The organism is Polaribacter vadi, from assembly GCF_018861005.1.
Lineage (GTDB): Bacteria > Bacteroidota > Bacteroidia > Flavobacteriales > Flavobacteriaceae > Polaribacter > Polaribacter vadi_A.
In genome coordinates, this window is the sequence record NZ_JAHKQL010000002.1 from 115344 (window position 1) to 173014 (window position 57671).

47 protein-coding genes (2 of these 47 cut by a window edge) are annotated in these 57671 nt (G+C 27.9%); 29 read left to right on the forward strand and 18 right to left on the reverse strand.

The window, feature by feature from the left end:
* From KO506_RS01350 to KO506_RS01375, 6 genes are all read right to left on the reverse strand, one after another.
* A protein-coding gene (locus KO506_RS01350) for an outer membrane protein assembly factor BamD (RefSeq protein WP_215993110.1) crosses the window boundary here: on the reverse strand, positions 1 to 765 show its 5' portion. The gene continues 102 nt to the left of window position 1, outside the view; 765 of the gene's 867 nt are visible here — the first part of the coding sequence; its start codon is at positions 763 to 765; its stop codon lies off the left edge, out of view.
* A 272-nt stretch (positions 766 to 1037) separates the two neighbouring features.
* On the reverse strand, positions 1038 to 1913 hold the full coding sequence (dapA, locus tag KO506_RS01355) for a 4-hydroxy-tetrahydrodipicolinate synthase (protein WP_215993111.1): 876 nt from the start codon (positions 1911 to 1913) through the stop codon (positions 1038 to 1040).
* A gap of 98 nt (positions 1914 to 2011) precedes the next feature.
* Positions 2012 to 2518: a DUF6913 domain-containing protein gene (locus KO506_RS01360; RefSeq protein WP_405565887.1), complete on the reverse strand. Its 507-nt coding sequence runs from the start codon at positions 2516 to 2518 to the stop codon at positions 2012 to 2014.
* Positions 2519 to 2729: 211 nt separating this feature from the next.
* On the reverse strand, positions 2730 to 3338 hold the full coding sequence (locus KO506_RS01365) for a hypothetical protein (RefSeq protein ID WP_252726746.1): 609 nt from the start codon (positions 3336 to 3338) through the stop codon (positions 2730 to 2732).
* A gap of 237 nt (positions 3339 to 3575) precedes the next feature.
* Positions 3576 to 7151 (reverse strand): ABC transporter permease/M1 family aminopeptidase, encoded by a 3576-nt coding sequence (locus tag KO506_RS01370; protein WP_436836408.1) that lies wholly within the window; start codon positions 7149 to 7151, stop codon positions 3576 to 3578.
* Positions 7152 to 7328: 177 nt separating this feature from the next.
* Positions 7329 to 8216 (reverse strand): ABC transporter ATP-binding protein, encoded by an 888-nt coding sequence (locus KO506_RS01375; protein WP_215993115.1) that lies wholly within the window; start codon positions 8214 to 8216, stop codon positions 7329 to 7331.
* A 133-nt stretch (positions 8217 to 8349) separates the two neighbouring features.
* On the opposite strand from KO506_RS01375, the gene KO506_RS01380 reads away from it, so the two are divergent.
* Positions 8350 to 9438 carry a M42 family metallopeptidase gene (locus KO506_RS01380; protein ID WP_215993220.1) on the forward strand — a complete coding sequence of 363 codons (1089 nt, stop codon included), beginning with the start codon at positions 8350 to 8352 and terminating at the stop codon, positions 9436 to 9438.
* A gap of 75 nt (positions 9439 to 9513) precedes the next feature.
* Here KO506_RS01380 and KO506_RS01385 read toward each other — a convergent pair whose 3' ends face one another.
* The 5 genes from KO506_RS01385 to KO506_RS01405 form a co-directional block, all read right to left on the reverse strand.
* A complete protein-coding gene (locus KO506_RS01385) occupies positions 9514 to 10794 on the reverse strand; it encodes a YaiO family outer membrane beta-barrel protein (protein ID WP_215993116.1) in 1281 nt (426 codons plus the stop codon).
* Positions 10794 to 12947, reverse strand: coding sequence for a sulfatase-like hydrolase/transferase (locus KO506_RS01390; protein WP_303435713.1), 2154 nt, complete (start codon positions 12945 to 12947; stop codon positions 10794 to 10796). The genes KO506_RS01385 and KO506_RS01390 overlap by 1 nt, the downstream gene beginning before the upstream one ends.
* Positions 12948 to 13244: 297 nt before the next feature.
* Positions 13245 to 14678, reverse strand: a complete 1434-nt coding sequence (locus KO506_RS01395) for a glycosyltransferase family 2 protein (RefSeq protein WP_215993118.1) — start codon at positions 14676 to 14678, stop codon at positions 13245 to 13247.
* Positions 14668 to 15750, reverse strand: coding sequence for a HEAT repeat domain-containing protein (locus KO506_RS01400; protein ID WP_215993119.1), 1083 nt, complete (start codon positions 15748 to 15750; stop codon positions 14668 to 14670). Before KO506_RS01400 ends, KO506_RS01395 begins: the two co-directional genes overlap by 11 nt.
* 25 nt (positions 15751 to 15775) lie before the next feature.
* Positions 15776 to 16144, reverse strand: a complete 369-nt coding sequence (locus KO506_RS01405; RefSeq protein ID WP_215993120.1) for a response regulator — start codon at positions 16142 to 16144, stop codon at positions 15776 to 15778.
* A 135-nt stretch (positions 16145 to 16279) separates the two neighbouring features.
* On the opposite strand from KO506_RS01405, the gene KO506_RS01410 reads away from it, so the two are divergent.
* Genes KO506_RS01410 through KO506_RS01425 form a run of 4 tightly spaced genes read left to right on the forward strand, consistent with a single transcriptional unit; the run spans position 16280 to position 19567 of the window.
* Positions 16280 to 16654 carry a hypothetical protein gene (locus KO506_RS01410; RefSeq protein WP_215993121.1) on the forward strand — a complete coding sequence of 125 codons (375 nt, stop codon included), beginning with the start codon at positions 16280 to 16282 and terminating at the stop codon, positions 16652 to 16654.
* 13 nt (positions 16655 to 16667) lie between these two features.
* Entirely contained in the window at positions 16668 to 18224 is a 1557-nt protein-coding gene (locus tag KO506_RS01415; RefSeq protein WP_215993122.1) for an NAD(P)/FAD-dependent oxidoreductase, read from the forward strand.
* Positions 18225 to 18259: 35 nt separating this feature from the next.
* A complete protein-coding gene (locus tag KO506_RS01420) occupies positions 18260 to 18616 on the forward strand; it encodes a DUF3024 domain-containing protein (RefSeq protein ID WP_215993123.1) in 357 nt (118 codons plus the stop codon).
* A gap of 42 nt (positions 18617 to 18658) precedes the next feature.
* Entirely contained in the window at positions 18659 to 19567 is a 909-nt protein-coding gene (locus KO506_RS01425) for a hypothetical protein (RefSeq protein ID WP_215993124.1), read from the forward strand.
* On the opposite strand, the gene KO506_RS01430 is transcribed toward KO506_RS01425, so the two are convergent.
* Positions 19560 to 21410, reverse strand: a complete 1851-nt coding sequence (locus tag KO506_RS01430; protein WP_252726747.1) for an adenylate/guanylate cyclase domain-containing protein — start codon at positions 21408 to 21410, stop codon at positions 19560 to 19562. The genes KO506_RS01425 and KO506_RS01430 overlap by 8 nt on opposite strands.
* 18 nt (positions 21411 to 21428) lie before the next feature.
* Positions 21429 to 21905 (reverse strand): hypothetical protein, encoded by a 477-nt coding sequence (locus KO506_RS01435; protein ID WP_215993125.1) that lies wholly within the window; start codon positions 21903 to 21905, stop codon positions 21429 to 21431.
* A 176-nt stretch (positions 21906 to 22081) separates the two neighbouring features.
* Here KO506_RS01435 and KO506_RS01440 point away from each other — a divergent pair, with 176 nt between their 5' ends.
* The 7 genes from KO506_RS01440 (at position 22082) to KO506_RS01470 (ending at position 28883) form a co-directional block, all read left to right on the forward strand.
* The gene (locus tag KO506_RS01440; RefSeq protein ID WP_215993126.1) at positions 22082 to 22522 is read left to right on the forward strand and encodes an ATP-dependent zinc protease family protein; all 441 of its coding nucleotides are present in this window, start codon (positions 22082 to 22084) and stop codon (positions 22520 to 22522) included.
* Positions 22519 to 23394, forward strand: coding sequence for a 30S ribosomal protein S6--L-glutamate ligase (gene rimK, locus KO506_RS01445; RefSeq protein ID WP_215993127.1), 876 nt, complete (start codon positions 22519 to 22521; stop codon positions 23392 to 23394). The genes KO506_RS01440 and rimK overlap by 4 nt, the downstream gene beginning before the upstream one ends.
* Entirely contained in the window at positions 23384 to 24334 is a 951-nt protein-coding gene (locus tag KO506_RS01450; RefSeq protein WP_215993128.1) for a succinylglutamate desuccinylase/aspartoacylase family protein, read from the forward strand. The genes rimK and KO506_RS01450 overlap by 11 nt, the downstream gene beginning before the upstream one ends.
* 27 nt (positions 24335 to 24361) lie before the next feature.
* Positions 24362 to 25810: an energy transducer TonB gene (locus KO506_RS01455; protein ID WP_215993129.1), complete on the forward strand. Its 1449-nt coding sequence runs from the start codon at positions 24362 to 24364 to the stop codon at positions 25808 to 25810.
* Positions 25811 to 25826: 16 nt separating this feature from the next.
* Positions 25827 to 26474: a DUF2459 domain-containing protein gene (locus tag KO506_RS01460; protein WP_215993130.1), complete on the forward strand. Its 648-nt coding sequence runs from the start codon at positions 25827 to 25829 to the stop codon at positions 26472 to 26474.
* Between the two features lie 242 nt (positions 26475 to 26716).
* Positions 26717 to 27397 (forward strand): tRNA (guanosine(37)-N1)-methyltransferase TrmD, encoded by a 681-nt coding sequence (trmD, locus tag KO506_RS01465; protein WP_215993131.1) that lies wholly within the window; start codon positions 26717 to 26719, stop codon positions 27395 to 27397.
* Positions 27390 to 28883 carry a glycosyltransferase family 39 protein gene (locus KO506_RS01470; RefSeq protein ID WP_215993132.1) on the forward strand — a complete coding sequence of 498 codons (1494 nt, stop codon included), beginning with the start codon at positions 27390 to 27392 and terminating at the stop codon, positions 28881 to 28883. The genes trmD and KO506_RS01470 overlap by 8 nt, the downstream gene beginning before the upstream one ends.
* On the opposite strand, the gene KO506_RS01475 is transcribed toward KO506_RS01470, so the two are convergent.
* Both KO506_RS01475 and KO506_RS01480 read right to left on the reverse strand, forming a co-directional pair.
* Positions 28858 to 30354: an ArnT family glycosyltransferase gene (locus tag KO506_RS01475; protein WP_215993133.1), complete on the reverse strand. Its 1497-nt coding sequence runs from the start codon at positions 30352 to 30354 to the stop codon at positions 28858 to 28860. The two genes, KO506_RS01470 and KO506_RS01475, sit on opposite strands and share 26 nt — an antisense overlap.
* Positions 30354 to 31043: a phosphatase PAP2 family protein gene (locus KO506_RS01480; RefSeq protein WP_215993134.1), complete on the reverse strand. Its 690-nt coding sequence runs from the start codon at positions 31041 to 31043 to the stop codon at positions 30354 to 30356. Before KO506_RS01480 ends, KO506_RS01475 begins: the two co-directional genes overlap by 1 nt.
* Before the next feature lie 261 nt (positions 31044 to 31304).
* Here KO506_RS01480 and rplS point away from each other — a divergent pair, with 261 nt between their 5' ends.
* From rplS to KO506_RS01560, 16 genes are all read left to right on the forward strand, one after another.
* Positions 31305 to 31655, forward strand: a complete 351-nt coding sequence (gene rplS / locus KO506_RS01485; protein ID WP_215993135.1) for a 50S ribosomal protein L19 — start codon at positions 31305 to 31307, stop codon at positions 31653 to 31655.
* A 703-nt stretch (positions 31656 to 32358) separates the two neighbouring features.
* Complete coding sequence (locus KO506_RS01490; protein WP_215993136.1) at positions 32359 to 34578, forward strand: NADP-dependent isocitrate dehydrogenase; 2220 nt, start codon at positions 32359 to 32361, stop codon at positions 34576 to 34578.
* Between the two features lie 94 nt (positions 34579 to 34672).
* Positions 34673 to 35920: an efflux RND transporter periplasmic adaptor subunit gene (locus KO506_RS01495; RefSeq protein WP_215993137.1), complete on the forward strand. Its 1248-nt coding sequence runs from the start codon at positions 34673 to 34675 to the stop codon at positions 35918 to 35920.
* Positions 35921 to 35926: 6 nt separating this feature from the next.
* On the forward strand, positions 35927 to 37294 hold the full coding sequence (locus KO506_RS01500) for an ABC transporter permease (protein ID WP_215993138.1): 1368 nt from the start codon (positions 35927 to 35929) through the stop codon (positions 37292 to 37294).
* 2 nt (positions 37295 to 37296) lie between these two features.
* Positions 37297 to 38754, forward strand: a complete 1458-nt coding sequence (locus KO506_RS01505; RefSeq protein ID WP_215993139.1) for a TolC family protein — start codon at positions 37297 to 37299, stop codon at positions 38752 to 38754.
* 103 nt (positions 38755 to 38857) lie between these two features.
* Positions 38858 to 41227 (forward strand): TonB-dependent receptor, encoded by a 2370-nt coding sequence (locus KO506_RS01510; protein WP_215993140.1) that lies wholly within the window; start codon positions 38858 to 38860, stop codon positions 41225 to 41227.
* A gap of 5 nt (positions 41228 to 41232) precedes the next feature.
* On the forward strand, positions 41233 to 42063 hold the full coding sequence (locus KO506_RS01515) for a DUF4249 family protein (RefSeq protein WP_215993141.1): 831 nt from the start codon (positions 41233 to 41235) through the stop codon (positions 42061 to 42063).
* 145 nt (positions 42064 to 42208) lie between these two features.
* Positions 42209 to 42805 carry a hypothetical protein gene (locus KO506_RS01520; protein ID WP_215993142.1) on the forward strand — a complete coding sequence of 199 codons (597 nt, stop codon included), beginning with the start codon at positions 42209 to 42211 and terminating at the stop codon, positions 42803 to 42805.
* 168 nt (positions 42806 to 42973) lie between these two features.
* Positions 42974 to 43618, forward strand: a complete 645-nt coding sequence (locus tag KO506_RS01525; RefSeq protein WP_215993143.1) for an outer membrane beta-barrel protein — start codon at positions 42974 to 42976, stop codon at positions 43616 to 43618.
* Between the two features lie 174 nt (positions 43619 to 43792).
* Positions 43793 to 44332 carry a helix-turn-helix domain-containing protein gene (locus KO506_RS01530; protein WP_215993144.1) on the forward strand — a complete coding sequence of 180 codons (540 nt, stop codon included), beginning with the start codon at positions 43793 to 43795 and terminating at the stop codon, positions 44330 to 44332.
* Positions 44333 to 44427: 95 nt separating this feature from the next.
* The gene (locus tag KO506_RS01535; RefSeq protein WP_215993145.1) at positions 44428 to 45918 is read left to right on the forward strand and encodes a serine hydrolase; all 1491 of its coding nucleotides are present in this window, start codon (positions 44428 to 44430) and stop codon (positions 45916 to 45918) included.
* 279 nt (positions 45919 to 46197) lie between these two features.
* Positions 46198 to 47010, forward strand: a complete 813-nt coding sequence (gene murQ, locus KO506_RS01540; RefSeq protein ID WP_215993146.1) for an N-acetylmuramic acid 6-phosphate etherase — start codon at positions 46198 to 46200, stop codon at positions 47008 to 47010.
* The gene (locus tag KO506_RS01545; protein ID WP_215993147.1) at positions 47007 to 47249 is read left to right on the forward strand and encodes a DUF6095 family protein; all 243 of its coding nucleotides are present in this window, start codon (positions 47007 to 47009) and stop codon (positions 47247 to 47249) included. The genes murQ and KO506_RS01545 overlap by 4 nt, the downstream gene beginning before the upstream one ends.
* A 3-nt stretch (positions 47250 to 47252) precedes the next feature.
* Positions 47253 to 48248 carry a DUF6695 family protein gene (locus tag KO506_RS01550; protein WP_215993148.1) on the forward strand — a complete coding sequence of 332 codons (996 nt, stop codon included), beginning with the start codon at positions 47253 to 47255 and terminating at the stop codon, positions 48246 to 48248.
* 269 nt (positions 48249 to 48517) lie between these two features.
* Positions 48518 to 51424: a PEP/pyruvate-binding domain-containing protein gene (locus tag KO506_RS01555; protein ID WP_215993149.1), complete on the forward strand. Its 2907-nt coding sequence runs from the start codon at positions 48518 to 48520 to the stop codon at positions 51422 to 51424.
* A 2-nt stretch (positions 51425 to 51426) separates the two neighbouring features.
* The gene (locus KO506_RS01560; RefSeq protein ID WP_215993150.1) at positions 51427 to 52743 is read left to right on the forward strand and encodes a serine hydrolase; all 1317 of its coding nucleotides are present in this window, start codon (positions 51427 to 51429) and stop codon (positions 52741 to 52743) included.
* A gap of 3 nt (positions 52744 to 52746) precedes the next feature.
* Here KO506_RS01560 and KO506_RS01565 read toward each other — a convergent pair whose 3' ends face one another.
* The 3 genes from KO506_RS01565 to KO506_RS01575 form a co-directional block, all read right to left on the reverse strand.
* Positions 52747 to 55569, reverse strand: coding sequence for an Npt1/Npt2 family nucleotide transporter (locus KO506_RS01565; RefSeq protein ID WP_215993151.1), 2823 nt, complete (start codon positions 55567 to 55569; stop codon positions 52747 to 52749).
* A 21-nt stretch (positions 55570 to 55590) separates the two neighbouring features.
* On the reverse strand, positions 55591 to 56565 hold the full coding sequence (locus KO506_RS01570) for a serine hydrolase (RefSeq protein WP_215993152.1): 975 nt from the start codon (positions 56563 to 56565) through the stop codon (positions 55591 to 55593).
* Between the two features lie 88 nt (positions 56566 to 56653).
* Positions 56654 to 57145 carry a DinB family protein gene (locus tag KO506_RS01575; protein WP_215993153.1) on the reverse strand — a complete coding sequence of 164 codons (492 nt, stop codon included), beginning with the start codon at positions 57143 to 57145 and terminating at the stop codon, positions 56654 to 56656.
* Between the two features lie 233 nt (positions 57146 to 57378).
* Here KO506_RS01575 and KO506_RS01580 point away from each other — a divergent pair, with 233 nt between their 5' ends.
* Positions 57379 to 57671: the start of a hypothetical protein gene (locus KO506_RS01580; RefSeq protein WP_215993154.1), read on the forward strand. It continues 583 nt past the right edge of the window; the window shows 293 of its 876 coding nt (coding positions 1-293); the start codon lies at positions 57379 to 57381; its stop codon lies off the right edge, out of view.

Here is a 57671-nt window from a genome sequence, read left to right on the forward strand (position 1 = left end):
TTCTTCCATAAATTGAGATTCTGGAAAGTTTCTTTCTAACTTTTCGTAAGCATCTATAGCATCTTTAATTCTGCTTTCTTTTCTTCTGTCTGTACTTTTAAGTACATAATCGTGTGCACATTTTAATCTATAATATAAAGCTTCTTCTTTAAATTCAGAACCTAAATAATCTGATAAAAGATTATCGAAAGCCTGTATTGCTGCTTTGTAATTTCTGGAATCGTATTCTGCTGTTGTATAATACGTTTTAGCAATTTCGAAATATTTTTTCTGTAACTTATATCTTAAATCTTTATAATGTTGATTTGCCTCATCAATCTTATCAGAATTAGGATATGCATTTATAAAACTTTGAAAAGCTTCTAATGCTTTATTGGTATCTGTAGGGTCTTTGCTAAAAACTGGCGAAGCTAATTTGTAACTTAAAGCGGATAGAAAAGAAGCTTCTTCATTTTTAGAACTTTTTGGGTAGTTTTTTGTAAAACGATCAAAATAATAACCAGCAAGACTATAATTTTTTTCGTTAAAATTAGACTGAGCTACCATATATTGTACACGTTCCATTTGAGGTTTACCTCTATATGCTGGCGTTATTTTTTCAAATAAACGCAAAGATTTTGCATATTTTTTGGTTTCGTACATTTTTACAGCCATCTGATACTGATCTTCTACACTCCCTTTATTTAGTACTTTTTGATACTCTCCACAAGAGAATAGCATTACACTAAACACTACTAAATACGCTAAATTTTTAAATTTTTGCATCCGGCAAAATTACTAATTAATTATGGATAATAAAAGAATTTATTTTTTATGAAATAATTCTTTCCTTCTTGCTCCTGAAATACTAAAACAAGTTCAGTATTAGCAGTTCAGCTTAACAATTAAATGCAAGTAAGATTCATCAAAATCTTCAAAAAAATAATTTTAATTAAAACGATTTTTGATGCACTAAATTGTGTCTTGCAATTATCAGCAAAAAAGACTTAAAATATTAATAAATTGATACTAAAAGTTTGTTAAGATTAAGTGTTTACTTAAAAGGCTTTTACGTAGTTTAATATTTTAGTATGTAACTGTTCACTAGCTTTTACTAATGGCAAACGCACATCATTTTTACAAATATTTAATTCTTGTAAAACCGTTTTTATACCTGCAGGGTTGTTTTCTTCAAAAATATAATCTACAACATCCATCATTTTAAAATGGATTTTATAAGCTTCTTTGTTTTTACCTTCTAAACCTAATTGTATCATTTTAGAAAATTCTGCTGGATAAGCTTGTCCAATTACAGAAATTACACCAGACCCACCAGCTAAAGTTACGCCTAAAGCCAAATCATCATCACCAGAAATAATTAAAAAATCTTCTGGTTTATCTTTTAATAATGCATTGTATTGTTGTTGGTTGTTACCTGCTTCTTTTACAGCTACAATATTACTAAAGTCTTTTGCCAAACGTAAAGTTGTTGCTGGCTCCATGTTTTTAGCTGTTCTACCAGGTACATTATATAAAATTATTGGTAATTCTGTAGCTTCTGAAAGCGCTTTATAATGCTGATAAAAACCTTCTTGAGTTGGTTTACTATAGTAAGGTGCTACTGATAAAACACCATCTATACCAGTAAAATCTCTAGTTTTTAACTCTTTAACAACGTCTAAAGTATTGTTACCACCTACGCCTAAAACTAAAGGCACACGCTTATTATTTGCTTTTATTATAACATCTATTATAAGTTGTTTTTCTTCTTTGGTAATTGTTGCACTTTCTGCTGTTGTACCATTAATTACTAAATAATTAGTGCCGTTTTCGATATTAAAATTCACTAAGTTTATTAGTGCTTCTACATCTACAGATAAGTCATTATTAAATGGCGTGACTAAGGCAACACCTGTACCAATAAATTTTTGCATTCTTTAATTTTTAAAGCGGTAAAATTACAATTTTCAAATTGAATTTGTAATGAAAAAAAGTGTTTCTAATAAAGAAAACACAAGTTTTAATTTGTAGTTTAATTTTTGAGCTTATTTAACACGATTAAATATTTTTTTAATTCTGATAAAAAACTGTCTACTTTAGTTGGTATTTCTGCAATTTCCATATCATATAAACTCGGATTTACGTTTGCAAAACCAACTTTAAATTTTGCATTAGAGCGTAAAACTGCATTTTCTAAATACAGATTATTTTTATTAAAATACCCAATTAACAAATCGTGTGGTTCTTCTATAAAAGATTTAAAAGTTTTGTTTTTTACTTCTCCCTTCCAATTAAAATCTTTTTCTGTAAAAAATTTAAATGAAGGAACATTTTTTCTAGTAAAGGGTCTAAAATTATAAGTTCTTACATTACCTAAATCTAAAATTCGTTCTATATCATCTTGAATTTTCAACCATTTTGTAACCTCATCAGAAGCAATTACACCAACTGTATAAACCTCTTCATTACAGACCACTCTATTTTCTTCTTTTTCTTTCAATAATTTATTGAACCGTTTTTGAATAAAAGATTTTTTCAATTTATAATATGAATATGGGATTAAGCTTGTGTAAAAATACTATTTATTTTCTTTTGATAAAAAAAGCAACAAACTTATCATTTCTATTTTTTATTTAAGAATTTGAATATTTTAAATAAATAATTTTAAAATACTTACATTAATTTTATAAAAATCAAAATATTAAAGTAAGTTATTACAAAAGAAGAATATTTAATTTTATGATTTATAATTATTTAATTTGAATATGAATGTGATCATCGTGTCTGACAGCTCTACATCCATGATATCTAATTTTTTTATCCTTTAAATTCATTCTGTCTTTTAAATGAGGTTCAATAAACATTTTTTCTAAACTTCGATTTTTTAAAAGTTTTTCAATAAGTTTTTTTGTCCCATTTTTAGAGAAAATTAGATCTTCATTAACTGTACCGAATGTTAAATATTTTGGGAAATCATATTGAAAATAACCATTTGAAAGACATTTATCAACTTGATTGTACTCGCTTGATTTCGGATTTTCAAAAACTCCATAACCACTCATAGATTTTTGTTTACTTGAAATTAACCCTTCTTTTGTTTCGTAAATAAGACTTAAATCTATTTTATTCCCATCATTATGACTTAAATGTGGCAACAAAGGGAATTTATTTATAAAAGGAAAATTTGCATCTAAATAATGAATCTTAATATTTGTACCTTTTAATTCGTTTTCTGTGTTTTTTAAAAGCTGATTCAATTTAGGATTTACATAATTTCGGTTTAATAAATCAGTAAAATAACTTGTTGGCTTAATACTTTCTGAAAGCTTTACCTTTTCACGACCAAAAAATGGAGCCAAAAACGGAACAATTAAAAAAGTGCTAAAAAAGTAAAAAACGACAAATACAATTAGAGTTTTAAACTTAAAATTTCTGTTCCATTTTTTAGAAAAAAAAAAGCTTAATAAATAAACAATTCCTCCTATTTGAGTAATTGCTGTTAAAAAGCAAAAAAGGATAAATCTAAATACTATTTTAAATATATATTTCAATTTCAGAATTTATCTAAATAAAATTTAATCTTTAAAACTTAAAAACTACAACTTCTGTCTGTTGTCTGTAGACTGCGTATCAATTAATTTATTGTAAGGATCTACACCTACCTCAACTGGTTTTTTATCAACAATAATTGAAATTTTATTATTGATTTGCGTAATTTTATGCTTCTGTAAATACAGTTCTACTTCTTTGTTAACACCATCAACTTCTTTTTCGCCAAAAATTCCAATATCAATATAATCTTCTAGTTTTACTGATAAAATTGGCTTCTTTTTATCTTTTGGAGTAAAAGTTAAGGTATCTCCTACATTTTCTCCATAGAACTTTTTCCCTTTTTCATCATTTCTATATTTTATTACCTCAAACTCAATATCAACTTGATATTTACCGTTTTCTAATTCTGTTGATGTAACCTCTAAAATTCGATTTTTATATAACGTAATTGTTTCGAACATATCTTTAATTACATATTGTAAAGAATCTGGAGTAGCCTCTTTAATATAATCTAACATTTCTATAGATGTTGTATAAGGTGGTTCTTGAAATTTTACTTTTTCTACATATTGTTTTAATGCTGCATTTAATTTTTCTTCGCCAATATAATCGCTTAAAGCATAAAAAACCATTGATCCTTTTTGATAATGAATATAACCTTGCCCATCATTATACATTAAAGGTTTTTCTCTTTTGGTTTCGAAAGTTCTTTGCATTAAATAACCATCTAAAGCTTCCTTTAAAAAAGTACGCATTTTGGTTTTTCCATTTTCGTGTTCTAAAACTTTTAAAGAAACATATTCAGACATACTTTCTGATAACATTGTAGCACCCAAAACATCTGCACCAATTACTTGATGTGCCCACCATTGATGTGCAACTTCATGAACAGTTACTGCAAAAGGATAATCTACGCCATTTTCGTTTTCATCATCTACATCAGCAATAAATCCAAAGCCTTCAGAAAACGGAATTGTGTTTGCAAAAGATTGCGCAAATGTACCTGCTGTTCTTGGAAACTCGACAATTCTGGCTTGTTTATGCTGATAAGAACTAAAGTATTTTTCGTTATAATCTATAGATGCTTTTAAACCTTTCATCATTCTATCTAGATTATATGTGTGTGGTTTGTGATAATAAATCTCTAAACTAATGCCTTTATACATTTCCTTTTTCACTTCATATCTAGCTGAATTAAAAGCATAAAAATTCAAGGTTTTGCTATCCATTTTATAATGATAATATTTACGATCATCTTCTAGCCATTCTTTTTGCAAATATCCAGGAGCAATTGCAATTTGATCTTTAGAAGTAGAAACTGTAGCTTCAAAATCGATCCAATCTGAGTCTTTTGAAATATAAGTATCTCCTAAAGCTGTAGAATCTGATGGATATGCTTGTAAATCATTTGGTGGTAAATCGTACTTTTTACGTGTTTTATTGTCTCTTAATTCTCCTTGAGAAGAATATCCTAAGGATGGAAAAATTGATTTATTATTTATAAATGTTCCGTTTTCTCTTATAGGCGAATTACGCTGAAACATCGTGTTTTCTGCACTTTTTACATTGACTATTAATTGTAAAGAATCTCCAGGATTTAATTTTTTATCCAACTGATAAATATCAAAATTAAAAACAGTGTCTTCTAAAACTAGATTGTTTGGTTTATTAAACTCAAAAGTGTTTTCTAAAGAATTATGATTCAATAAAATACTATCAATAGCTTTATCTGTTTTGTTTACCATTGTAAAAATGGCTTTGGCTTTGTATGTTCTTTTCTTCGGATAAATATCAACACCTGCCTTAACAGCAACAATTCTAGGCTGTTTATAATCTTCGTATTTTTTATACTTTTTTTCCCATTCAACAGCATCTAATTCTGCTTGTTTGGTTGATGAGTTTTCATTGTCTGATTTTGTTTCTTGAAAAATGGAAAATCCTAAAGTAAAAAAGGAAATCAAAATTACACCTAATGCAATTTTTAATGGCAACTTAAAGCGTTCTTTTGCAAAGTAAATTCGTTCTGAAAACGAACTTGGTATTCCTCTTACCCACATTACAATACTTAAAATAACAAGTACAGATCCTCCTAAAATCCAATAAAATTTATACCATAAATATCTTGATAAACTTGAGCCATAACCATTCATATCAGAATAACTAAAACCTGGACCTTGGTTGTATTTAAAAACATCTAATTCAATACCTATAAATGATAAAAGCGGAGTTCCTACAGCAATAATCAACACAATAAAAAAGCCTAAATATTGATTTTTAACCAATGTCTGAATAAAAATAGATAACAAAGCCCAAACTAAATAATTCAAGAATTTTAAACCAAATAATTCTTGCAGATACAACCCGATTTCAAAATTATAATAACCTCTATAAACCTGAAATAATATACCAGCAACCATAATTACTGCCAACAACACAAGTTGCATTTTTAAAAGCGCAATTAACTTAGAAAAAAGCAATGTCCAATTTGGCACAGGTGTACTATCTACCAAATGATTTATTTTTGCAGTGTTTGCTCTTTGCACTAACATACCTGCATATAAAAAGGTACATACATTTAGTACAAAAAAGGTAAATACATTACCTCCACTCAACATTTGCCAAGTTACAGGCAATGTATCTGTTCCAAAAATTTCGCTAGAAACAAATAATGTAGCTACTAAAATAATAACACCAACTATTAAAATACATATAAAAGGCAAACTTTTAAAAATGTACTTAAAGTCGATATTAGACAACCTCCACATTGTTTTTATATTCTGCAAAAAGGAATAATTGTAAGTTACTTTAGGCAAATTTATTCTTGTAATTCCGCTAAAATTTCTTTTTATAACGCGTTCAGCTTTTACTTTTCTGAATGATATTGTAATTGCATTTTGACTAAATTTAAAATACTTAAAGACCAAGCCAAAAACTAAAGAAGAGATTAATAACCATAACAATCTATTGTAAATGATAAACTTTTCTAAAGGGACTTGCAGTTCATTTTGCTCGGACATTGTCCAATATTTTGTGTATTTATTTAAAGCTGAAAATCCAAAAGGATCTAATAAAGCTAAAAGTTCTTCTTGCTCTGGTTCAGAAAAAATTGCACCCATTGCACCTTGAAAAAACATTAAAATAATTACAGTAATAAAACCTGCACCTACACTTCTAGAAAATGTAACCACAGCAAAAACTACTGCTCCAAAAAACAACATATTTGGCAAAATATATACCAAATAAGCGTTTAAATAACTTGTTAAATTTAAATCGCCAACAATATCTGAATTGGTTCCAGGAAAACGAAAACCAATCATCATACCTAAAGCTATTGCAAAAAGAATAATTGAAACTACTACAATACCACTTAAAAATTTTGCAAATAAATAATTTGCCTTTGTAAAAGGATATGAAAACAAAATGGTATGCATTTCACTTTTAAAATCTCTGTAAATAGACACGCCAATTATAGAAGGAAATAAAAAGTACATAAAAGTGGTAAAAAGACTAAAATTACCAATAATGTTTATGGGCGAATTTACAATTCTTGATGAGCCAACTGTACCTGTAATATTATCCCAAATTCCTGCAGAACTTGCAGAAATTAAAAAAGCAATCATTACAAAAATTGTTAGATATATATAAAACAAAGGTCTTTTAAACCAATAATTTAATTCTTGTTTGAATATTGTAGAAAACATAATTTTAGATTGTTAGATGATTTGAGAGTAAGATTTTTAGAAAGTTAGAGGATTGGATTTTTGGTTCTAAATATCTATAGATCCAACAATCATTATTTAAATTAAAACTGGTTCATCTTGTTTTAAAGCAATAAAATACACATCATCTAATTGTGGTGTAACCGCTACAAAATCTTCACTAGGTTTTTCTGGAGAAAATACTCTTATGTTTAAGGTATTATCTTGATTGTAGTTAGAAGATAAAATATTGAACATTTTTTCATTTTCTTCTAAATCATCTCTTTCAATTATTTTTTTCCAGATTTTACCTTCAATTTCTTTAGTAGCTTCTTGTGGAGTTGTGTGCTTTAAGATTTTACCTCCATTTAAAATTGCCATTTCATTACACAATTCTTTAACATCCTCTACAATATGTGTAGAAAAAATTACAGTACAATTTGTACCTACTTCTCTTAAAACATTTAAAAAACGATGTCTTTCTGCAGGATCTAAACCAGCAGTTGGTTCATCAACAATAATTAATTTTGGGTTATTTAAAAGCAATTGTGCAATTCCAAAACGCTGTTTCATCCCTCCAGAATAACCTGCAACATATTTATGTCTTACTTCATATAAATTAGTAATTTCTAAAACTTCTTTAATCAGTTTTTGTTGATCTGATTTTTTAGAAATCCCTTTTAAGGTTGCAAAATATTCTAACAATTCTTGTGCAGACATTTTAGGATAAACTCCAAAAGATTGAGGCAAATATCCCAATACTTTTCTCAAAGACATATTATCATCTAAAACATTAATATCACCAAAAGTTATAGAACCAGAATCTGGACTCTGTAAAGTTGCAATTGTTCTCATTAAAGAAGATTTACCAGCACCATTTGGACCTAACAAACCAAACATTCCTGTACCAATTTCTATACTTAAATTATCAATTGCCTTTACTCCGTTTTTATAGGTTTTGGTTAAATTTTCAATTACTAGCTTCATTTTTGTTGGTTTTATTATGTTTTCTGATTTGTGACAAATGTAAAAATAAGGACTTTTGATCCGTTTTTTTATCCTTTTTTAAATGATATTCATAAAAATTCGTTTTATTTTTACACAAAACAGAAAAGATATTATGTCAGAAAAATCAATTTTAAACGAAAAATCATTAGAGTTTTTAGAAAAATACTTAAATAATGCAGCTCCAACTGGTTATGAGTGGGAAGGCCAGAAAATTTGGATGGATTATTTAAAACCTTATGTAGATACTTTTATTACAGACACTTATGGATCAGCAGTTGGTGTTATAAACCCTGATGCAAAATACAAAGTTGTTATAGAAGGGCATGCAGATGAAATTTCTTGGTATGTAAATTACATTTCTGATAATGGATTAATTTATGTGATTAGAAATGGAGGTTCAGATCATCAAATTGCGCCAAGTAAAATTGTAAATATTCATACCAAAAACGGAATTGTAAAAGGTGTTTTTGGTTGGCCAGCAATACATACTAGAGATAAAAGTAATGAACAAGCTCCAAAACCAGATAATATTACTATTGATACTGGTTGTGCTACCAAAGAAGAAGTTTTAGCTTTAGGTATTCACGTAGGTTGTGTAATTACTTACCCAGATGAATTCCATATTTTAAATGGAGATAAGTTTGTTTGTAGAGCTTTAGATAATAGAATGGGTGGTTTTATGATTGCTGAAGTAGCTCGTTTATTAAAAGAAAATGGTAAAGAATTACCTTTTGGTTTATATGTAACCAATTCTGTACAAGAAGAAATTGGTTTACGTGGAGCAGAAATGATTACACAAACTATTAAACCAAATGTTGCTATTGTTACTGATGTTACTCATGATACAACTACACCAATGATTGAGCCTAAAAAAGCAGGTTTAATGGAATTGGGTAAAGGACCAGTCATAGCTTATGCACCAGCTGTACAACAAAAATTACGCGATTTAATTATTGATACTGCAGAGGCTAAAGATATTCCTTTTCAACGTTCTGCATTATCTAGAGCAACAGGTACAGATACAGATGCATTTGCATACAGCAATGGTGGTGTTGCTTCTGCTTTAATTTCTTTACCTTTAAGATATATGCACACCACTGTAGAAATGGTTCACAGAGATGATGTAGAAAATGTAATTAAAATGATTTACGAATCGCTTTTAAACATTAAAGACGGAGATACTTTTTCTTATTTTGATTAAATAATAAACAGTTTCAAATTTCGCTAATTTCTGTATTAATTTATTTAAAGTTAGCGAAATTTGCGTTTATATACTTTACTTAAATCTTATTGAATATGATGCCCCAAAAGAAGGATACACAAAGAATTCTCCTTTAGCAAAAGGTTTTTCTTCTCTAAACATACTTGCAGTAAAGCCTAATAGATTTTTCTTGTTTTTAGTAGAAAAGAAATAACCCAAAACTAAGGCTTGTGAATCTAAATTAAAAATTTCATCTCCAGTAAAACCTGGCGCAAAACGATCTAAAGCTGGTGAAGCTCCAAAACCAATTTCTAGATTAAAATAATTATCTGCATCTTTTCTAAATTTTCTATAAATTACTCTTCCAGAAGTACTTGTACCTGGATCTCCAGGAGTCACATAACCTCTTAACCCTAAGTAACTATTACCTGTATACCAACCTAAAGAACCTGTATAAATCGTAGTTTCTGTAGAGAATTTTAACCATCTAAAACCTAAAGAAACTTCTAAACTTTTAGGTAAAGATTTATATAATTCAAACCCATAACGTTGTGCAGGATTTAAAGGACTGCTAGAATAACCTGCATTAACATAAGCATACAAACCATTTATAATTCTTGGATACATATCAACCTCAAATTGATAATTATCGGTTTCAAAACGGTTTGCATAATTAAAACGAGCTATAACACTTCCGTATTTTGTTTGTCTTGAATATGACAAAGAAGAATAATACATATTAGCTCTTCCATTGTCTTTATTAGCATCGTAAAAATCTGTAGACAAGCTAACACCAATTGTATTAAACCTTAATTCTGCTTCTAAAGATTTTTTATATTCTAATAATTCAGCATTATTTAAATGAATTTCTACAGCACTTTCTATAATTCTATAGGCTTCTTCTTTATTATTTCTATTAAACTCTGATCTTGCTTTTAACTGCATTAAATCTGCATCATCAGGAAAAAGTTTAAGAGCATTTTCTATTATTTTTAAAGAACTGAAATACTTTTCTGCATACTGCTCATTTTTAATATAAGCTATCCAATCATTTTTTCGTTCTTTATCTTTGTTTAAAATATACTCAAACTCTTTTTTTGCTTTTGCGTATTTACCATCCCAAGAATAGGTACTTGCCAATAAAGATCTAACATCTAAATAATTAGGGTATTTGGTTAAAATAAATAGTAAAGAATCTTGTGCTTGAGCACGTTTACCGTTAAAAGCTAAATCTCTAGCTACTTTAAAAGCAGTATCTGGGTTACCACTAAATATTTTTTTTTGTGCAGATAATTGATTCGCACAAAACAACATTATCATTAAGAATAAAATTTTAATTTTCTCTTTTTTTATCATTATAATGATTTTTTTAATTTTAAATAAACTTTATTTTTTGGCTGCTTTTTTAGAATACTGTCTATAATTGTTGTTGCTTTATCAGTATTTTTCATAGTTGCATAAGCTCTTGCCATTTTAAAAGCCACATCATCATTTTTAATTTTATTTTTAATGGCTTTATCTACAATTACAATAGATTTTTCGTTTTGAGAAGACCACCAATACATATCTAAAAGTGCCAAATAAATATCATCATAATAAGGAGATCTTTTTAACGCATTTAATAATTCTTTTTCAGAGGCTTCATATTGGCCATCCCAAGCTAGAGTTCTACCTTTTAAAATTCTAACATCTACATAATTTGGTACTTTTTTTAAGATATAATTACAAATTAGTCTCGCTGTTTCTCTTTCATTATTAAAAGCCTTTTGTCTTGCAGCCATAAACATTTCATCTACAGTTAAACCATTTGTTAATTCTTCTATTTTTGTTAGTTCTTCTGGTGTAAAAATATAAATACCTTTTATTTTAGTATTCTCATTTTCTGGATATATTTTATTATTTTTAGTTACATAAGCATTTAAATTTTTAAACTCATTAAATGATTTTGTTGCATCATTTAAAACAGTTTTATCATCTATTTGATAAATGTTGAAATCTTCTTTTATTTTAAATAACTTACCATCTGATAAGAGATAATCTTTATAAACATAATCACTTAAACTACCTTTATAACGCATTAAAGGTATTTTATGAATGTTTCTAAATGTTTTTGAAGTATCTATACCATCACCAAGCCACGCTGTTTCTTTTGGCAAATCTAAATCGTAACTATTAGATAAAAAAGAAAGTAAACTTGGTGCCAAATCGTAATGAGAGTTTACTGCTTTCATTGTTGTCGGTTTTTTTAATAAAGGACTGTAGATAAAAAAAGGAACATTAAATCTGCATAATTTATCTTTTTGAGCAATTGGTATTAATCTGTGATCGCCTGTTATTATAAAAATGGTATTCTTAAAATCTGGTCTTTTTTTATAAGATTCTATAAACATTTTTACACTTGCATCTGAGTATAATATGCTTGCAAAAATATCTTTATTACTTCGTATTTGTTTTTTTGTTGCTTTAAGAGTTTTATTTGTTTTAAGAATACTATCAATTTTTAATAAATATTTCTGTTTTACAGGAAAAGTAAATGGATCGTGAATGGATTGTGTTGTTATTAAATCTAACCTTGGGCTTGGTATATCATCTAAAACAGACAACGTTTTTTTAAATATTTCATAATCTGAATATCCCCAAGAAAAACCATTACTAGAATTTACAGATTTAGGGTAAGTTTCATCATACTTATTTTCATCTATAATATTTTCTACTCCATTATGTTCTAAAAAATTAATCTTTTTATCAAAACTAGATTGATCTCCTGCAAAAAAAGAAGTTGAATAATCATTTTGTTTTAAAACACTAAACAATGATAAATGTGTAGGTATTTCTTCAATTTCTAAAAAACCTTTTTCACCAAAAGGTAAAGATGCCATTAAAGATGGCAAAGCACCAAAAGTTCTACCAGCGTTACTTAAAAAGTTAGGCCAATAAAGCGATTCTGAAATTAAGCTATTTAAATAAGGAGTAAAACCACTGTAATAACTATCACCTACAAACTCTGCCCCTAAACCTTCTACTTGAATTATTACTATATTTGGTTTTTCTGCAGAAACATTAAAAAAAGGACTTAATACATCTGCTATTTTTTCTGATGGCTTTAAAAAAGGGTACTCTTTATTACCTTCTAATTTAATAGATTTTACATCTATTTTTCCTATTTGATATTTTAAAACATCAACAACAAAAAAGTATATTTTATTCTGATAAATAGGGTTAGAGAAACCTGGTAAAACAAACTTTAATATTAAAACAATTAAGGCTGCTGTTAAAAAAATTCTACTGCAATATTTAAAAAATTCTGCTTTTCTTAAAAAGAAACAACTTGATAGAAAAACTGCAGGAAAAATTAAAAAAGTTATAAAAAATAAAATAGAAGAACTCCCTGAAGAGCTCACTGTTAAATAAATATCATCTAAAGAATAACCTAATAAATCTGCACCTAAATTTAAAAGTGTTGTAAGACTATATTTTGTTAAAGCTAGTTCTATAAAAATAATTAACACAAATAAAATTCGTATAATAAGTAGCCCTTTTCTTGTTTTTTTTCTAGAAAAAAGATAATAAAATGGTAAAAATATTAAGTAAATAAAAATTACTGTATAAAAATGATTTAAGAACTTAAAAACTAAAAAGTTAAAAAGCCCTGGAGTTTCTTTACCACTAAAAAATATAGATGTATACTCAAATAAACTTATTAACCAAAAGGTTAGCAACAATGAGAAACAAGTTATTATGTACTTTCTGTTTTTTTTATTTAGTTTTTTTGTTATCATTTTTTATGGGGGAGATTAAAATGTTAATTAAGATTTAGATAGTCCTTTTCTTACCATAACTCCCCATTTCTTTTTCTTATTAAAATAATAATCATAGTTACCTCTTATTGCAGCATAAAGAACTAATGGATGCAATATAAATGGCTCTAGAATAATGGTAAGTACTAATTTTAAACCAACACCTTTCTTTTTGTATTGATGATATGTAAATTCTTCTGTAAAAATTGCTACAAAAGAAAAAAGTAACGAAAACAAATAAGCTAATAAAAAAAGGCCAACAACAAAACTCCATCTTAAAGGTTGATAGCATACTAAAAACAAAAAGTAAAGTATACCTGTAACTTCTACAATAGGCGCCATTCTTTCAAAGACAAACCAATAAGGTACACTTAATAACCCAAGTAATTTGTATTTATAATTTAAGGCTAAATATTTATGCATTTTTAGAGTTTCTATGGTACCTCTTGTCCATCTATTTCTTTGCGATATTAAAATTTTTCTATCATCAGGTGCTTCTGTCCAACACAGAGGATCTGGGATATAAGCTACTTTATATTTTAATTTACGCTCTTCCATGTAAGCTCTCATTCTTACAATAATCTCCATGTCTTCACCAACAGTTTTGGTATCATACCCCCCAACTTCAATTGCAATTTCTCGATCAAACAAACCAAAAGCACCAGAAATAACAAGTAAGCCATTTAGTCTTGCCCAAGCCATTCTACCTAATAAAAAAGCTCTTAAATATTCTAAAATTTGCACTCTTTCTATCCATTTATCAGGAAAATTAATATCTATTAATTTTCCGTCTTCAATTTTACAAGAATTTGCAATTCTAATAACACCCCCAGAAGCAATTACTTTTCTATCTGTATGTTCTAAAAAAGGCTTAACCATTCTTTGTAAAGAATCTTCTAATAACAAACAATCTACATCTATACAAGCTAAGTATTTACTTTCGCTAATGTTAATTCCGCAATTTAATGCATCTGCTTTTCCTCCATTTTGTTTATCAACAACAATTAACTTATCGAATGCAGGGTTTTTAGATTTAAAAACACCTTCTCTTAAATCTTGGGTAGGCACTTTTTTATTGATTAAATACTCAACCTTTTCTAAGTCGTATGCTTTTATTAGTTTCTCTAAACTATCGTCTTTACTACCATCGTTTACAATAATAACATCGTAATTTACATAGTGTGTAGATAATAAAGATCTTACATTTTCTACAATATTTAAACTCTCATTGTAAGCTGGTGCAATAATTGAAATTGTAGGTGCTAATGGCGATTTTATTAAATCTTTATAATGTATAAAACTATTTTTCTTTAAATAATCTACAGTTTCTTTTGATGAAAAAACAGCCAAAATAATATAACCACCAACAATAAGAATTGTAAACACTAAAAAGAAATAGTGAAACGTAAGTAAAATAGACCTTAAAATTTGATCAAAATCCATAGCTAACATCTAAAAAATTAACAATTTTAGTGTAATCTTCATCTTCTTCAGATACTTTTTCTAATTTATTGTAAGCAACCACATCTATCCTTTTTAAGATTAATAATGCTGCGTGCTTTATTTCAAAATTTTCATTTTTAACATTACTCAATATAAAAGGAACATCTTCTGTAGTTGCAACTTTATTTAACAGTTTAAACGTTGCCTTTTTTTCTGATAAGGTTAATTCTTTAAACTTACTTTTTAAAATATATTTAGACTCTGCAACTTCAAAATGAATTAAAGTTTCTATTGCTTTTAAACGCACTTCTATATTACCATGATGTAATAGACTTAGCAAAATTTCTTTAGTTTCTAATCTATTAAACATTTTTACAACATTTAATATAAATATGATAACAAAATCATTATCAGAAATTAACCATTTTGAAACATCAATAATTAAATGATTTTCGATTTTTTGGATTTCTCCTAATAATTGAATTTGATCCCATTCAGAAAGTGGTACTTTTAAATCATCTAAAAAAGTTAAACCATCATAACCAAACAATTCTAAGAAATATAAATGTGCTTCCCTTCTAACTTCTTCTTTAGGGTGGTTGATAAAATCAATAATAATATCTTTAAATTTCTCAATTTTAAAACGTCTAGAATCTCTTATACCAATAGCTATTATATTCCACTTTTCGCTTCTTAATTTTTTTATTGTATATTTTAATAAGCCTATTTCTTCATACAATTTGTGCATGGTTAAAATCATATTACCAGAAATTTCTTGACTTAAAATAAAGAAAGTATCTCCAATAATTTTTCTTTTCCTTCTGCTGTTAGCTCCTTTTTTAAATTTTTTTATAATTTTTTTCTGAGTGTCACTTAAAAAAATACTGTCTTGTTCTGAGTATAAAAATTGTATTAAATTTTCTTCTACAGTTACTCTATAATTCTTTTCTTTTTTATCTATAATTCTAATATTTTTTCTAAATATTTTAAGATAAACAATAAGAATTACAATTATAACAACCAGCATTACAACTATAGCCCAAATTACACTTTCAATAAGTGGGATTACCATAATATTTTAAATTACTAGTTATTAATTAAAGTAACATTCTTCTTACTCTAATAGACAATTCATTAGGGCTTAATGGTTTACTCATAAAATCATTAGCCCCTAAATTAAAAGCTTTTAAAACCATTTCTTCTTGCCCAGAAGAAGAAAATACTAAAATTGGTACTTTACTTTTTAATTGATTTCTTACATGACTTATTATTTCTAAGCCACTAAAATAATCCATCATAACATCTGTTAAAATAATATCAGGATCATCATTTTCAATTAACTCAATAGCTTCTTTACCGTTTTTGGCAATCAAAAGGTGATGGCCGTCTTTTTCTAAACGGAATTTTAAAAGGAGAGATAAAACAGAATTATCTTCAGCTAAAACAATTTTCTTTTTTTTAGTCATAACATGGGGGATGTTTAAAAAATTAATACTATTAATTCTTGCTTAACAAATCTAACAAAAACAAATAAAACAATTCTTATCAATTTTATTTATCTTTACAAAATCTTACACTAATCCCCTAAAATAAGAATAATTATGGAAATTGAAAAGATTTTAACTAGTAATGTGGTTGACTTATCTTCTATTAAAAGCTTTTTTGCGAACGATAAAGACATGCTCATACAATTAATTGGTGTTTATTTATCAGACACAACACCAAGAATAGAAACTTTAGAAGCAAGTCTTTTAGATGTAAATTATGAAGATGTAAGAAGCATTTGCCATTTCCTAAAGTCTTCTTTTGGTTTAATGGGCATAAGCTGTTTAGAAGAAGTTGCTAACTTAGAACTACTAGCTAAAGACCAAGAAAGTCCAGAAGTTATAAAAGAAAAATTAAATAATATTATACCTATTTGTAAAGAAAGTTTGGTAGAATATAAATTAATATTAGATAAATTAGAAGTACTATAATTTTAGTTTTTAAATGATAAAAGAAATACAGTTACGTGTAAATTTAATAGAAGAACGAAAAGATAACATTCTTAAATACAAAGCATCTAAACAACTTTCTATTGATAAATCTGAAATAACTGCTATTAAAGTTCTACGTAAATCTATTGATGCTCGTAAAAAAGACATCATTTTTAATTATAAAATTGCAGTTTACATTAACGAAAATATACCTCAAAAATCTGATTATTTATTTGAATATAAAGATGTTTCTAATGCAAAAGAAATACATATTGTAGGTTTTGGTCCTGCAGGTATGTACGCTGCTTTACGTTGTATAGAACTAGGCTATAAACCAATTGTTCTAGAACGTGGTAAAAACGTACAAGATAGAAGGCGAGATTTAAGAGCCATTAATCAAGAACATCTTGTAAATGAAGACTCTAACTATTGTTTTGGTGAAGGTGGTGCAGGTACTTATTCTGATGGAAAACTATATACAAGAAGTTTAAAACGTGGTGATGTAAGACGTATTTTTGAAAACTTAGTTTTTCACGGAGCAACAGATCAAATCTTGGTTGATGCACACCCACATATTGGCACTAATAAACTACCTAAAATCATCCAAAATATTCGTGAGAATATTATAAAATTTGGTGGAGAAGTTCATTTTGAAACTAGAGTTACAGATTTTGTTGTAAAAAACAATAAACTACAAGCCATTCAATTACAAAACGGAAATGAAATGGCAGTAAATTCTGTTATTTTAGCAACAGGTCATTCTGCCAGAGATATTTATGAATTATTACATAAAAAAGAAATTGCCTTAAAAGCAAAATCTTTTGCAATGGGAGTTCGTGTAGAACATCCACAAGAAATTATAGATCAAATTCAATATAGTTGCACAGGGTCTAGAGATGAATTGTTACCTGCTGCAGCTTACAGTTTAGTGCACCAAGTTAATAACAGAGGTGTGTATTCTTTTTGCATGTGCCCAGGAGGATTTATAGTTCCAGCTGCTACTGCAAATGGAGAGGTTGTTGTAAACGGAATGTCGCCAAGCAAAAGAAATAACAAATTTGCAAATTCTGGAATTGTTGTTGAACTAGATATTGATAGAGATTTTAAAAAATATGAAAAATTTGGGGCTTTAAAAGGATTGGAGTTTCAAAAAGATTTAGAAAAAATTGCCTTTTTTGCTGGTGGAAGATCTCAAACTGCACCTGCACAAAGATTGGGCGATTTTGTTGATGGAAAACTATCTGCAGATTTAAATGATTGTTCCTATCAACCAGGGTTAAAATCGGCTCCTTTACATTCTTTATTACCAAAAATTATTGGTGGTAGATTAAGAAAAGGATTTGCTGCTTTTGGGCAAAAAATGCATGGTTATCACACAAACGAAGCAAATATTATTGGTGTAGAATCTAGAACTTCATCTCCAGTAAACATTCCAAGAAAAGAGAATTTAGAGCATACAGAAATAGAAGGTTTATTTCCTTGTGGAGAAGGTGGTGGTTATGCAGGAGGTATTGTTTCTGCAGCTATGGATGGTGAACGATGTGCAGAAGCTGCAATTGCTCAGATGTAATTTTTTCTTTAAATAATCTATATTTTTAAAACAAAATGACAAATAAAACCATTGATATAAATGAGGCTACCATTAAAAATTATGTAGAATCTTTACGTCCAGAAAATCCTGAAATTCGTGCTCAAGTAGATGTGGGGTATTCTTATGATGGTAAAGTTGTCTTTCTCTTTGAAATTAGACCTGAATGGGATAATCCAAAGAAGAAAGAACAAATTGAATTTGCTAAAATCAGGTATTATAAATCTAAAAAGAAATGGTTTTTATATTGGATGAGAGGCAATGGAAAATGGCATACATATCAACCTTTTCCTGAATCTACACATGTAGGAGAATGTATCCAAATTATTAAAAAAGATGAACATGGTTGTTTTTTTTGGGTAAAACCAAAATAAAAAGTCTGATATAGTTTTAACTTATTTTCCATATTTACACTCATGAATCTTTCTAAAAAAGACTTTTTAAAAACACCTAAAGCAGATGTTCACACTCATTTTCATTTAGGTGGCTTACAAAGTAAACTAAAAGAAAAATACCCAAATAGTAAGATTATTTTCCCTAATAAATATGATGGACTTTCTGGGATGATAAAATTTATCTACGGAAATTTAAACCAAATAATGCTTACCAAAAAGGATGTTATTAATTTTATGGAAATTTCTATAGAAAGTAGCATTGCAGACAATATTACTCTTTTAGAAGCAAGTGTAGATGTTGGTTTAGCTCGTTTTTTTAATGATTCTATTGATGAATTAATTATAGAAGTAAAAAGGATTAAAGAGAAATACAAAACTTTAATTGATTTTAAACCAGATATTGGTATCAACAAAGACTTAGATTTAAAAAAGGTGTATTCTTATGGAAATCGTTGTATAGAAAGTGGGGTTTTTAATGGTATTGATATTTACGGACAAGAAGCAAATCAAAATTTAAATTCTTTTAAAGAACTGTTTGAAATTGCCAGTAAAAATATGCTAAAAACCAAAACTCATATTGGTGAATTTTCTGATTACAAATCTATAGAAGAAACTATTAATCTTTTAAATCCTAATGAAATACAACATGGAATTACTGCTGCAAATTCTGAAAAAACAATGGATTTAATTTTAGAAAGAAACATCAGATTAAATATTTGTCCGCAAAGTAATATTGCTCTAGGTGCTGTTGATAGTTTAAAAAATCATCCAATTAAAAAACTATTTGAAAAAGGTATAAAAATAACAGTAAATACAGATGATTTAATCTTATTTAACACACCACTTTCTGAAGAATTTTACAATTTATACAGCAATAATATTTTTAGTTATAACGAATTAGAAATTATCAGAAAAAATGCTTTTAACTAAGTTTTTCTACAAAATACATATTTACTTTTCCTTTTCCTTTAGCCTCAATTGCTCCTCTAAATTCAAACGAAAAAGCTTTGTTATCTTTTAGTAAATTATAAGTAGACTCACTAATATTTACTTTATTTATAGCTCCAGAACTTTCCATTCTACTAGCAACATTTACAGTATCTCCCCAAATATCATAAGCAAACTTTTTACTACCTACAACACCAGCTACAACTGCACCTGTGTTAACACCAACTCTTATATCTAATTTTAGAGTTTCTTTTGCATGTTTTTTAACAAAATCTACAATTTCTAAAGCTGCCAATACAATATTAGTTGCATGATTTTTAGAAGGAAAAGGCAAACCACCTGCACACATATAAGCATCACCAATTGTTTTTATTTTTTCTAGGTTATGTTTCTCTATAATTTCATCAAACTTAGAAAAATAAAAATCGATACTTTTTACTAATTCCTCAGGACTTAACTCTTCCGAAAATTTTGTAAAACCCTTAAAATCTGTAAATAACACTGACACAGAATCAAAACTTTTAGCTTTTACACTTCCTTTTTCTTTTAACTCTTCTGCAGTTTCTTTAGGTAAAATATTCTTTAACAATTTATCTGATCGTTCTTTTTCTGCCTCAATAATTTTGCCTGTTTTTACAACATATTTGTTTCTTCTATATAAAGTATTTGCTAAAAAACCAAGTAAAATTAATGCGATAATACTGGCAAAAACAATAATATTTTTCGTTTTATTTTGTTCTTTAGATAAATCTAATTCTGTTTGTTTTCTTTCAATTTCAAATTCAGCTTTTTCGTTAGCTATTTTCTGTGCAATATCTACATTATTTACACTATCTCTATAAATGATATGATTCTTATAATATTCATAAGATTTTTTAAAATCTTTTTCTTTTTCATAAATAGTTGATAATTTTAAATAACCACTACTAATTTGCCCTTTTAAACCATATTTCTTTGCCCAATAAATACTACTTTTAGCATAAGGTAGTGCTACTTGGGTTTCATCCATTTCAATATAAATATCAGAAATTGAGTGTAAATAAACACAAATAGGATAGTAATCTTCATTAGCTACTAATACCTCTATTGCTTTATTAAGGTTTGTTTCTGCTTGCTTATTTTTACCCTTTTTAGCATATACTAAACCAACGTTACCTAAATTATAAGCTTCACCAAGTTCATAATTTGTTGCTTTAAATAGCTTCATAGATTCACTAAAGTAGATTAGTGCAGAGTCTAATTTTTGTTGATTGTAATATTCATCACCTAAATTTAATTGAGCAGAAGCTAAGTTTATAGAATCTAAAAAACTAACTTCTTTAGATATTAAACTACTTTTAAGTAACTGTATACTTTGCTTGTAATATTGAACAGCGTTTTTGTTATCGCCAGCAATAGAGTAAACATCTGCAATAGCAATTTTAACAGTACCTTGATCAGAAATTAAATTATTATTTTCTGCTATTTTTAAAGCCTTAAAATAATTCTCTAAAGCAGTAGTTAAATCGCTTTTTAGTCTATATGCATTACCTATTTGTAAATACCCATCATAAACGTATTTAATAGAATTTGTTTCTAATGCTAAATCAATTAGCTGTTTACTATAAATAAGAATTTGATCTGTATTTGTTTCGTTAGCAGCTATATTTCCTATTATTTCTAATTTAATTGCGCTATTAAAATCATTTTCTTGTAAAACAATCTTTAAACTATCACTTACTTTTTGATTTTGAGAAAAAACAACATTTACAAACAATAAAAAAAAACCTATTATTAAATAGGCTTTGATATTTTTAGACTTTATTTTAAAAAAAATATACTTCAAAAAAGATAAAATATTTAATTATGATCTTACTCTAATTTTTGGATCTACAATATAAGTAGTATTCAAATCAATAATTCCATTTGTTTTTAAAGCAAAAGTAAAACCAAATTTTGCTTCATCATCTACAGAACCATTAATTACCTTTAAAGTAGCTATAGAAGACTCTACATCAACAGAAGATTCTACTCCACTATCCCAAAACTCACGATCACCAGAAACATAGAAAAAATCAATAATAACTACTTCAACAGCATCAGAAGATGTATCAATTGTATAAAAAATCTCTTCTCCAACCAAAACTTCACTAGTGTATGATGCAGCAGCCTCTCCATTTAAAGAAACCAAACTTGTTGCATCATTATCTTGTAAAGTTAACAAAGCAGCTACATCTAAAGAGCCTGTAACTATTAAATTACTTGTTTCATCATCAGAAGAACTACATGCAGAAATACTAATAAGCATAACTGCCATAAAAAGTTGAACTATTTTTTTCATTTTAATATTTTAAAATTACTAAGAGCCAAATATAGATATTATTTCATGTAATTTAATTAACATCAAATTTATTTACAATACACATTAAATATAACTCAATTTAAACTTATTTATTTTTTTAATACCTCTAAATTTTAAATTACAATTCTTAGTTTTACATTCTTTAATATTAATATATGAAAATTACCATTGGTAGATCTGATATAGCTGATTTCCCTAAATTATCCTTAGTAGATATTGATATAAAAATTGATTCTGGCGCATATACTTCTTCAATACATTGTTCAAATATTGAAGAAATTACGAGTGATAATGACAATTTTATTCGATTTAAATTATTAGACCCAGATCATGATTTATACAACAATAAAGAATTTACCACAAAGAATTATTCTTCTAGAATGGTAAAAAGCTCTAATGGAATAGTAGAAAAAAGGTTTATGATTCAGACAGAAATCACCATTTTTGCTACAACTTTTCCTATTTACTTAACATTAAGCGAACGAAGAGACATGAAATTCCCTATATTATTGGGAAGAAAATTTTTGAATAAAAAATTTGTAATTGATCCTATTAAAAAAAACCTATCTTTCAAATTAAAACAAAGCACCAAATGAGAATAGTTATACTATCTAGAAATCCTAAATTATACTCAACAAGAAGATTAGTTGAAGCTGCAGAAAAAAGAGCCCATGAGGTTTTTGTAGTTGACCATTTAAAATGTGACATTGTTATTGAAAAAAAATCTCCAAAAATCTATTATAAAGGAGAATATATTACTGACATTGATGCAATTATACCAAGAATTGGAGCTTCTGTTACTTTTTATGGTACTGCAGTTATTCGTCAATTCGAAATGATGAAGGTTTTTACTTCTGTAACCTCACAAGCATTAACCAGATCTAGAGATAAATTAAGTAGTTTACAAATTTTAGCAAGAGCTGGAGTTGGTTTACCAAAAACCGTTTTTACAAACTATACAAAAGATGTAGAGCATGTTGTAGATTCTGTTGGTGGAGCACCTTTAGTTTTAAAATTATTAGAAGGCACACAAGGTTTAGGTGTTGTTTTAGCAGAAACCAAAAATGCGGCAACTTCAGTTTTAGAGGCTTTTAATGGTTTGGGTGCAAGAGTTATTGCTCAGCAATTTATTAAAGAAGCTGGTGGTGCAGATATTAGAGCTTTTGTGGTTGATGGTAAAGTAATTGGTGCCATGAAACGTCAAGGTAAAGAGGGCGAATTTCGTTCTAATTTACATAGAGGTGGTAATGCAACAGTAATTGAATTAACAGACGAAGAAGAAAAAACAGCACTAAAAGCAACCAAAGCTTTAGGTTTAGGAATTGCTGGTGTAGATATGTTACAATCTTCTAAAGGACCTTTAGTTTTAGAAGTAAACTCTTCTCCTGGTTTAGAAGGAATTGAAGTTGCCACAGGAAAAAACATTGCGAAAGAAATTATCAGATATTTAGAAATACATGCAGAATAACCCTTTTGTACTTTTAGGAGAAACTATTCCTGAAGGAAAACGTACAGTTTTAGATCTAGAAGTTGCTAAATTGCATACTAGAACAACTGTTAAAGTTCCATTGATTATTGAACGTTCTAAAAACCCTGGCCCTGTTGTTTTATTAATGGCAGGTATTCATGGAGATGAAATAAATGGAGTTGGAATTGTAAGAGAAATCATTAACCAAAAGTTAAATAAACCAACTAAGGGAACTATTATCTGCTTGCCCGTTTTTAATATTTTTGGATATCTAATTCAGACAAGAGAATTCCCTGATGGTAGAGATTTAAATCGAGTTTTTCCTGGTTCTAGCAAAGGTTCTTTAGCCAGCCAATTTGCCTATCAATTTATTCAAGAAGTTGCACCTTTAGTAGATTATGTTATCGATTTTCATACAGGTGGAGATCAACGTGATAATGTTCCTCAAATTCGTTGTAACAAAGATGATGACAAAGGTTTAGAATTGGCTAAAATATTTAATCCGCCAGTAATAATGTATTCAAATAATATTGTAAAATCTTTAAGAGAAACTTTACATAAAATGGGCAAAACTGTTTTATTATTCGAAGGCGGAAAAACAAAAGAATTAGACCCTACAGTAATAAACGAAGGTGTAAACGGAACTAAAAACTTACTGATTCATTTAGGTTTAATTGAAGGAGAAATAACAGTTAGAGAAACGCCTGTTTATGTTAAAAAATCGAAATGGTTACGTGCTATGCATTCTGGCATGCTTAAAGTAATGGTTAAAAACGGAAGTTTTGTAGAAAAGAAAGACGTTTTAGGTGTTATTCAAGATCCTTTTGGTGAGTTTAAAAAAAGAGTTTATGCACCACATAATGGTTACGTTTTTTGTATTAACAAAACCCCGATTGTAAATAAAGGTGATGCTTTATTTCACGTTAGTATTGAAGAATAATCATTAAAAACCCAAAATAAATTAGCTATGAAAAACTATTTATTAATTTTTACAATCTTTTCATTTTTTATTGGCTTTTCCCAAACCAATAGCGAATTTGATTATGAAAAATACTCAAATCCAAATCCTGAAAATGAACTTTCTTTGTATTTTAAAAATGAAATCAAGAAAAAACTATTAAGAAACGCTCGTTTTCAAACAAAAAAAAATAATATCACATTATCATTTTTTATAAATAATGAAAGAAAACCATACAATATAAGTGTATCTTCTTTTGGTTCATTTGAGTTTAACAAAGCAGTAATAAGTACATTTAAAGAATTTCCTTTAGATAAATTTAGTTTAGATTCTTTAGATACCAGAAATAAATATTCTTTACAAATTGTTAGTAAAAAAGGTAGTAAAAACATTTTTAATTGTAGTACTAAATTAGTTGTAGAAACTCCTCCTGTTTGTGAGCAATGTGAAGATTTAAAATTTTATCCAGATATAAAATCTTGTCTAAATTTAGAGGTAAGAAAACTTTTTTACGAAAAAGCAGATTTTAGTATTTTAGATAATAGTACAGAAGATGAAACTGATCTTTACATACAATTCTCAGTAACTAAATCTGGTGAATTAAAAATGACTAGCAAGACAAAAGTACCTTTAGAGTTTCTTTTAGAGGCTGATAAAATTATAAGTTCTTTTCCTAAAGTAAAAACAGTTAGTTATAAAGCTGATAAAAAAACTGAACCTCTGCATAGTTTTACAATTTCTTATAAAAAAGGAGAAACACCAAAACTGACAAACAAAGAAGTTAAATACGATTCAATTTTTAAACGTTCTTCAACAAATGAATTGGCACTTTATTTTATTGATAAATTTAAAAATACTGATATAAACATTGCTAATTTAAGCAGTATTAAAAATCAAGTTAATTTATATTTTGAACTAGATAAAAAGAATAAAGTTTTTAACGTTAGTACTACTTCTAGATCAGACTTTTTAGACAAAAAGATTATCGAAATCTTTAATGAATACCCTGCAGAAAAATTAAATTTTAAAAGTAAAGAACCATTAAAAAGATACTTTCTGCAAATACTAAAATATAAAGATGACAAAGTATTTGTAGAAACAAATAGTTTAATTGGTTCAGAAAAAATCCCTTTGTTTCCTGGTTGTGAAAATTCGGTTAATTATGAAGGTGCAAAAAAATGCTTCAGTAGAGGTGTACAGATGCATTTTGCAAAGAAATTTGACATTGATTTACCCAAAAAACTAGGATTAAGCAAAGGGAGAAAAAGAGTATTTATAGCTTTTAAAATCAATACAAAAGGAAAAATTGTAAATATTCAGGTTAAAGCACCACATCCTAGAATTAAACAAGAAGTGATAAAAGTAATGAAACAAATGCCTCATGTAGAGCCAGGAACACAAGGAGGTGAACCTGTAAATATTAAATATAATATACCTTTTACTATTATTGTTGAATAGTTAGCAAACAAAGTATATGAGAATAGGAAAAAGAATAATTAAATGGTTTTTATATTTTTTACTAATTCCTATAACCTATATTTTGATCTCTTTAATTCTTTCATCTATTACAGTTGATAAAATTGTAACTAATGAAAGTTCTGAAAAACTTATTTATTTAAGCACAAATGGAGTTCATTTAGACATTATACTTCCAATTGAAAATGTTGACAGCTTCGTATTATCTGGATTAAAATATAATAAAAATGAAAAATATTTATCTTTTGGTTGGGGAGATGAAAACTTCTACATAAACACACCAACTTGGGATGATCTTACTTTTAAAAATGCTTTTAGTGCAGTGTTTTTAAAAAGCTCTACATTAATACATATAACTCGTTACAAACATAAATATGCTGATTGGGTTGCAATAAAAGTTAATGACTCTGAATTAAAAAAACTGAATAACTATTTATTAAACACCTTTAAGACTGATGAAAAAGAGATGAAAATAATTCTTAAAAATCAAAGTTATTCATCTACTGACAATTTTTATAAATCTAAAGGAAGTTATTCTGCCTTTAAAACATGTAATACTTGGGTAAATACTGCTTTCAAAAAAAGTGGATTAAAGTCTGCTCTTTGGACACCTTTTGATTTTGGACTAATCAATAAATACAAGTAAAATTCTATTGACAGCTTTTCTAGTAAATAACCTAGCAAATCATTTGCAAGCCCATTAATCATCATAAAAATAAAAAAAACTCATAAACCAACTTTTAAACAAAATTTTCATTTCAATTCCTTTTTAATCTTAGTGCTAAAAATAAAAATATTTTGGTTGATGCCATTTTTCGATAACCAAATCTTTCTTAAACTTTAAAGAAGCATATTTTTAAAACTATTTAAATATCCTACATTTGCAATATGCGAATAGATATTATTTCAGTTGCACCTAATTTATTAGAAAGTCCTTTTAATCATTCTATTGTAAAAAGGGCGCAAGAAAAAGGTTTGGCAAAAATTGTAATTCACGATTTACGTAAATACGGTTTGGGCAATTACAAACAAATAGACGACACCCAATTTGGTGGTGGTGCAGGTATGGTTTTAATGATAGAACCTATTGCCAATTGTATAAAAGATTTACAAGCAGAGAGAACGTATGATGAAATTATTTATATGACTCCAGATGCAAAAACTCTAAATCAAGGTACTGCAAACACATTATCTTTAAAAGAAAATATTTTAATTCTTACAGGGCATTATAAAGGTGTAGATCAAAGAATTAGAGACAAATACATTACCAAAGAAATTTCTATTGGCGATTATGTTTTAACAGGTGGTGAATTGGCTGCTGCAGTTTTGGTTGATGCAATTGTGCGTTTAATTCCTGGGGTTATTGGTGATGAGCAATCTGCTTTAACAGACTCTTTTCAAGACAATTTATTGTCTCCTCCAGTTTATACAAGACCTGCAGATTTTGACGGAATGAAAGTTCCTGATGTGTTATTGTCTGGTAATTTTCCGAAAATTGAAGATTGGAGAAGCGAAAAAGCTTATGAAAGAACAGAACAAATAAGACCTGATTTATTAAATAATGAGTAATTTTTTATCATTCATAAAAAATAACAAAGCCATTTCTTGGGTTTTAGGATTTCAATTATTTCGATTGATTTTACTCCCATTTATGGGATTAATGCCACAAGATGCTTACTATTATTTATATGGTCAGAATTTGTCTTTATCTTATTTCGATCATCCAGGAATGATAGGTTATTGTTTACGTTTTTTTACAGACGTTTTTGGGCAAACTGTGTTTGTTGTAAAACTTACTGATTTTGTAATTACATCTTTAACCTTATTCAGTTTTTACAAATTGGCCTCTTATTTTTTATCAAAACAAAAAGTAGAAAATGCCATTGTTTTACTAGCTTCTACCCTATTTATTTCTATTTTATCTTTTAATTCTACACCAGATGTACCCTTATTATTATTTTGGACACTGAGTATTATCTGCTTATACAAAGCAATTTTCGAAGAAAAAAAATGGTATTGGATTTTTGGCGGAATTGCAATGGGACTCGCTTTTAACAGCAAATACACAGCTTTAGTTTTACAAATCGGATTAATTTTATTTGTAATTTTTTCTAACAAACACAGAAAATTATTGTTTTCTCCTTGGTTTTGGTTCTGCTTAATCATTTCTTTGGCAATTACTTTTCCTGTTTGGTATTGGAACTATCAAAACGAATTTGCTTCGTTTGCTTTTCAATCTTCAGAAAGAACCAGTTCTATTTCAGAATTTAAATTGAATCCAGGCTTTTTCTTTGGGGCAATTGGTCATCAACTATTTTTATTGTTACCTGTTTTGTTTTTGGTATTTATCACATTTACCTTTAAATTTATAAAAAGAGCTCTTTTAAAATTTAAATTGCCACCAACCAAAACCTTATTTTTATTGGCATTTTTTATCCCAACTTTTGTTGGTTTCTTTAGCTTAACTCCTATTTATTGGGTAAAATTAAACTGGATGATGCCTTCTTACATAACAGGAATTATTTTGGCAGGAATGTTCATCAGCAAGAAATTGCTAAAAATTCAAGTTATTTTTTCTGTAGTTTTTCACTTCTTATTTGCCCTGCAAATTTTATTTTATTTAGTACCAATTAAGAGTGATGACACTTGGGTAGGTTGGAAAGAGCTTGCTATAGAAACCGAAAAATTACAAGAAAAATATACCAATACTTTTGTTTTTTCTGATGATAATTATAAAACTTCTGCTTGTTTAAAATTTTATTTGGATGATAAAGTGTATGCTCAAAACATCATTGGTTTGCCTGCTTTACATTTCGATTATTTGGGTGATGAATTATCGACCTTAAATGGAAAAAACGCCATTTTTATAGATTCTGACAAACGTTTTAAAAACAAAGATAAAAAAGGCGAAAATCATCCAAAAATTGATCATTATTTTGACAAAGTAACAGAACTAACCCCAATTATCATCAAAAGAAATGGTAAAGAAATTCGTAAATATTGGGTGTTTTATTGCGAAAATTATAAGGCTAATGCTTTAACATCACATAAATAAAAACATTTTTTACAGCTTTTTTATTTCTGATAATCTCAATGGTTTCTATAAGTTGAAATTCATCAAATTGTGTAAAAATTTCTTCAGGATTCTTATAATTTCTACTGTCTGTAATGTACAGCACTTTTTGGTCATTTAATTTAGGATGTTCTTTATTAATCCAATAATATTTATGAATAGCTGGCAACTCACCCACTCCATAAACCAACATATTATTTGGTCTGGCTATATAATAATCGATGTGAGCTGCTGGAAACCATTTTTCAGATACAATAGGCAAATGCGTTAATTGATGATCAACCAAAATCTTACTTACTTTTTCTGAGGCTTGTTGCCAACCATACAAATCCATTAAAGCATCATTCTTTCCTAAAGTTTCTTTTTTTTCTGATTTTGATGCTGGTAAAAACCAACCATTATTAATTTCTAAGGTTACAAAACTTAGTAGTAACAACAAAAAACAAACCCCTCTAATTAAATTTCTTTGGATGTTTTTTCGGTTCGAAATATAAACCGCCAATAATGGCATTAAGGTTAAATAAGACACTCCAGACCAATGAGGTAAAGTATCTCTAGAAATAGAAAGATAAATTGTTGTTGCAATTAGTGGCAATGAAAACAATAAAAAGAAACTGGTTATTTTAGGTTTAAACTGAAATTTCTTTTTAAGAATGGCAAAAATCATTAGAATAATAGAAACAAATACATAAGGATTATTATAAATCAATTGACCTAAAATCTCTCTTAAAAAAGCGTCTTTATTAAAAGACAAATTGAAAAATGAAACTCGATTATTATGGAATTTATAACTGATAAAATCATTTTGATAGTTCCAATAAAAAATCAGGAAAAGAGCACAAATTGGAAAAATAAAAGCTAAATAAAACTGTATTTTCTGCAACCATTTTCTATTATAAAAAAACACATACAAGCAAACCCCTACCAATAAATAAATTGCCTGATATTTAGAATACACAGCCAAACCTATACATAGAAAGCCTAAAAAAAGCTTTAATGTATTTCCTTTTTCTGGTGAATTTGGTAACACTTGTATCAAAAAATAAAAGCTCAACAACCAAAACAAAACCATTGGTGCATCTGGCAAAATAAAAGTTCCAGAAATTATTAAACCATAAATACTGATGTTGAATAATAAAACACTTAAAAAACCAACAAATTCGTCTTTAATATATACTCCTATTAAATAAACGATATACATTGCTATACTTATTGGTAAAATTGCAGCTAACCTGATCACCAATTCAGAATCAAAAAATAGATTAAAAGAAAATAATTGAATAAAAAACCCAACCATTCCTGGATGATCAAAATGACTTATAGCTGGGTATTTTGCATACAACCAATAATAAACTTCGTCATTACCAAATTCAAGTTGACTAGCGCAAAATATTCTAAAGAGTGTACTAATTGCTATAAAAAGCAATGCATAATTTCTATACGATTTTTGCATTAACTCACTTTATTTGCTTTGCAAAATATAGACATACTTACAATACCTATTATGATACCTATAAAAGAGCCGAAAAATATATCAATTAAAAAATGCTGAGATAAATACACTCTAGATAAACCTGCAACAATAGCTAATGAAACCCACAAATATTGCGATTTACATTTTGCAAAATACAAACACAAGATTGTAAATATGGCAAAAGCAGTTGTTGTATGCCCAGAAGGAAAAGAATTTAACATTGCCATTTTTACACCATCCACTAAATGTAAACTCTCATCATTCAAAGCTGCTGCTGGTCTTAAAATTCCTTTGAATAAAATCTTCTTAAACAAATGCGTTATTAATAAAGTTAAAACTCCACTAACCACAAAAACAAAAAACATTTTTCTTTTTATAAACAAAAACACAACAGCTAAAACTCCGAAAATTGCACCATCTCCTAAAAAAGTAGAGTATTTAAAAAATAAATCAAAAAAAGAAGAGTGTAATCTATTAATCTTTAAGTGCAAATCATATTTATTAAAAATTGAGATAAAGATTATAGAAGTAGCAAAAAATAAAGTATAAATAAAAAGAATCTCTTTTTTTACAACGGATAAGTTAGCAACTAACCTATTTTGTACTTTAAATAATAAAATAAAAATTCTATTCGATGATTTTTGTTTTATTGTAACAGTTTGTTGCATTGCATAGTAATTTTATCAATTACTCAAAACTAGTACTGCATTGTAACTGTAATATTATGGCAAGTTTAAAATTTGATAAATATATTGCACGTAATCTTTTAACACACAACTATTTCTTTAAATTAAAGCAATGAAAATTAATACAAAATAAATCTTTATTTAATGTTGGATTTTAATAAAATTTTATAAATTTGCACTCGCTAAACTAACCTCTGACGAAAATCGTGAATGTTGCTTTACGAAACCTATAAAATATAAAAGATGGAATCTTTAGTAAAATTTGTTCAAGACGAGTTTGTAACCAAAAAAGAATTTGCAGAATTTGCTGCAGGTGATACTATTACAGTTTATTACGAAATTAAGGAAGGAAATAAAACTCGTACTCAGTTTTTTAGAGGAGTTGTTATTCAAAGAAGAGGTGCTGGTACTTCTGAAACATTTACAATCAGAAAAATGTCTGGTACTGTAGGTGTAGAAAGAATTTTTCCTGTAAACTTACCTTCTATTCAAAAAATTGAAGTTAACAAAAGAGGTAAAGTACGTAGAGCACGTATTTACTACTTTAGAGGTCTTACTGGTAAAAAAGCTAGAATTACTGAAAAAAGAAGATAATACTTCTTACATAATAAGATTTAAAAGCCTTGTGAATATTCACAAGGCTTTTTTATTAACAATTGTTTATAAGTCTGGTTTATAAGTTGTTAATTAGTTTTCTGTTTAAAATTTGGATACTCATAATTTTACTTTAATTTTATTATGTAATTAACAAACAAAATAACCTATTGTTAGTAAATTACTAATTAAAGTTCTTTATATAAATTGTTTTAATTTTCAATTGTTGCCAAAACATTTCTATAATACATAACTAGATTTTAAATAGCTTTTAAAAACAGAAAGAAATAAAGATTAATTTTTATTAAATTCTGAATAATTTTAAAGATTTTTTAAAGTAAAAGTTTGTTATTAATAAGATAGAACATAAAGCAATTTAAAACTAAAATAGCGAACGTAATTTCTTTAAAAAAAAGAAGTATAAAAGTTAACTTTTATTTGATTTTGTAGTAACACAAATCAGTTCAAAAACTATTTTTAAGAAGCCATATCAGTACAAGAAATTGTGTGATATGGCTTTTATTTTTATTAGAAAGCTAAATTCACAATAATACTTATAATTTATTATTAAATACTCACTAAACAGCAGTAATTAATAACAACTAATCAATAAAAATTTCATTATTAATTCATAAATTTGCTCCGCTTTTTTTCACGAAATCAATTTCGTAAGAAAAAAATAACCAATAAAATTTATCTAAAAATGAGCAAAATAGCTAAAATTGTATACACTAAGACTGATGAAGCTCCTGCTTTAGCAACAAGATCTTTCTTACCTATTGTAAAGGCTTTTACAAAATCTTCTAACATAGAAATTGAAGTTAAAGACATCTCTTTAGCTGCTAGAATACTGGCAAACTTTTCAGAATATTTAAAAGACGATCAAAAAGTAGAAGATGCTTTAGCCTTTTTAGGAAATTTAGCTACAAAACCAGAAGCAAACATCATTAAATTACCAAACATTAGTGCTTCTGTGCCACAACTAAATGCAGCAATTACAGAATTACAAAAATTAGGTTATGCCTTACCTGATTATCCTGAAGAAGTAGTAACTGAAGAAGACAAAAAAGTATTATCGCTTTATAATAAAGTTAAAGGTTCTGCTGTAAATCCAGTTCTACGTGAAGGAAACTCAGATAGAAGAGCTCCAAAAGCTATTAAAAACTACGCTCGTAAAAACCCACATTCAATGGGTGCTTGGGGTGCTGATTCTAAAACTCACGTAGCTACCATGTCTGCTGGTGATTTTGCAAATAACGAGAAATCAGTAACAATAAGTACTGCAACAAATATTAACATTCAACATATTGCCACAGATGGTACTAAAACAATCTTAAAAGAGAATTTAGCACTTATTGATGGTGAAATTATAGACGCAACTGTAATGAGTAAAAAAGCTTTAGTAGCTTTTTTAGACGAACAAGTTGCAGATGCTAAAGAACAAGGTATATTACTTTCTTTACATATGAAAGCTACAATGATGAAGGTTTCTGACCCAATCATTTTTGGTCTTGCTGTAAAATCTTACTTTAAAGAATTATTTGACAAACACAGTGCTACTTTCGAAGAAATTGGTGTAGATGTAAACAATGGTTTTGGTAACTTATTAAGTAATTTAGATGAAGTTTCTGCAGATAAAAAAGCAGAAATATTAGCTGATATAGCTACTATTTTAGAAGAAAATGCAGATTTAGCAATGGTGAATTCTGATAAAGGAATTACTAATTTACATGTACCTTCTGATGTAATTATTGATGCTTCAATGCCAGCAATGATTAGAACTTCTGGTAGAATGTGGAATAAAGATGGTGAACTACAAGATACAAAAGCGGTAATTCCTGATAGTTCTTATGCAGGCATATACTCTGCTACTATAGATTTCTGTAAAAAGAATGGCGCTTTCGATCCTACAACAATGGGTACTGTACCTAATGTTGGTTTAATGGCTAAAAAAGCAGAAGAATATGGTTCTCATGACAAAACTTTTCAAATTGCTTCTGAAGGTAAAGTTATTGTAACTGATGCAGCTGGAAACACTCTAATAGAACACACTGTTGAAGAAGGTGATATTTGGAGAATGTGCCAAACTAAAGATTTACCAATTCAAGATTGGGTAAAATTAGCAGTTACTAGAGCAAGAGCTTCTGAAACTCCTGCCGTTTTTTGGTTAGATGAAAACAGAGCACATGATGCAGAAATCATTAAAAAAGTAAATGCATATTTACCAAATCATGATACTGATGGTTTAGATCTTAGAATTTTATCTCCTATAAAAGCAACAGAATTTACTTTAGAAAGAATTGTAAAAGGAGAAGATACAATTTCTGTTTCTGGTAACGTTTTACGTGATTATTTAACAGATTTATTTCCAATTTTAGAAGTTGGTACATCAGCAAAAATGTTATCTATTGTTCCTTTAATGAATGGTGGTGGATTGTTTGAAACTGGTGCAGGTGGTTCTGCTCCAAAACACGTACAACAATTTTTAGAAGAAAACCACTTACGCTGGGACTCTTTAGGAGAGTTTTTAGCTTTAGCAGTTTCTTTAGAACATTTAGGTAATACAAATGATAATGAAAAAGCTTTAGTATTAGCTGAAACTTTAGATGATGCTACTGATAAGTTCTTAGATAATGACAAATCTCCATCAAGAAAAGTTGGTGAATTAGATAACAGAGGTAGTCATTTTTATTTAGCAAAATACTGGGCAGAAGGTTTAGCAAGTCAAGATAAAAATGCTGAACTAAAAGCAGAATTTACTACAATAGCAAAAGCTTTATCTGATAATGAAGCTACAATTGTAAATGAGCTAAATGAAATACAAGGTAAACCAGTAAATATTGAAGGTTATTACCTACCAAATGAAGAGTTGGTGGTAAATTCAATGAGACCTAATTCTGTATTAAATAGTATATTAAGTTAAAAATAAAACATTTTTTTATAAAAAATTAACATAAGGAGTGCTAAACAGCACTCCTTTTTTAATTAGCTTTGGTTTTCTCACCAAACCAAAACTAATGAATAAGAAGCGTATTGCCATAATATCAGTTATAGCCTTAATTTCAATTTACCTAATTTACTCTTATTTTTCCCCTTCTTCAGATGGAGATGTTTACCTTACTTCTAAAGTAAAAAAAGGCAATTTTATAAGTGAAGTTATTACTTCTGGAGAAGCACAATCTACCAGTCTTAAAAAAATTAATGGTCCAGATAATCTTAGAAAATTCAGATTAAATAATCTTAAAATACAAGATTTAGTAGCAGAAGGAAGCATAGTAAAAAAAGGAGATTATGTAGGTAGGTTAGATCCTAGCAGTGTAAATGAACAAATTTTAGATGCACAATTAAATTTAGAAACTGCAGAATCTAAATATACTCAACAACAATTAGATACTACTCTTACTTTAAAACAAGAACGAAACTCAATTAAAGATTTACGTTTTAGTATGGAAGAAACTACGTTAGAGTTAAAACAATCTATATATGAGCCACCTGCAACCATAAAAAAATTAGAAATTAATCTAGAAAAAGCAGAAAGAGATTTAAAAGAAAAAATAGAAAACTATAAAATTAAAAAAAGGCAAGCCAATGCTAAAATGGTAGAAGTTGGCACACAAGTATCTAAAATTAGAAAAAAATTAAATGATTTATTAAGCTTATTAAAATCTTTTACCATTTATTCTGATGGTAATGGAATGATTACCTATGATAAAAATTGGGATGGTACTAAGAAAAAAGTAGGTTCAACAATAAGTCCTTGGGATCCTACAATTGCAAGTTTACCAGATTTAACCAAAATGGAATCTAAAACATATGCAAATGAAGTAGATATTAGAAAAATAAAAAAAGACTTACCAGTAAAAGTTGGCTTTGATGCTTTTCCTGACATAGAAATGGATGGAATTGTTACTGCAGTTGCAAATGTTGGTGAAACTAAAAGAGGTTCTGACATTAAAGTTTTTCAGGTTTTAATAAAATTAAAAGGATCAAATGATAATATTAGACCAGGAATGACAACGTCTAACAAAATATTAACTTTTGAACGAAAAGATGTGTTAAGTATTCCTTTAGAAGCTATTTTTTCTAAAGATTCTATTACTTACGTTTATAAAAAAACAGGGTTCTCAGTTGCTAAAAAACAAGTAATTATTGGTGATTCTAATAATGATTCTGTTATTATTACAGAAGGTTTATTAGTAGACGATGTTGTTTACTTAAACAAACCAGAAGGCTATGAAAATGAGCAAATAGCAAAATTAAACTAGTTTTTTATGATTGATAAAATCTATTTAGAAAAACTAAAATCAAATTTTAGTGAAGCTGTACGTGTAATTTTAGCAAATAAAGTTAGAACTTTATTAACCTCATTAGGTATCATTTTTGGTGTTGCAGCCGTAATTACAATGTTAGCTATTGGTAATGGAGCAGAAAAAGAAATTTTAGCACAATTAGAATTAGTAGGTGTAAATAATATTGTGATTACACCTATTCCAGATGAAAAAGAAAACGAAAATGAAGAAGAAGAAGTTGATGCTGGTGGAATAACACCAAAACGTTTTTCTAAAGGTTTAGATATGTTAGATGTTATCAGCATTAAAAAAAACATCCCTTCTGTTAAAAAAGTAAGTCCAGAAATAGTTTTAGAAACCTACGTAATAAAAAAAGGGAGACAAAGTCCAGTAAAATTAATTGGAGTTTCTTCAGACTTTTTTGAAACATCTAATATTACTATAGAAAGTGGAAAAAACTTTTCTAAAGCACAAAGTGAAAACTCATTGCCTGTTTGTATTATTGGTAAAAAAATAGAAAAAAAACTATTTACAGGAGAAAGTGCTATTGGCAAACAAATAAAAGTAAAAGATGTATGGTTACAAGTTATTGGAGTAATTGAAGAAAAATTTATTTCTGAAAATGCACAAGAAAATCTCGGAATCAGAGATTTAAACCAAGATGTTTATATACCTATTAAAACCTTTTTAGTTCGTTATAAAGATCGTAAAATAATAAGTGACAAACCTTTGCCAGAAGGTAATATAATGATTTTTGGCGGCCAAGAAGGACCAAAAAAGAAAATTCCTAGAGGTAATTATCATCAAATTGATAAGTTAATTGTACAAGTTAATAATTCATCAGAATTAAATGCTACTGCAGATGTTTTAAGTAGAATGCTAAAAAGAAGACATAATGATATGTTAGATTTTGAAATTTCTATACCCATTCAACTTTTAAAACAGCAACAAAAAACCAAACAAATTTTTAATATTGTTTTAAGTATAATTGCTGGTATTTCACTACTAATTGGTGGTATTGGAATTATGAATATTATGTTAGCATCTGTTTTAGAAAGAACAAAAGAAATTGGAATTATTAGAGCAATTGGAGCCACACAAGAAGATGTTATTTTACAATTTTTAACAGAATCTGTATTAGTTAGTATTGGAGGTGGAATTATAGGAATTGTATTAGGTATTTTAGCCTCCTATATTTTAGAATTAAGTACAGGAATAGAAACAATTTTATCACTCAGTTCCATTTTATTATCATTTTTTGTTGCAACCTTAATAGGATTAATTTTTGGAATTGCACCAGCAAAATCCGCAGCTAACAAAAGCCCTATTGAAGCTATTAGACACGAATAACTATGAAAAAAAAAATTATTATTACTTTTTGCTTTTTACTATCAATTTCAGTACATAGCCAGCAGCAAATTACGTTGGAGGAAGCTATTGCAATAGCTCAAAAAAAATCTCCAGAATACAAAGCCTTAATTAATCAAAACCAAGCAAGTTATTGGCAATTTCGAAATTACCAAGCAGGTTTTTTACCTCAATTGCGTTTGGATGCAACTTTACCTTCGTATTCAAATTCCATCAATCGATTAACAAACGATCAAGGTGAAGATATTTTTGTACAAACCAATCAATCTAGATTAGAAGGTGTTTTATCTTTAAATCAAAATTTAGCATTTACAGGTGGTACATTATCCTTCAGTTCTCAAATAGAAAGAGTAGATCTTTTTACAAATGATGCAACCCGATTTTCTGTTATACCATTTTCTATAAATTACAGTCAAAATTCTTTATTCTACAATGAATTTAAATGGGATAAAAAAATTGAACCATTAATGTATGAAGAAGCAAAAAGAGATTTTATAGAAGGCATGGAAGATATTTCTTTAAACACAACCAGAAGGTATTTTGCATTGTTAAAAGCACAAGTACAAGCCAAAATTGCACAATCTAATTTATCTAATCAAGATACATTATTTCAGATTTCTAAAGGTAGATTTAGAATGGGTAAAATTGCTGAAAACGATTTACTTCAAATAGAATTATCAGTATTAAATTCTAAAAATGATGTCACAACAAACCAAATAAACATTAAAAGAACCTCACAAAATTTATCTCGTTATTTAGATTTAGAAACCGAAAATATTCTTTTAAACACTCCAAAAGAATTATCAACTTTTACAGTAACAGTAGAAAAAGCTTTAGAAGAAGCTAAAGCTAATAGAAAAGCAGTAATTGAATTTAGAAGAAAAAGGCTACAAGCAGAACAAGATGTAGCAGAAGTTAAAGGAAGTAATAGACTACAATTAAGACTAAATGCCAACTTTGGAATATCACAACAAGGTGATGTTTTTAATAATTTATTTCAAGATTATAACCAACAACAAAATGTTTCCTTATCTATTGGCATTCCTATTTTAGATTGGGGTGTTTCTAAGTCTAAACGAAAATTAGTTGAAGCAAATAAAGATTTAGTAAACACAAATATTGAACAAGATGAACAAGAGTTTGAACAAGAAATTTATTTACATACTTTAAACTGGCAAAACCAACGTAACTTTTTAGAAACCGCTAAAAAAGCACAAGAAATTGCTATTAAAAGATATGATATTACTAAAAAAAGATTCATTCTAGGTAAAATAACAATAACAGATTTAAATTTAGCTTTACAAGAAAAAGACACTTCTGTACTAAGCTACCTTAATTCTTTAGAAAAATTTTGGACGGATTATTACACTTTAAGACGATTAACTTTATATGATTTTATTAAAAATGAAAAAATAAAAGTTAAAGATATTATCTATGATTAATAGTAATTGTTAACGTTATTTTATCTTTTATCTTTTGTCTATGATTATATAGTTGTACTTTTGTTTAACAAATACTATTATTAATCAAACAAAAAAATATAATTTGAAAAAGATTTTTATTCTATTTTTCTTATTAACATCTGTAATATTTAGCCAAGAAAAATACACAGTAAGTGGTACTGTTTACGACAATACAAGTAACGAAACCTTAATTGGTGTTTCTATTTACATACCAGAGCTCAACTCAGGTACAACCACAAACGAATATGGTTTTTACTCCATAACCATTCCAGAAGGCACTTATAAAATTCAAGTGAGTTATTTAGGTTTTACAACCATTGTAGAAAACATCAACCTAAATAAAAAACTGACTAAAAATTTTAATTTACTAGAGGAATCTGAAAATTTAGATGAAATTATTATTGAAAGTAATATAGAAAAACTGAATGTAAGATCGCCACAAATGAGTGTCAATAAACTTACAGCAGCAACTATTAAACAAATTCCTGTAGTTTTAGGAGAAGCAGATATCATAAAATCTCTAATTCTATTGCCTGGAGTTACTAGTGCTGGAGAAGGTGCTTCTGGCTTTAATGTAAGAGGTGGTGCTGCAGATCAAAATTTAATATTGCTAGATGAAGCTGTTGTTTTTAATTCATCTCACGTGTTTGGGTTTTTCTCAGTTTTTAATCCTGATGTAATTAAAGATGTAAAATTATATAAAGGGGGTATTCCTGCAAAATACGGAGGTCGATTATCATCAGTTTTAGATATTTATCAAAAAGAAGGAAACAGTAAAGATTTTAATATTACTGGAGGAATTGGGTTAGTTTCTAGTCGATTATTGGTTGAAGGCCCTATCAAAAAAGAGAAAATTTCTTTTTTAGTTGGTGGTAGATCTTCTTATGCACACTTATTTTTACCGCTTTTCGACAATGATAACAAAGCTTATTTTTATGATTTAAACACCAAATTAAACTATAGAATTAACGATAAAAATAACGTTTTCTTTTCAGGCTATTTTGGTAAAGATGTTTTTGGTATTAGTGATAGTTTTGTAAATACTTATGGTAATCAAGTTGCCAATTTACGTTGGAATCATCTTTTTTCTGATAAATTATTTTCTAACCTTTCTTTAATTTATTCTGATTATTTCTACGGATTAACCTTAGATTTTGTTGGCTTTGATTGGGATTCTGGAATTACGAATTATAATTTAAAATACGATTTTAACCACTATTTAAATGATAAAACAAAATTAAGTTATGGTATTAATAACATTTATACCAAGTTTAATCCTGGTGAAATAAAACCAAACAGAGAAGATTCTGGAATACAGCAAGAAAAATTAATTGACAAATATGCCAATGAATTTGCCATTTATTTAGATGCAGAACATAAATTAAGCGACAAATTAAGATTACAATATGGAGTGCGTTTTAGCAATTTTACAAGATTAGGCCAGGATGAATTAAACATTTATCAAAATGACGAACCAGTTATTTATGATGAACAATTCAAAAAATATGAGTCAGCAGAAGCTATTGGTACAGAATCTTACTCAAGAAGTAATGCAATAGCAACTTTCAACAATCTTGAACCTCGTGTTTCTATGTCTTATATTTTAAATGAAAGCACTTCTATAAAGGCTAGTTATAATAGAATGGTGCAATATTTACATTTATTGTCTAATACATCCTCTCCTACTCCATTAGATGTTTGGACACCAAGTGGAAAATATATTAAACCTCAATTATTAGATCAATATGCAGTTGGTTATTTTAAATCTTTAAAAGATGGAGATTATTCTATAGAAACTGAAGCTTTTTATAAAGATATAGACAACAGAATCGATTATATAAATGGTGCAAACTTAATTGCAAACAACGAAATTGAAACTGTTATTTTAAACGGAAGAGCAAGAGCTTATGGTTTAGAATTATTAATCAAAAAAAATGAAGGAAAATTTAAAGGTTGGTTTGCATACACTTTGTCTAGATCTGAGCAGCAAACATCAGGTAGAACTGCAATTGAACCAGGTATTAATAATGGAAAATGGTACAGCACACCTTATGATAAAACCCACGATTTCTCTATAAATGGAAGTTACGAATTAAATGAAAAATGGAAATTCAACACTAATTTTGTTTTCCAAACTGGGCAACCAACAAATTATCCTGTAGGTCAATATGAATTTCAAGGTTTAAACGTACCTATTTATGATGATAATAGAAGAAATGCAGACAGGCTTCCTGCATATCATAGATTAGATCTTTCTGCAACATTAACACCAGAAAAAAATAAAAATAGAAAATGGCAAAGTGAATGGGTTTTTGGAATCTACAATGTTTATGGACGTCAAAATGCAGCTTCCATTAACTTTAGTCAGAATAGAGAAACCTTACGAAATGAAGCTGTACAAACTTCCATTTTTGGAATGGTGCCTTCTGTTACCTATAATTTTAAATTTTAAGAACGATGAAAAAGATATATATACTACCTATTTTAATATGCTTCTTTTTTGCAAATTGTGAAAAAGTTATTGAGGTTGATGTACCATCAATAGCTCCAAAATTAGTGATAGATGCAACCTTTGAGGTTTTGTTTGATGAAAACCCTGTTACTGCAAAAACTAACGTAAAACTTAGTCTATCTGCAAATTATTTTGATGAAGAAATTCCGTCAGTTACAAATGCAACCGTATTTGTAACCAATTTATCTAATAATACAATTATTAATTTTACTGATGCTAATGAAGATGGTACTTACACACCTAACATCGCTTTTATTCCTGCAGATGACACAGCATATGAGTTAACTGTAATTTATGAAAACGAAACTTACAAAGCAGAAGCTACCAAAGTAAAATCGACACCTTTTGTTTCTGTAGTTCAAGGTGATGAAACTTTATTTACGGGTGATGAAATTCAGTTGAAAATAGAATTTCAAGATGATGAAACTGTAGAAAATTATTATTTATTAGATTATACAAATAACATATTTTTAGCTTTAGATGATCGTTTTTTTAATGGTTCTTTGTATAATTTTTCTTCCTTTTATCAAGAAGACGAAATTGAAGTTCCAACCACTGTAACTATTAAAATGCACGGAATTACAAAAGATTATTACACTTATTTCGAGGTTTTAATGAGTCAAAGTGGGCAAAATTCTGGAGGCCCTTTTGAATCTGTACCTGCTTCTTTATTAGGTAATATTATAAATACTACTAATGATGATAATTATCCTTTAGGCTATTTTCATATTTCTGAAACAGATACTTATACCATAGATTTAGTAGAAAATGAGTAAAATCTTTCCTGCAAGGTTTCAAAAACCTTGTAGGTATGTTTTAGTCCAGAAATATCTTAATTTATTAATAATGATGTTTTACTTAAAAATGTTTTATATTTTTGGAACATATGCTTATAGCATAGTTGGCAAACATTAACAAAAAATGAAGAAAACAATACTTTTATTTTCAATATTCCTCTCTACTTTAATATTTTCACAAAAAGATAATGGAAAAATATTTCTTAAAAACGGAGAAGTTAAAACTGGATATATAAGACTTGGTTTGTTCAGTACTTTTGGTTTTGCTTCAGAAAATATAGTGGTTTACAAAAAAAATAAAGAAAGTAAAGAAAAAATAAAGTACTCTTTGAATGAAATAAATAAAGTAGTACTGGAAAAAAGAGGAACCTATTTTATGAAAAAGAATGAAAAAGGAGATATATTAATCACTAATTTAACTTATGAAGGCTCTCCTTTAAGCCTCTATTACTATCCAGAAGAAAGTTTTAACGGACAGAAAAGTCCAACCTATTATTTTCAGAATGGAAATGAAGACTTAAAACTCATTTATAGAGGATTGGGAAATTCATCAGATAAGAAAATGAGGAAATATTTCAGCGATTGTCCTAAATTAGCTGAATATATAAAATCAAGGACTTTCGAAAAATATGTAGAAAGAAGTCCAAAATTTAAAGAGAAAAGCAAACTAACGTCAAAATTGATTGAAATTGTAAAATATTATAATGAAAATTGTCAGTAATATGAATAAAAACGTTTGCTAACACTGTGTAAAAAAATTGATAGCAAAAGCCTACTTACAAAAATCCTCTTGGATTTTATTGGTTCTAGTTATATTTAGTAACTTTAATGCTTAAACCACGAAACTTTCCTTACACAACAAGTTACAAACAACTAAAAAAAAATCGATTTGAAAAAAACCTTACTTATTGGAATATTAACTATTTTTCCATTATTATTATTTTCTCAAAATAAAAAAATCGATTTTGGAATAAAAGGTGGAATTAACTACTCGAATTACATTGATAATATTGATTTAAATTTATTTACTCATATCCCTGCTGATTATAATGGAAAAACAGGTTACTATATTGGGGCATACTCTAATATTGGAATCAATGAATTAATCTCAATAAAACCTGAATTGTTAATTTCTAAAACTGGTAGTAAAGCAATTATTGAATTTAAAGATTTACGTAATATTTATACTAGTCAAGACATAGTAGTATATCAAGAAACAAAAGCGGTAATAGATGAATATAATGTGTTAATTCCAATTCTATTAAACCTTAATCTGAATAAATTTTTTTTTGAAATTGGACCTCAATTTGGATATGCTTTTAGTAGAAATATATCTTATAAAGATGGACCAATTAATTCTCAACTAATTTTGAAAAACTCTAACTCTGAAAATTTTGAATTTGCTGGAGCAATTGGTTTTGGATATAGATTATCTGAATTATATCAGATTGATATTCGATATTCGTATGGATTTACAGAAAGACAACATTTGAATAGTTCTATTTTATATTTTGGACTATCCTACAAACTCTGATAGAAAAACGGTTTGTAACATCGTATAAAATTAATTGCTAGTTTTAGCTCACTTGGGAAATTCCTTCGTGAATAATCTAGTAAATTAGTTGCTTAAAACACGCAACGAAATCATACACAACAACTTTGGCAGTAATTTGAACACACTTTATTGCTTTTAAACAAAATTTGAGAAATGTCAACACTTTTAGAACATAGAGAAAAACTAAACTTAACCCAAGAAGAGTTGGCTACAAAATCAGGTGTTTCTGTAAGAACTATACAAAGAATTGAATCTGGTGTAAAACCAAAAGGGTATACATTAGAAAGTATATCTAAAGCATTAGGGATAAACAAAGAAGATTTATTAAAAGAAAATAAAGAGTCCGAAAAAATCAACAAACAGCTTACTAAATATATTAATTTATCTTCTATAATATTGCTGATAGTTCCTTTTGGTAGTATAATTATGCCACTAATTTTTATGCGATGGAAAAAGGAAATCAATACTGTTACAAAACAAATCGTTTCTATTCAAATATTATGGACATTATCATTCCTCATTGTAACACTATTAGTCGCTTTTTTATCAAAGTGGTTTTCATTAAGTAAAGAAATTATTCCGCTTGTTATGCTAACTTTAATAATAATTAACCTCTATATTATTATTAGAAACACGGCTGAAATAGAAAAAAACAACAAATTACATATACGATTGAATTTCAGTATTTTATAAACACGACAATTTATTGTCGGGAATTTGGCGGGTAACTTTTTAGCTTTATTTAGCGAAATAAAATGAATTTTGTATCAAATATAAAATTCTAAAAAATGAAAAAATATTTCATACTAATTCATTTATTATTTCTTACAATTTTAGCAAACGCTCAAGTTGAAAAATCATCTGAACTATACAAAACAATAAAAGAAAAAGATAGCCTTCTTTTTAATATTGGTTTTAATAATTGTGACATCATACAATTTAAAAAACTAGTAAGTGATAATTTCGAATTTTATCACGACCAAGGAGGAATTGCAAAATCAAAGTCTGAATTTATTCAAAGTATAGAAAATGGACTTTGTAAGTTAGACTATAAACCAAAAAGAGTTATAGATGAAAAATCATTAGACATTTTTCCTTTAAATAATAATGGCGTTTTATATGGAGCAATTCAAACTGGAACACATAGTTTCTATGCTATCGAAAAAAACAAAGAAGAATACTTAACAAGTGTAGCAAACTTTACTCATTTATGGATTCTTGAAAATGAAAAATGGAAATTAAGCAAAGGTTTAAGCTATAACCACAAAGATGTTGACAAACCAACTGACAACAAATTATTATTTAGTGACAAAGAAGAAACAGAAAGGTGGCTGGAGCAAAAGAGCATTCCTGCATTAGGAATTGGATACATTGAAGATGGAAAAATTAAACAAGTTAGTGTTTTTGGCGAATTAGAAAAAGGAAAAACAGCACCTAAAAACACGATTTGGAATGTTGCTTCATTAACTAAACCAATTACTGCTTTAGTAGCCTTAAAACTAATTGATTCAGGTAAATTAAGTTTAGATGAAGCTTTATATAAATATTATATCGATCAAGACATAATTAATGACCCAAAAGCAAAAAAACTAACAGTAAGAATAATTTTAAGCCATCAAACAGGGTTTTCTAATTGGAGAGGAAATAATGAAAATGGTAAATTAAGTTTCGATTTTGAGCCAGGAACAAAATATCAATATTCAGGAGAAGGTTTTGAATATTTGAAAAAAGTGTTGGAAAATAAATTTAATAAAAGTATTCAGCAATTGGCAGACGAATTAATCTTTAAGCCACTTAAAATGTACAATACTAATTTTGTTTGGAACGAACAATATGAATCTAGGTTTGCAAAATGGCATACAGAAAAAGGAGGGAAAATATATCCTACAAAAAAACACAATACAGCATCTGGAGCAGACGATTTATTAACAACTATTGAAGACTATACAATATTCGTAAATTATCTAGTAAATGGAGCTGGTCTATCTAAAAATTTATTTAAAGAAATTGTATCTGAACAGGTTAGAATAAATGATTTTAAGCATTTTGGTTTAGGTTGGTGGATTGACGAAAACATTAATTCAAATAAGGATTTCGCAATGGTTCACGGAGGAGATGATATAGGAGTACATACAATCGCTTTTATTATACCAAAGACAAAACAAGGTCTTATAATATTTACTAATAGCGATAATGGAACTGGTGCTTTTCAAGAAGTCTTATTAAAATATTTAGGAAAAAACGGACAAGGAATAATGGAAGTAGAAATGAAAAGATAAAAACTACTATATAAAAAATAGCAGTTAAGAGCTAAACTTTAAGTTTGGTTCTTAACTGCTATCTTTGTTTTAATCCGAAAAGTATCACACATAAATTTGCTAATTTTTCATATCCAATCACATAACAGCAATTAATTTCCTTTTATAAACTTCGCTTTGCGTTAGGGATTGAAACGACATCCTTTTTTTATTTTTCATAAAAAAAGATATAGTGTAAAGCCTGTTAAAACGCCCAAAAAATAATACTCAATTTTATATAGAAATCTGTATTTTTGATTGATGAATTTTACAAAAACTACAGAACAAGATTCTAAATACAATCATTTAGAAAAAATGTCTATTTCAGAATTATTAAGCAACATTAATAATGAAGATAAAACTGTGCCTTTGGCAGTAGAAAAAGCCCTACCACAAATTGAAGCTTTAACAACACAAATTGTTAAGAAGTTAAAAAAAGGTGGAAGACTTTTTTACATAGGTGCAGGAACTTCTGGCAGATTAGGTATTGTAGATGCTTCTGAATGTCCACCAACTTTTGGTGTTCCTCACGAATTGGTAGTAGGTTTAATTGCTGGTGGAGATATTGCCATTAGAAAAGCGGTTGAATTTGCAGAAGATTCTACAAACCAAGGTTGGTTAGATTTGCAAGCACATAATATTTCTAATAAAGATGTTGTAGTTGGTATAGCAGCATCTGGAACTACGCCTTATGTAATTGCAGCCTTAGAAAAATGTAATGAAAATAATATTGTAACTGGTGCAATTTCTTGTAATAAAAATAGTCCTTTATCCTTAACATCTCAATATGCTATAGAAGTAATTGTTGGACCAGAATTTGTAACTGGAAGCTCTAGAATGAAAGCTGGAACTGCACAAAAATTGGTTTTAAATATGCTTTCTACAGCTACAATGATTCAGTTAGGAAAAATTAAAGGTAATAAAATGGTTGATATGCAACTCTCTAACAACAAACTAGTAGAAAGAGGGCAAAAAATGTTAGCCAAAGAATTAAACATCGACCAAGAAAAGGCAGGTAAATTATTAGCTGAATATGGTAATGTTAGAAATGCAATAAAAAACTATAACTCATGAGTACAGACGTAAATTTATTAGGTAAAGGTTTAAAATATTTAGGTATTTTAATATTTCTATTTATTGCTGCTCCTATTTCTTTAACAATGGGATTTAAAGCGTTAAAAAAGTTTGAAAACACACCAAATGCATATCTGTCTTACCTAATTTTATTGCTAGCAATTGTTTTAACCTTTTTTGCAATTTACTTTGCTTTTAAGACGTTTAAAACAATTCAAAGGGCATTATTTAACAAATAAAACATGTCAAAATCTAATGGCATAATTATAATTCTTTCTTATCCAGATACTGTTGTAAGGCCTGCTTATTGGGAACCTTCTAGTAAAATTTGGCCTAAACTTGGTATTGGAAGCAAACACGCTGTACAAGCTGGTCATGCAGCTTTAGTATTGATAGAAAAAGGAAAAACTAAAATAAATTATTATGATTTTGGTAGATATATTACGAGTTATGGAAATGGTAGAGTTAGATGTAAAGAAACTGATCCTGAATTAGAAATACCAATAAAAGCTGAGTTTAAAAATGAAGAATTAATCAACTTAAAAGAAATTTTACTTTGGTTAGAAAAGCACCCAGAAAAAACACATGGAGATGGACGATTAATTGCTTCTTTAAACACAGATATTGATTATAATTTAGCTTCTCAATTTATAAACTCATACATTGAAAGAAAAGAAATTCCTTATGGAGTTTTTGTAAAAAATGGCAGTAATTGCTCTCGTTTTGTAACTGATACTTTAATTGCATCTTTAACTAATAAAAAAATTAAATTACAGTTAAAAACTTCTAATTTGGTAACGCCAAGCCCAATTGGAAATGTTATAAAAGCTACATCAAACCAAACAATTTACGATATTTATCAACAAGAAATTAAACTGTACAAAAACAGGTCTATTTTAAAAGAATACAAAGATTCTTTTTTAAATAAATTTGATATTGAACCGAATTTAATAGGAACAGAAAAACCAAACAATGCCATTTTTGAATTAAATACTGGTACTTGGCTGGGAGGAATTGGAAGTGGTGCTTGGTTTAATATCGAAAAACAAATTGATGAAAATAACTATGTAATTGCCAGATATAATTCTACTGGAATAAAAGATTTTGAGGGCGAATTTATCATCAATAACAATTCTTTTTCTACTGATAAAAAATATCAATTTACTTATCCTACAAATTGTAAAGAGATGTTTGTGCTACAAAATAATGTAGAATTTATATTTACAATTAAGAAGTAATTCTTTTTCAACTGCAGCTAGTAATACATTCTTTAAATTTTATATTTCTGATTTATAAAAAATAGCAGCAGTATTTTAAAACTTCAATTATATTCCATGAATTTAGACTCTATTAAACTGTCCAATAAGATTGAAAATCATTATTTAAAGAGCAAAATATGAGTTAAAAAAAAAGTTTTAACTCATATAAAAATTATCTGAACTCTATAGATTTCATTTGTTAGATTATTAAAAAATTAGAACTAACTTTGAGTAAATCAACTAAAAAAATGATAAAAAACATACTAAAAACACTTATAACTCTCATTATATTCGGTTCGAATTCGTTTGCACAAGAGAAGTCAACTTTACAAATTAAAGAACTTGTAGAAACTTATAAAAATGATATAAGAGGACCTTATTACAGAATAAAATGGTTTTGTAAAGATGGCAGTATTAGAGACGCAAAAGATCCTTGTCCTGATGATATTGAAGGTATTCAGCATGCAAATTTTAAACAATCTGCTTTAGATTTAAGAAAAACAAATCACTTATATTTTGGAGAAATTTTAGCAGCTACAAAAACCAACGAGTTTTTAGATGCCAACCATAATTATAGCAGATTAAAACAATATCAAATTGGTAAATATTTAGCAAGTATAAATAATGGTTGGATTTTAAGAAAAGGGCAATATTACAGAGGAGCAATACAATCTGAAGACGAAGAAGCTTGGGGAAAAGATTTTTTTGAAACCATTTTAAAGGATGATAATTTTTTAAAAACCAATTACTATTTAATTCGTCAAGCCTTAAAAGATATTCCTCATAATGGAGATACCAATATTGGGCAATTAATGAGAAGTGAATCCAAAATTCTAGCCGAAGAAATTCCGAGTTTTATGGACATCAGAATTAAAATCCATGGAAATCCGCAGAAAACAGACATTAATTTAGTTGAGCATTTTATTCAAAAAAACGACAGTAAATTATCACTTAAAGAAAAAAAAGATTTAAAAAATTTAATAGTTACTATGGAGCAATTTTACGCTCCTTTAGATTTTAAAAAGATTGATAAAGAAGTGGCTAGTTTAAATGGAAATGCAATGGTTGTAGAAGAAATTAAAAACTTCTCTACTTATTTTAATGAGAACAAATCAGCCAAAAAAATTGTTGAAAATTCTGCCAGTATTTTAGCCAATATCAGAGGTACTATTTTGGAGTTTAAATCTGCCAAAGACCGTTTAAAGTTACTAGACATTAGCAATCAATTAGAAAATGTTTTGTTGATAAAAACTCAGAATTGGAAAACCGTAAATTTAGAAGAAACTATTCATAAAATTGAGGTGCTAACTTGTGCTTCTTTAGGTGCTGGGTTGTTAGAGTTTTGGGAATATGATCAAGTAGAAAACAATTTAAAAAGTGGTACAAATCAAGAAAACATCACTATAGAAGAATTGAACAATGTGCTAAATACATCTAGAAGTATTGTTGAATGGAGTGCCTCTTTAATAAAAGCAAATTACAGTGAAGATGTCTTAAATTACACCAATTTTGAGCCTTTAGCCTATGGCTTTATAGATGATAGAGTTAGAAATAGTATTGCTTTGAGTTTGGGTGAAACTGTGAGCAAATTAGGTACGTTTGTTGCCCAAGTTTCTAACATTAATAACAAGGTAATGTCTATAGACAATCAAAGTGCAATTAGAGGTTTAAATCCTGGTTATGCCTTTGGAGAATTGGTTGTGGTAGATGGTAATCCTGATGTTATAGAAGTAAATACCAATAAGATTTATATTTTTCAAAATCCGCCATCAGATTTAAAACCAGTTGCAGGAATTATGACAGTTTCTGAAGGAAATCTAGTTTCTCACGTTCAATTATTAGCAAGAAATTTAGGAATACCCAATGCTGCATTATCTAACGAAAATTTATCAGCATTAAAAAAATACAATGGTAAAAAAGTTTTTTATGCAGTTTCTCATAAAGGAAATGTAATTCTGAAAGAGGAAAATGAGATGAGTAATGAAGAAAAAAAACTTTTCGAAAAAGTGGAACGTAGCAAAAATATGATTGAAGTACCTGTTGCTGATATACGTTTAGATGTTTCTAAAGTGATAAATATGAGAGATGTTGACGCTACTGATTCTGGAAAACTATGTGGCCCAAAAGCTGCAAATTTAGGTGAGCTAAAACAACTTTTTCCAGATCAAGTTGTAGAAGGTTTAATTATACCTTTTGGCGTTTTTAAATCTCATATGAATTTGCAAATGCCCAATGAAAACAAAACTTATTGGGAATATTTAAATGCTACTTTTAAAGATGCAGATGCAAAAAAGAAAAATGGTTCTTCTGATGAAATGGTTGAACAATACCTATTAACTTCTTTAGAAAAACTGCATAAATCAATCTTAAATATTGACTTAGATAAAAATTTTGTGAAAGATTTAAAATCTAATTTTCAGTCTGCTTTTAAAAATGATATGGGTAAAGTACCTGTATTTTTAAGAAGTGATACAAATATGGAAGATTTGAAAGAATTTACAGGAGCTGGTTTAAATTTAACTTTATTCAATATTAAAGAAGAAGCTAAAATTTTACAAGGTATTAAACGTGTTTGGGCTTCTGCTTATACAGAAAGAAGTTTTAAATGGAGACAAAAATATTTACTGAATCCAGAAAATGTGTATCCATCAATTTTGATTATACCAAGTGTAGACGTAGATTATTCTGGGGTTATGATTACCAAAGGAATTAACGCTGGTACAGATAATGATTTAACTGTGGCTTTTTCTAGAGGTGCAGGTGGTGCTGTAGATGGCCAATCTGCAGAAACAAGATTAATCACCAAAAAAGAAAATTACCTTTTAGCACCTGCAAGACAAGCAGATTACATTCGTTTGCCAAATTATGGTGGCACAAAAAAATACTATACCTCTTTTGATAAAGAAATTTTAAATGCTAATAATATTGATGAAATTCGAAAAATAGCATCAAAAGTAAGAAAGAAAATAGGAGAAAAATCGGAAGATAAAAATCAGGCTTATGATGTAGAATTTGGTTTTAAAGATAACAAGTTATGGTTGTTTCAAATAAGACCTTTTGTAGAAAACAAACAAGCTAAAAGTTCTGACTATTTAAATTCAATTACACCAAAAATATCAAATTCAAAAGAAATTAACATCAACGAAAAAATATAACTATGAAAAAATATATCCTAATTCTTATTTGTATTGCATTCTCATTTGGCTTCATTAGCTACTATCCTATTGATGGCTATGAGTATACAGGTATTAAAAGATTGTACCAAATAAGACAGTTTCAAAAAGACAGTGTAAAATACACAAGAATACCAAAAGGAGCTTATAAAAAATGGGCTGATATTAAATTAAACCTAACCAACAAACCTACAGATAGTGTAGAAAATTTATTTACTGTTGATAGTGATTTTGACCGAAGAATAAAACGAATTACACCACAAGGTAATTATTCTTTAGCCATTATGGATATGAGTAATCCTGATAATTTAAGGTATGCAGAACACAGAGAAAATGTGGGTTATCAACCAGGAAGTGTAGGTAAAATTGCAGTTTTATTAGCTGTTTTTGATCAACTTGCAAAGTTGTGTCCAGATTCTTATGAAGAAAGAGTTGCTTACCTAAAAAACACTAAAGTTAAAAGTAGGTATTGGGGTTTAGGCGATCATCATACCATACCAATTTATGATATCGAAAATGATAAATTAACCAAAAGACAAGTTATTGCAAGCGATGAATTTTCTTTATTTGAATGGTTAGATCATATGGTTTCTGTAAGTAACAATGGTGCTGCCAGTATTATGTACAGAGAAGCAATGTTAATGGCTGCTTTTAAACAAGATTATTTCTTTTTGGATGAAGAAAAAGCCGAAAAATATTTTGAAGAAACCCCTAGAGATTCTTTAACTAACTTAGCAAATACAGTTGTAAATCGACCTTTAAGAGATTTAGGAATTGGAGAAGATGAATGGAGATTGGGTGGTTTATTTACAAGACCTCCAGGAAAATATGTTGGTAGAAAAGGAGGAAGTATTGGTACACCAAAAGGACTAATGAAATTTTTAGTAAAACTAGAGCAAGGTAAAGTTATTGACAAAGCATCTAGTTTAGAAATGAAGCGTTTATTGTATTTAACAGATCGTAGAATTCGTTATGCAAAATCGCCAAGATTAGATGATGCTGCTGTTTATTTTAAATCTGGTAGTTACTACAAATGCGATAGAGAAAAAGATCCAGATTGTGCCAGTTATGCAGGTAATGTTTTTAATTATATGAACTCTGTAATAATTGTAGAACACGAAAATGGAGTAAAATATATTGTCTGTTTAATGACCAATGTTTTAAATAAAAACTCTGCAGGCGCACATATGTACTTGGCTAGTAAAATAGATGATGTTATAAATGAAACTGCCAATATTAACAAACCAGAAATTAAAGAAGAAAAGTACATAGAAGATAAAGAAGAATCTTCAGACCATTAAAAATTATAAATTTCTTAGCATTTTTAAAGTATCGTAAGCAAGTTGTTTTACAATTTTGTTGCGATACTTTTTTATTGGTAATAAAGCAGGTATTAAGGTCTTGTTTTTAGAAATTCTAATATAATTCACTGCTGATTGTCTTACTCCACTTCCACTTACTTTCATTAGCTTTTTTAGCAATTCTAATTCTGTAAGAATTATAAATGGTATTGTAGCTGTATTATAATGATCATCATCTAAAACTTCGTGCTCTAAAATAGGCACTACTAATGCTTTTATAGAACTGTCTAAAAGATTTTCTAACAATTCTAAAGAGTTAATTTTTGCTTCTTTATGATTGCTTTTTATAGCATTAAATGTAATTTGAATATCTTCTTCTGAATATAACAAACTCAGTAAATTAAAAATAATTGAAAACGATTTTTTAAGTTCTTGCTCTAAAGCAACACTTAATATTTTTCTGCCTTCATAAATGGTTTGGTTTTCGTTATTAATTTCATCAACTAAATCTTTATTAATTAGGTGTTGAATGGATATTATAGACTCTAAAATATGCTTGTAATAACCACTTTCTTTTGCAATTTGTTTTCTGATGATACGTTTTGATGGAACTAAATCTAAATCCTTTTTATGAATTTTTCGTAAAGCTTTAGTAGCTTCTAGCCTACTGGTTGAGTTTACGCTTTTTAAAATTTTCTCTAAAATATGAACAGATTTTTCATTTTGAAAAGCTCCAACAATTTTTGGAACCTGTTTTCTTATGTTAGAATTTAAATCGTCTTCTTTTTCTAATGATAAGAGAACATTAATAATTTTAGGCCCATAACTCTTTAAAGCTCTAATTGCCCTTTTTCGATGTCTTCTTTTATCCAATAAATTCAGTAAATCTTTTATAAAAATCTCTTGAGAAGTTATACCTGCCGCTATTGTTGCAAATTTTATAATATAAGGTTTCTGATTTTTTAAATGTTCTGCAATAAAGCCATAATGATTTTCCAAACCAGAATAGGCAATACTTAATAAAAGACCAGCTACGATTTCTTTTCTTACAGCATCTCTATTTACTATATACTTATCAATCTTAAGCTCTAACCTATTTTTTAGGTGATAATATTTGCCTAAATTATAATTATTTTTACTCTGTTTTGCCAAGGCTAATAAAGCACCATTTGCTATATACTCTTCTTGGTGATCTAAATACCTATTAAAAAAAGTAGTATCTCTTTGGTTTGAATGTTCTAAAACATAATCTAAGGCAACGTATACTAAAGTCTCATCTTTATCATAAATAAAAGCAACAACATCATCTAAAATATTATTATCATCAAAAGCATCTAAAAAATCGATAGCTGCTACTTTTATTTTAGATGATGGGTGTCTTAAAAGTTGAATAACTGATTTTTGGAAAATCTTAAATTTATAGTCTTTTAAACGATCGAACATTGCTAAAATTTCTTCTTCATTACCGTTTTCAAAAACATTTTTTATGTCTAAAAGGTTATTTTCTTTTTTTGGTTTTTCTTTTTTCTCATCAATAAAAGATAAATTCTTCTGAATATTTTTTTTAAAAGAATCGAAATAAGCTTCTCGTAATTTGTAGATGAGTAGTATCCAAATAAAAACAAAGAGTAATACAATTACTGTAATGTATGACGAACTTAAATTTAATTCTTTAATGAAAAAGATTAATAAAAAACCAGACAATCCTGTTGCAATACTATCAACAGCAACATCAATATAAGATTTTGCCTGATTTTTAATATGCAAAGGAATTGGCATTATAGACAACTCTACAGCTGCTTTATTTAAACTTTGTTTAAAACTACCATCTATACCTTTTATAATAATCAATACCCACAATTCTGGAAACGTTAAAAACAGTAAACTACCTAGACCAATAGTTAAAGGAAGTACTAAAAGTGATGAGGAAACGCCTATTTTATTTAAAATTTTATTGGTTAATAATAATTGTATTGTAAGCGCAACCACATTAAAAGTAGAAAACCAAAAACCAAAAAAAGCGGCTAAATCATCTGAATTAGAAATGGCTTTGTTAGCAAAATCGCTAAACTGAAAATCTATCAATTTAGCTACTACAACACTTATACCTGTAATAATTGCTAAATAACTTAGGTGCTTAGATTTTGATATTAATTTTAAAGAAGAACTTTCTAAACGATCTTGATTTTCAATTACTTGTTTTCTTTTAAAGGTATTTAAGTATTTAATTCTTAAATAATACACCTTATTAAGAATAGGAATACAAAGCAATAATAAAATTGATGCTAAAAAAATAGTGTATTCTTTACCAAAACTAGCAGCAATAATACTGGTTAAATAACCTCCAAAAATACCACCTGCAATGGCTCCTGCTCCTATAAAACCAAAGATTCTTTTTGCTTCTCTGGCATTAAAAACCATATTGGCAAAAATCCAAAATTGTGATGTAGCAACTACTGCAAAAAGCGATACAAATACGTAATAAAAATAGAGAATAAACTGATTGATAATCTCTAAATTAAAAAGCACGCCTAAAACAATAAAGACAGCACTAAATACAATTAGCGACAACACTGTAATTTTAACCAACGAGTGTTTTCTTATAGCTTTGCTATAAAAATAAGTAGTAAAAACTGCAGTAATAGCTACTAGTAAATAACCATAAGGTAAATTTTCTGCTCCTAACTTAGAAACAAACATTGCATTTACTGTGGGTTTTACAATAAGCAGTACAGTAATGATTAAAAAAATATACAACTGCATTAAAAAAGAGATGAAAATTTCTCCATCTCTTAATCCGAATGTTTTATATATTATTTTTTTCAATTTTCTATAGTTCTTTTAAGACTATAAAGAACGTGAATTTTTTAATACTTTTTCTAATGGTATAACCAAATCTCTTATTGTTTGTTCACCATAAGTATCATGAATTAAAGCCACAATAATATATTTTCTGTTTGGCCCCCAAACTAAAGCAGAATCTGAATGATAATTTCGCCAAGAACCCGATTTTCTATAAACATCTGCCTTTGGTGCAATTCTATCTAAAGTATTTACAAATTTATGGTGCAACTCTGGTGTTTTCATAATTTCTAACATTTCTTTAGAACGTTCTGTACTAATTAAATTACCCAAAGCTAACTGATAATAAAAGCTACATACTTGTCTTGTTGTTGCTGCATGACTTAACCCTTTTATAGGATCTGGATACCTTTTACCTGCAGAGGCATAACGTTTACCAACCCATAAACCTCCACCAACTTCTTCATCATATAATTTATGTTTTGGTGCTCTTAAAACTTCTTCAATTTTTTTATAACCAACTCTATCTATATTTCTTGTTGAAGCTCTGTTGTTTGATTTACTAATCATTAAACGTAAATCATTTTTCAGCTCTGTTGTATATTCTAATTCTCCTTTATCAATGGCATCCATTACCGCTAGAAGAATGGCAATTTTAGGCAAACTGGCTGCATACATCATAAAATTATCATTAATCCCAGCATATTTAAATGAGGTACTATCATTTAAATCTACAATAGCCACAGACATTTGATTAGATCTAATTAAACGACTCCAAGTTTTATTTTTGTAAATTTCTTTTTCTAATGCAACTTGTAGTTTTGCATCTTCTATTTCTTTTATAGGCTTAATTGCTCTATTTAATTCTATAGGTAAATCAACTTTTTTTTTGTTATAAGAATTATTTGTATAAATATAGGTCTTATCTAAAATATCAGTACTATTTTGAGCCAAGAATGGCAAACTAAACAGCATAATAGATATAGTTAATAAGGTATCTTTATATTTTGAGTAAATCATATTTTAAATTTAAAATTTATTTATCTATATAAAGTACAAAACAAATGCCAACAAATAAATTAAAAGTGTTAATGTTTTCTAAAACATCTTAGTTTTCTACCTTTTTAGGTGTAGAAGGGTTATAGCCAAAATCTGAATCTGGTAATTCGATTTCTAGTTGATTAATAATATAACCAACGCTTGCAAAATGATGAATTGCATGACTCTGGGTTTGCATTAAAACAGCTCCTAAAGTAGATCTTGAAGAAACTTTTCCTTTACCTAAATCATCAATAACCGTAACTTCTGTAATTAAATCTTTTTCAGAAATATTCTTAATTTTCTTTAAAATAGAATTAAAATAAGCTATTCCACTTGTAGTATACAACTCTATACTTTCGTTTCTTTCTCGTAAAGTAAGATCTATAATTCTATCAGAAAACCCATTAAAAACACAAGTAAATACATCTAAAATATGACGCATGTGGCAACCAATACTAGAAAAATAAGGCGGAATTGTATTATTAGAATATTCATCATCTGAAATAGTTGATAATAATTTAATTCCTCTTTGTAAATTTTCCTCAATAGCTGCTATCATTAAGTATATTTTTATTTTAAGTCGTAAATTATAAAAAAAATTACTTGCAGTATTCGATTTATATAAAAACTTTTTTACATAATTATAAAAACCTTAATATCAAATACATAACAACCTAAAAACATCATACATAAAATCTAAAAATAATTTTTGGCACGCCTTTTGAAAATACATCAACAAATGCGAAAGCCGAAAAGCAACAAGAGTAGGCAAAACCCTTTAAACCACATATTATGAAAAAAGGTGTACTTATATTATTAGGAATGTTCATGATGGTTTCAACTATTGAAGCCAAAAATGGTGAAGAGAATTTAAATTTTAGGGTAAATTACTCTTACAATAACGCTGTAAATTTCTTTGAAAACGGAATTGAATTCTATATTTTTACCAATGGTGATTTTGATTTTGATACAAACTATAATAGCAGACAAGCTAGAATTGATAGAGATTTTAGAGGAAGAATTAGAAGAATTAATAACGTAACCTTGAGTTATGATTTTAGAGGAAATGTAACTAGAATTGGTAA

Coding starts and splice junctions, on each gene's coding strand:
- KO506_RS01570 (WP_215993152.1), bottom strand. CDS start 56,565: ATGATTTACTCAAAATATAAAGATACCTTATTAACTATATCTATTATG.
- KO506_RS01375 (WP_215993115.1), bottom strand. CDS start 8,216: ATGAAGCTAGTAATTGAAAATTTAACCAAAACCTATAAAAACGGAGTA.
- KO506_RS01420 (WP_215993123.1), top strand. CDS start 18,260: ATGACAAATAAAACCATTGATATAAATGAGGCTACCATTAAAAATTAT.
- murQ (WP_215993146.1), top strand. CDS start 46,198: ATGAATTTTACAAAAACTACAGAACAAGATTCTAAATACAATCATTTA.
- KO506_RS01370 (WP_436836408.1), bottom strand. CDS start 7,151: ATGATTGCTTTTTTAATTTCTGCAAGTTCTGCAGGAATTTGGGATAAT.
- KO506_RS01400 (WP_215993119.1), bottom strand. CDS start 15,750: ATGGTAATCCCACTTATTGAAAGTGTAATTTGGGCTATAGTTGTAATG.
- KO506_RS01415 (WP_215993122.1), top strand. CDS start 16,668: ATGATAAAAGAAATACAGTTACGTGTAAATTTAATAGAAGAACGAAAA.
- KO506_RS01435 (WP_215993125.1), bottom strand. CDS start 21,905: ATGAAAAAAATAGTTCAACTTTTTATGGCAGTTATGCTTATTAGTATT.
- KO506_RS01425 (WP_215993124.1), top strand. CDS start 18,659: ATGAATCTTTCTAAAAAAGACTTTTTAAAAACACCTAAAGCAGATGTT.
- KO506_RS01495 (WP_215993137.1), top strand. CDS start 34,673: ATGAATAAGAAGCGTATTGCCATAATATCAGTTATAGCCTTAATTTCA.
- KO506_RS01575 (WP_215993153.1), bottom strand. CDS start 57,145: ATGATAGCAGCTATTGAGGAAAATTTACAAAGAGGAATTAAATTATTA.
- KO506_RS01380 (WP_215993220.1), top strand. CDS start 8,350: ATGTCAGAAAAATCAATTTTAAACGAAAAATCATTAGAGTTTTTAGAA.
- KO506_RS01535 (WP_215993145.1), top strand. CDS start 44,428: ATGAAAAAATATTTCATACTAATTCATTTATTATTTCTTACAATTTTA.
- KO506_RS01410 (WP_215993121.1), top strand. CDS start 16,280: ATGGAAATTGAAAAGATTTTAACTAGTAATGTGGTTGACTTATCTTCT.
- KO506_RS01520 (WP_215993142.1), top strand. CDS start 42,209: ATGAAGAAAACAATACTTTTATTTTCAATATTCCTCTCTACTTTAATA.
- KO506_RS01385 (WP_215993116.1), bottom strand. CDS start 10,794: ATGATAAAAAAAGAGAAAATTAAAATTTTATTCTTAATGATAATGTTG.
- KO506_RS01475 (WP_215993133.1), bottom strand. CDS start 30,354: ATGCAAAAATCGTATAGAAATTATGCATTGCTTTTTATAGCAATTAGT.
- KO506_RS01440 (WP_215993126.1), top strand. CDS start 22,082: ATGAAAATTACCATTGGTAGATCTGATATAGCTGATTTCCCTAAATTA.
- KO506_RS01405 (WP_215993120.1), bottom strand. CDS start 16,144: ATGACTAAAAAAAAGAAAATTGTTTTAGCTGAAGATAATTCTGTTTTA.
- KO506_RS01480 (WP_215993134.1), bottom strand. CDS start 31,043: ATGCAACAAACTGTTACAATAAAACAAAAATCATCGAATAGAATTTTT.
- KO506_RS01560 (WP_215993150.1), top strand. CDS start 51,427: ATGAAAAAATATATCCTAATTCTTATTTGTATTGCATTCTCATTTGGC.
- trmD (WP_215993131.1), top strand. CDS start 26,717: ATGCGAATAGATATTATTTCAGTTGCACCTAATTTATTAGAAAGTCCT.
- KO506_RS01450 (WP_215993128.1), top strand. CDS start 23,384: ATGCAGAATAACCCTTTTGTACTTTTAGGAGAAACTATTCCTGAAGGA.
- rplS (WP_215993135.1), top strand. CDS start 31,305: ATGGAATCTTTAGTAAAATTTGTTCAAGACGAGTTTGTAACCAAAAAA.
- KO506_RS01550 (WP_215993148.1), top strand. CDS start 47,253: ATGTCAAAATCTAATGGCATAATTATAATTCTTTCTTATCCAGATACT.
- KO506_RS01515 (WP_215993141.1), top strand. CDS start 41,233: ATGAAAAAGATATATATACTACCTATTTTAATATGCTTCTTTTTTGCA.
- KO506_RS01505 (WP_215993139.1), top strand. CDS start 37,297: ATGAAAAAAAAAATTATTATTACTTTTTGCTTTTTACTATCAATTTCA.
- KO506_RS01500 (WP_215993138.1), top strand. CDS start 35,927: ATGATTGATAAAATCTATTTAGAAAAACTAAAATCAAATTTTAGTGAA.
- dapA (WP_215993111.1), bottom strand. CDS start 1,913: ATGCAAAAATTTATTGGTACAGGTGTTGCCTTAGTCACGCCATTTAAT.
- KO506_RS01470 (WP_215993132.1), top strand. CDS start 27,390: ATGAGTAATTTTTTATCATTCATAAAAAATAACAAAGCCATTTCTTGG.
- KO506_RS01545 (WP_215993147.1), top strand. CDS start 47,007: ATGAGTACAGACGTAAATTTATTAGGTAAAGGTTTAAAATATTTAGGT.
- KO506_RS01460 (WP_215993130.1), top strand. CDS start 25,827: ATGAGAATAGGAAAAAGAATAATTAAATGGTTTTTATATTTTTTACTA.
- KO506_RS01530 (WP_215993144.1), top strand. CDS start 43,793: ATGTCAACACTTTTAGAACATAGAGAAAAACTAAACTTAACCCAAGAA.
- KO506_RS01395 (WP_215993118.1), bottom strand. CDS start 14,678: ATGGATTTTGATCAAATTTTAAGGTCTATTTTACTTACGTTTCACTAT.
- KO506_RS01490 (WP_215993136.1), top strand. CDS start 32,359: ATGAGCAAAATAGCTAAAATTGTATACACTAAGACTGATGAAGCTCCT.
- KO506_RS01455 (WP_215993129.1), top strand. CDS start 24,362: ATGAAAAACTATTTATTAATTTTTACAATCTTTTCATTTTTTATTGGC.
- KO506_RS01555 (WP_215993149.1), top strand. CDS start 48,518: ATGATAAAAAACATACTAAAAACACTTATAACTCTCATTATATTCGGT.
- rimK (WP_215993127.1), top strand. CDS start 22,519: ATGAGAATAGTTATACTATCTAGAAATCCTAAATTATACTCAACAAGA.